61 protein-coding genes, 1 tRNA gene and 1 riboswitch (1 of these 63 cut by a window edge) are annotated in these 54,490 nt (G+C 64.0%); of the genes, 44 read left to right on the top strand and 18 right to left on the bottom strand.

Annotated features, from left to right (window positions below; translation table 11 throughout):
* From VGM61_RS12535 to VGM61_RS12480, 12 genes are all read left to right on the top strand, one after another.
* A protein-coding gene (locus tag VGM61_RS12535) for a hypothetical protein (RefSeq protein ID WP_331523163.1) crosses the window boundary here: on the top strand, positions 1–695 show its 3' portion. Its footprint begins 211 nt before the window's first position; 695 of the gene's 906 nt are visible here — the last part of the coding sequence; the start codon falls outside the window, past its left edge; its stop codon occupies positions 693–695.
* A gap of 150 nt (positions 696–845) precedes the next feature.
* A complete protein-coding gene (ruvB, locus tag VGM61_RS12530; protein WP_331523162.1) occupies positions 846–1,886 on the top strand; it encodes a Holliday junction branch migration DNA helicase RuvB in 1,041 nt (346 codons plus the stop codon).
* Positions 1,883–2,308 (top strand): tol-pal system-associated acyl-CoA thioesterase, encoded by a 426-nt coding sequence (gene ybgC, locus VGM61_RS12525; RefSeq protein ID WP_331523161.1) that lies wholly within the window; start codon positions 1,883–1,885, stop codon positions 2,306–2,308. The genes ruvB and ybgC overlap by 4 nt, the downstream gene beginning before the upstream one ends.
* 4 nt (positions 2,309–2,312) lie before the next feature.
* Positions 2,313–3,002: a protein TolQ gene (gene tolQ / locus VGM61_RS12520; RefSeq protein WP_331523160.1), complete on the top strand. Its 690-nt coding sequence runs from the start codon at positions 2,313–2,315 to the stop codon at positions 3,000–3,002.
* Between the two features lie 22 nt (positions 3,003–3,024).
* Positions 3,025–3,471: a protein TolR gene (gene tolR / locus VGM61_RS12515; protein WP_331523159.1), complete on the top strand. Its 447-nt coding sequence runs from the start codon at positions 3,025–3,027 to the stop codon at positions 3,469–3,471.
* Entirely contained in the window at positions 3,458–4,399 is a 942-nt protein-coding gene (tolA, locus tag VGM61_RS12510) for a cell envelope integrity protein TolA (RefSeq protein ID WP_331523158.1), read from the top strand. The genes tolR and tolA overlap by 14 nt, the downstream gene beginning before the upstream one ends.
* Positions 4,396–5,724, top strand: coding sequence for a Tol-Pal system beta propeller repeat protein TolB (gene tolB, locus VGM61_RS12505; protein ID WP_414694869.1), 1,329 nt, complete (start codon positions 4,396–4,398; stop codon positions 5,722–5,724). The genes tolA and tolB overlap by 4 nt, the downstream gene beginning before the upstream one ends.
* A gap of 237 nt (positions 5,725–5,961) precedes the next feature.
* Positions 5,962–6,465, top strand: coding sequence for an OmpA family protein (locus VGM61_RS12500; RefSeq protein WP_331523156.1), 504 nt, complete (start codon positions 5,962–5,964; stop codon positions 6,463–6,465).
* A gap of 50 nt (positions 6,466–6,515) precedes the next feature.
* Positions 6,516–7,376 (top strand): tol-pal system protein YbgF, encoded by an 861-nt coding sequence (gene ybgF, locus VGM61_RS12495; protein ID WP_331523155.1) that lies wholly within the window; start codon positions 6,516–6,518, stop codon positions 7,374–7,376.
* A 13-nt stretch (positions 7,377–7,389) separates the two neighbouring features.
* A complete protein-coding gene (gene queE / locus VGM61_RS12490) occupies positions 7,390–8,073 on the top strand; it encodes a 7-carboxy-7-deazaguanine synthase QueE (RefSeq protein ID WP_331523154.1) in 684 nt (227 codons plus the stop codon).
* Positions 8,074–8,085: 12 nt separating this feature from the next.
* On the top strand, positions 8,086–8,769 hold the full coding sequence (gene queC / locus VGM61_RS12485; protein WP_331523153.1) for a 7-cyano-7-deazaguanine synthase QueC: 684 nt from the start codon (positions 8,086–8,088) through the stop codon (positions 8,767–8,769).
* A gap of 40 nt (positions 8,770–8,809) precedes the next feature.
* Positions 8,810–8,885 (top strand) — tRNA-Lys (locus VGM61_RS12480).
* A 15-nt stretch (positions 8,886–8,900) separates the two neighbouring features.
* Here VGM61_RS12480 and VGM61_RS12475 read toward each other — a convergent pair.
* Both VGM61_RS12475 and VGM61_RS12470 read right to left on the bottom strand, forming a co-directional pair.
* On the bottom strand, positions 8,901–10,226 hold the full coding sequence (locus VGM61_RS12475) for an epoxide hydrolase (RefSeq protein WP_331523152.1): 1,326 nt from the start codon (positions 10,224–10,226) through the stop codon (positions 8,901–8,903).
* Between the two features lie 136 nt (positions 10,227–10,362).
* Complete coding sequence (locus VGM61_RS12470; protein WP_331523151.1) at positions 10,363–10,743, bottom strand: hypothetical protein; 381 nt, start codon at positions 10,741–10,743, stop codon at positions 10,363–10,365.
* A 253-nt stretch (positions 10,744–10,996) separates the two neighbouring features.
* On the opposite strand from VGM61_RS12470, the gene VGM61_RS12465 reads away from it, so the two are divergent.
* Complete coding sequence (locus VGM61_RS12465; RefSeq protein ID WP_331523150.1) at positions 10,997–11,209, top strand: hypothetical protein; 213 nt, start codon at positions 10,997–10,999, stop codon at positions 11,207–11,209.
* Between the two features lie 62 nt (positions 11,210–11,271).
* Here VGM61_RS12465 and VGM61_RS12460 read toward each other — a convergent pair whose 3' ends face one another.
* Positions 11,272–12,906: an OFA family MFS transporter gene (locus tag VGM61_RS12460; protein ID WP_331523149.1), complete on the bottom strand. Its 1,635-nt coding sequence runs from the start codon at positions 12,904–12,906 to the stop codon at positions 11,272–11,274.
* A 160-nt stretch (positions 12,907–13,066) separates the two neighbouring features.
* Here VGM61_RS12460 and VGM61_RS12455 point away from each other — a divergent pair, with 160 nt between their 5' ends.
* Positions 13,067–13,504: a DUF4399 domain-containing protein gene (locus VGM61_RS12455; protein WP_331523148.1), complete on the top strand. Its 438-nt coding sequence runs from the start codon at positions 13,067–13,069 to the stop codon at positions 13,502–13,504.
* On the opposite strand, the gene VGM61_RS12450 is transcribed toward VGM61_RS12455, so the two are convergent.
* Positions 13,497–13,745, bottom strand: coding sequence for a hypothetical protein (locus VGM61_RS12450; RefSeq protein ID WP_331523147.1), 249 nt, complete (start codon positions 13,743–13,745; stop codon positions 13,497–13,499). The genes VGM61_RS12455 and VGM61_RS12450 overlap by 8 nt on opposite strands.
* Before the next feature lie 112 nt (positions 13,746–13,857).
* A complete protein-coding gene (locus VGM61_RS12445; protein ID WP_331523146.1) occupies positions 13,858–14,265 on the bottom strand; it encodes a hypothetical protein in 408 nt (135 codons plus the stop codon).
* 106 nt (positions 14,266–14,371) lie between these two features.
* Between VGM61_RS12445 and VGM61_RS12440 the strand changes: the two genes are divergently transcribed.
* Positions 14,372–14,737, top strand: coding sequence for a hypothetical protein (locus VGM61_RS12440; RefSeq protein ID WP_331523145.1), 366 nt, complete (start codon positions 14,372–14,374; stop codon positions 14,735–14,737).
* Between the two features lie 4 nt (positions 14,738–14,741).
* On the opposite strand, the gene VGM61_RS12435 is transcribed toward VGM61_RS12440, so the two are convergent.
* Genes VGM61_RS12435 through VGM61_RS12425 form a run of 3 tightly spaced genes read right to left on the bottom strand, consistent with a single transcriptional unit; the run spans position 14,742 to position 17,754 of the window.
* On the bottom strand, positions 14,742–15,434 hold the full coding sequence (locus VGM61_RS12435) for a TVP38/TMEM64 family protein (RefSeq protein ID WP_331523144.1): 693 nt from the start codon (positions 15,432–15,434) through the stop codon (positions 14,742–14,744).
* Positions 15,431–15,988, bottom strand: coding sequence for a nucleoside deaminase (locus VGM61_RS12430; RefSeq protein WP_331523143.1), 558 nt, complete (start codon positions 15,986–15,988; stop codon positions 15,431–15,433). Before VGM61_RS12430 ends, VGM61_RS12435 begins: the two co-directional genes overlap by 4 nt.
* Before the next feature lie 2 nt (positions 15,989–15,990).
* On the bottom strand, positions 15,991–17,754 hold the full coding sequence (locus tag VGM61_RS12425; RefSeq protein WP_331523142.1) for a glutamine--tRNA ligase/YqeY domain fusion protein: 1,764 nt from the start codon (positions 17,752–17,754) through the stop codon (positions 15,991–15,993).
* An 86-nt stretch (positions 17,755–17,840) separates the two neighbouring features.
* Here VGM61_RS12425 and VGM61_RS12420 point away from each other — a divergent pair, with 86 nt between their 5' ends.
* Positions 17,841–18,113 carry a DUF2007 domain-containing protein gene (locus tag VGM61_RS12420; RefSeq protein WP_331523141.1) on the top strand — a complete coding sequence of 91 codons (273 nt, stop codon included), beginning with the start codon at positions 17,841–17,843 and terminating at the stop codon, positions 18,111–18,113.
* Positions 18,114–18,171: 58 nt separating this feature from the next.
* Positions 18,172–18,690 carry an adenine phosphoribosyltransferase gene (locus VGM61_RS12415; protein ID WP_331523140.1) on the top strand — a complete coding sequence of 173 codons (519 nt, stop codon included), beginning with the start codon at positions 18,172–18,174 and terminating at the stop codon, positions 18,688–18,690.
* On the opposite strand, the gene VGM61_RS12410 is transcribed toward VGM61_RS12415, so the two are convergent.
* Both VGM61_RS12410 and oxyR read right to left on the bottom strand, forming a co-directional pair.
* Positions 18,684–19,283: a hypothetical protein gene (locus tag VGM61_RS12410; protein ID WP_331523139.1), complete on the bottom strand. Its 600-nt coding sequence runs from the start codon at positions 19,281–19,283 to the stop codon at positions 18,684–18,686. The two genes, VGM61_RS12415 and VGM61_RS12410, sit on opposite strands and share 7 nt — an antisense overlap.
* Before the next feature lie 7 nt (positions 19,284–19,290).
* Positions 19,291–20,208, bottom strand: a complete 918-nt coding sequence (gene oxyR / locus VGM61_RS12405; protein ID WP_331523138.1) for a DNA-binding transcriptional regulator OxyR — start codon at positions 20,206–20,208, stop codon at positions 19,291–19,293.
* Positions 20,209–20,326: 118 nt separating this feature from the next.
* On the opposite strand from oxyR, the gene VGM61_RS12400 reads away from it, so the two are divergent.
* Both VGM61_RS12400 and VGM61_RS12395 read left to right on the top strand, forming a co-directional pair.
* Positions 20,327–20,866 (top strand): peroxiredoxin, encoded by a 540-nt coding sequence (locus VGM61_RS12400; RefSeq protein ID WP_324351442.1) that lies wholly within the window; start codon positions 20,327–20,329, stop codon positions 20,864–20,866.
* A 126-nt stretch (positions 20,867–20,992) separates the two neighbouring features.
* Entirely contained in the window at positions 20,993–21,532 is a 540-nt protein-coding gene (locus VGM61_RS12395) for a carboxymuconolactone decarboxylase family protein (RefSeq protein ID WP_331523137.1), read from the top strand.
* 70 nt (positions 21,533–21,602) lie between these two features.
* On the opposite strand, the gene VGM61_RS12390 is transcribed toward VGM61_RS12395, so the two are convergent.
* The 3 genes from VGM61_RS12390 to VGM61_RS12380 all read right to left on the bottom strand — a co-directional run bounded on the left by VGM61_RS12390 (position 21,603) and on the right by VGM61_RS12380 (position 24,239).
* Positions 21,603–22,877, bottom strand: coding sequence for a polyhydroxyalkanoate depolymerase (locus tag VGM61_RS12390; protein ID WP_331523136.1), 1,275 nt, complete (start codon positions 22,875–22,877; stop codon positions 21,603–21,605).
* A gap of 70 nt (positions 22,878–22,947) precedes the next feature.
* On the bottom strand, positions 22,948–23,688 hold the full coding sequence (locus VGM61_RS12385; protein WP_331523135.1) for a class I SAM-dependent methyltransferase: 741 nt from the start codon (positions 23,686–23,688) through the stop codon (positions 22,948–22,950).
* 62 nt (positions 23,689–23,750) lie between these two features.
* Complete coding sequence (locus VGM61_RS12380) at positions 23,751–24,239, bottom strand: RDD family protein (RefSeq protein ID WP_331523205.1); 489 nt, start codon at positions 24,237–24,239, stop codon at positions 23,751–23,753.
* A 50-nt stretch (positions 24,240–24,289) separates the two neighbouring features.
* Between VGM61_RS12380 and xerD the strand changes: the two genes are divergently transcribed.
* The 6 genes from xerD (at position 24,290) to VGM61_RS12350 (ending at position 33,405) form a co-directional block, all read left to right on the top strand.
* A complete protein-coding gene (xerD, locus tag VGM61_RS12375; RefSeq protein ID WP_331523134.1) occupies positions 24,290–25,222 on the top strand; it encodes a site-specific tyrosine recombinase XerD in 933 nt (310 codons plus the stop codon).
* Positions 25,223–25,344: 122 nt separating this feature from the next.
* Positions 25,345–26,124 (top strand): DsbC family protein, encoded by a 780-nt coding sequence (locus VGM61_RS12370; RefSeq protein ID WP_331523133.1) that lies wholly within the window; start codon positions 25,345–25,347, stop codon positions 26,122–26,124.
* A gap of 91 nt (positions 26,125–26,215) precedes the next feature.
* Positions 26,216–30,079, top strand: coding sequence for a phosphoribosylformylglycinamidine synthase (purL, locus tag VGM61_RS12365; protein ID WP_331523132.1), 3,864 nt, complete (start codon positions 26,216–26,218; stop codon positions 30,077–30,079).
* Positions 30,057–31,022 carry a glycosyltransferase family 2 protein gene (locus tag VGM61_RS12360; protein WP_331523131.1) on the top strand — a complete coding sequence of 322 codons (966 nt, stop codon included), beginning with the start codon at positions 30,057–30,059 and terminating at the stop codon, positions 31,020–31,022. Before purL ends, VGM61_RS12360 begins: the two co-directional genes overlap by 23 nt.
* A complete protein-coding gene (locus tag VGM61_RS12355; RefSeq protein WP_331523130.1) occupies positions 31,019–31,897 on the top strand; it encodes a DMT family transporter in 879 nt (292 codons plus the stop codon). Before VGM61_RS12360 ends, VGM61_RS12355 begins: the two co-directional genes overlap by 4 nt.
* Before the next feature lie 617 nt (positions 31,898–32,514).
* The gene (locus VGM61_RS12350) at positions 32,515–33,405 is read left to right on the top strand and encodes a hypothetical protein (protein ID WP_331523129.1); all 891 of its coding nucleotides are present in this window, start codon (positions 32,515–32,517) and stop codon (positions 33,403–33,405) included.
* Between the two features lie 40 nt (positions 33,406–33,445).
* On the opposite strand, the gene VGM61_RS12345 is transcribed toward VGM61_RS12350, so the two are convergent.
* Together VGM61_RS12345 and VGM61_RS12340 are read right to left on the bottom strand one after the other, a co-directional pair.
* Positions 33,446–33,649 (bottom strand): YbdD/YjiX family protein, encoded by a 204-nt coding sequence (locus VGM61_RS12345; RefSeq protein ID WP_331523128.1) that lies wholly within the window; start codon positions 33,647–33,649, stop codon positions 33,446–33,448.
* Positions 33,650–33,653: 4 nt separating this feature from the next.
* Positions 33,654–35,735, bottom strand: a complete 2,082-nt coding sequence (locus VGM61_RS12340; protein ID WP_331523127.1) for a carbon starvation CstA family protein — start codon at positions 35,733–35,735, stop codon at positions 33,654–33,656.
* 209 nt (positions 35,736–35,944) lie between these two features.
* Between VGM61_RS12340 and def the strand changes: the two genes are divergently transcribed.
* Positions 35,945–36,481 (top strand): peptide deformylase, encoded by a 537-nt coding sequence (gene def / locus VGM61_RS12335; RefSeq protein WP_331523126.1) that lies wholly within the window; start codon positions 35,945–35,947, stop codon positions 36,479–36,481.
* Here the strand turns inward: def and VGM61_RS12330 are convergent.
* A complete protein-coding gene (locus tag VGM61_RS12330; RefSeq protein ID WP_331523125.1) occupies positions 36,478–36,648 on the bottom strand; it encodes a hypothetical protein in 171 nt (56 codons plus the stop codon). The two genes, def and VGM61_RS12330, sit on opposite strands and share 4 nt — an antisense overlap.
* 709 nt (positions 36,649–37,357) lie before the next feature.
* On the opposite strand from VGM61_RS12330, the gene VGM61_RS12325 reads away from it, so the two are divergent.
* A complete protein-coding gene (locus VGM61_RS12325; RefSeq protein WP_331523124.1) occupies positions 37,358–37,684 on the top strand; it encodes an HU family DNA-binding protein in 327 nt (108 codons plus the stop codon).
* A 74-nt stretch (positions 37,685–37,758) separates the two neighbouring features.
* On the opposite strand, the gene pyrF is transcribed toward VGM61_RS12325, so the two are convergent.
* Positions 37,759–38,568 (bottom strand): orotidine-5'-phosphate decarboxylase, encoded by an 810-nt coding sequence (pyrF, locus tag VGM61_RS12320; RefSeq protein ID WP_331523123.1) that lies wholly within the window; start codon positions 38,566–38,568, stop codon positions 37,759–37,761.
* Positions 38,569–38,620: 52 nt separating this feature from the next.
* Positions 38,621–40,279, bottom strand: coding sequence for an energy-dependent translational throttle protein EttA (ettA, locus tag VGM61_RS12315; RefSeq protein WP_331523122.1), 1,659 nt, complete (start codon positions 40,277–40,279; stop codon positions 38,621–38,623).
* A gap of 244 nt (positions 40,280–40,523) precedes the next feature.
* Here ettA and glyA point away from each other — a divergent pair, with 244 nt between their 5' ends.
* The 17 genes from glyA to VGM61_RS12230 form a co-directional block, all read left to right on the top strand.
* The gene (gene glyA / locus VGM61_RS12310; RefSeq protein WP_331523121.1) at positions 40,524–41,780 is read left to right on the top strand and encodes a serine hydroxymethyltransferase; all 1,257 of its coding nucleotides are present in this window, start codon (positions 40,524–40,526) and stop codon (positions 41,778–41,780) included.
* An 18-nt stretch (positions 41,781–41,798) separates the two neighbouring features.
* Positions 41,799–42,305 (top strand): transcriptional regulator NrdR, encoded by a 507-nt coding sequence (gene nrdR, locus VGM61_RS12305; protein ID WP_331523120.1) that lies wholly within the window; start codon positions 41,799–41,801, stop codon positions 42,303–42,305.
* Complete coding sequence (gene ribD / locus VGM61_RS12300; RefSeq protein ID WP_331523119.1) at positions 42,306–43,397, top strand: bifunctional diaminohydroxyphosphoribosylaminopyrimidine deaminase/5-amino-6-(5-phosphoribosylamino)uracil reductase RibD; 1,092 nt, start codon at positions 42,306–42,308, stop codon at positions 43,395–43,397.
* Positions 43,398–43,435: 38 nt separating this feature from the next.
* Positions 43,436–43,582: riboswitch (FMN riboswitch) on the top strand.
* A gap of 76 nt (positions 43,583–43,658) precedes the next feature.
* A complete protein-coding gene (locus tag VGM61_RS12295; protein ID WP_331523118.1) occupies positions 43,659–44,303 on the top strand; it encodes a riboflavin synthase in 645 nt (214 codons plus the stop codon).
* Between the two features lie 14 nt (positions 44,304–44,317).
* Positions 44,318–45,400 carry a 3,4-dihydroxy-2-butanone-4-phosphate synthase gene (gene ribB / locus VGM61_RS12290; protein ID WP_331523117.1) on the top strand — a complete coding sequence of 361 codons (1,083 nt, stop codon included), beginning with the start codon at positions 44,318–44,320 and terminating at the stop codon, positions 45,398–45,400.
* A 52-nt stretch (positions 45,401–45,452) separates the two neighbouring features.
* Entirely contained in the window at positions 45,453–46,376 is a 924-nt protein-coding gene (ldcA, locus tag VGM61_RS12285; RefSeq protein ID WP_331523116.1) for a muramoyltetrapeptide carboxypeptidase, read from the top strand.
* Positions 46,377–46,449: 73 nt separating this feature from the next.
* The gene (gene ribE / locus VGM61_RS12280) at positions 46,450–46,911 is read left to right on the top strand and encodes a 6,7-dimethyl-8-ribityllumazine synthase (protein WP_331523115.1); all 462 of its coding nucleotides are present in this window, start codon (positions 46,450–46,452) and stop codon (positions 46,909–46,911) included.
* Positions 46,908–47,354 (top strand): transcription antitermination factor NusB, encoded by a 447-nt coding sequence (gene nusB / locus VGM61_RS12275; protein WP_331523114.1) that lies wholly within the window; start codon positions 46,908–46,910, stop codon positions 47,352–47,354. Before ribE ends, nusB begins: the two co-directional genes overlap by 4 nt.
* Before the next feature lie 48 nt (positions 47,355–47,402).
* Positions 47,403–47,960, top strand: coding sequence for a GNAT family N-acetyltransferase (locus VGM61_RS12270; RefSeq protein WP_331523113.1), 558 nt, complete (start codon positions 47,403–47,405; stop codon positions 47,958–47,960).
* 12 nt (positions 47,961–47,972) lie between these two features.
* Positions 47,973–48,917 carry a thiamine-phosphate kinase gene (thiL, locus tag VGM61_RS12265; protein ID WP_331523112.1) on the top strand — a complete coding sequence of 315 codons (945 nt, stop codon included), beginning with the start codon at positions 47,973–47,975 and terminating at the stop codon, positions 48,915–48,917.
* Complete coding sequence (locus tag VGM61_RS12260; protein WP_331523111.1) at positions 48,914–49,411, top strand: phosphatidylglycerophosphatase A family protein; 498 nt, start codon at positions 48,914–48,916, stop codon at positions 49,409–49,411. Before thiL ends, VGM61_RS12260 begins: the two co-directional genes overlap by 4 nt.
* A gap of 11 nt (positions 49,412–49,422) precedes the next feature.
* Entirely contained in the window at positions 49,423–50,388 is a 966-nt protein-coding gene (locus tag VGM61_RS12255) for an aldo/keto reductase (protein WP_331523110.1), read from the top strand.
* Between the two features lie 63 nt (positions 50,389–50,451).
* Positions 50,452–50,652: a hemin uptake protein HemP gene (hemP, locus tag VGM61_RS12250; RefSeq protein WP_331523109.1), complete on the top strand. Its 201-nt coding sequence runs from the start codon at positions 50,452–50,454 to the stop codon at positions 50,650–50,652.
* 89 nt (positions 50,653–50,741) lie between these two features.
* A complete protein-coding gene (locus VGM61_RS12245) occupies positions 50,742–51,302 on the top strand; it encodes a hypothetical protein (RefSeq protein ID WP_331523108.1) in 561 nt (186 codons plus the stop codon).
* 197 nt (positions 51,303–51,499) lie between these two features.
* Entirely contained in the window at positions 51,500–52,771 is a 1,272-nt protein-coding gene (locus VGM61_RS12240; protein WP_331523107.1) for an efflux RND transporter periplasmic adaptor subunit, read from the top strand.
* 49 nt (positions 52,772–52,820) lie between these two features.
* Complete coding sequence (locus VGM61_RS12235) at positions 52,821–53,537, top strand: ABC transporter ATP-binding protein (protein ID WP_331523106.1); 717 nt, start codon at positions 52,821–52,823, stop codon at positions 53,535–53,537.
* A gap of 9 nt (positions 53,538–53,546) precedes the next feature.
* On the top strand, positions 53,547–54,490 hold a 944-nt coding region (locus tag VGM61_RS12230; protein WP_331523105.1), incomplete at its 3' end, for an ABC transporter permease.

The raw sequence follows: 54,490 nt of genomic DNA, 5'->3' as shown, positions 1-54,490 counted from the left end.
TATTGGCAAGTCCATTGGCCGGGGCCAACGCCAAACCCTTTTCCACGACCACCAAGGAAATCGCCACGGCGTTTGATGGGTGCTGGGGGCGCCATCGCCATGACGACTTTTCCTTGGCATATTCAAAGGTCAGGTGCCTGGGAGAAATGGCAAGCGATATCTGTTCCGACAGGGAATTTGGCACGTCAAGCAGATACAACTTCGGTGCAGGGCAAGACAAGTTTTTTGATACAGAACACGATATATGTATAAAACTCCTGGGTCGATCCGCTGGAGTCAATACCGTTCTTCCCTCCAGGTACAAGGAACTCGCCGACATCTTTGAAGATGTCATAAAGGACGTCACTGCCAATCTGGACGACAGGGAGAATATTGATTTCTTCGACGCTGAAGAAATTATTGAACGCTATGAACTTCTGGGCGAGGTCGATGACTCCATCATGGACTCGCGCGATGTATCGGAATGGGTTTTCAGGCATCAATCCGAACTCGAGCACAAAGGCTACGTCCATCCGCCCACACGCGCTGAATTCATCCACGCCGCGGATAATAGATACAAAGAGAGTGGCGATATAAAGGATTTCCAGACATATAAACGTGTACGTGCCGGCATCATGGAACTGGATCTGAAGCCTTACGAAAACGGCTATTACGGCAAGCTGATAAGCGCCATCTCGGCGAAACTGGGCGTATAGGGTGATCGGTTCCGGAACCGGTTGACCTGGCGAGACGCGCTCGGTAGGGGATCTTGCCTGGGTCACGTGGATCGGAGCGATTGGATGTCCCTGCGCCGCGCAAATACCCAATTGGCGAGGGAATACCCTTGTTAATGCCATAATACGGCGATGACCGACCGCATCGTCACTGCCGCTGCCGCCATGGACGACGAGGCCCTCGAGGCCTCGATCCGCCCGAAGCGACTGTCCGAGTATCTCGGGCAGCAGGCGGTACGTGAGCAGATGTCGATCTATATCGAGGCGGCGCGGCGGCGGGTTGGGGCGCTTGACCATACGCTGATCTTCGGGCCGCCTGGACTGGGCAAAACTACCCTTTCCCATGTGATCGCAAATGAGCTGGGTGTGAAACTGCGCAGCACGTCCGGCCCTGTGCTGGAGCGGGCAGGCGACCTCGCAGCCCTGCTGACCAACCTTGAACCCAACGACGTGCTGTTCGTGGATGAAATCCACCGCCTTTCCCCCGTGGTGGAGGAAGTGCTGTATCCGGCGATGGAGGATTTCCAGATCGACATCATGATCGGCGAAGGCCCCGCGGCCCGCTCGATCAAGCTCGATCTGCCCCCCTTCACCCTGATCGGGGCGACCACACGCGCAGGCCTGCTTACCGGGCCGCTGCGTGACCGTTTCGGCATCATCCAGCGGCTGCAGTTCTACGACGTGGACGAACTCACCGCTATCGTCCGCCGTGCCGCGCGCATCCTCAGTATCGAATGCGCGCTGGAAGGGGCGGTGGAGATCGCCCGCCGTTCGCGTGGTACACCGCGCATCGCCAACCGGCTGCTTCGCCGGGTACGGGATTTCGCTGAAGTGCGAGGCGACGGCATCATCACCCACCTGGCAGCACGCGCAGCCATGGACATGCTCCAGGTGGACCAGGAGGGCTTCGACGATCTCGACCGCCGCCTGCTGCACATCATCATCAACAACTTCGAGGGTGGCCCGGTGGGCGTGGAGTCGCTGGCCGCGGCCCTCTCGGAAGACCGTGGCACGCTTGAAGACGTGGTTGAGCCGTATCTTATCCAGCAGGGCTTCCTGATCCGCACCGCCCGGGGCCGCATGGCCAGCGCCAGGGCGTGGCGGCACCTGGGCCTGACGCCGCCGCCACGGCAGCCGCAGGCGCCGGACCTTTTTGGCAGCGACGAGGCATGAACGGCGCATTTTCGTGGCCGGTCCGCATCTACTGGGAAGATACCGACGCCGGTGGCGTGGTCTACCACGCCAGCTACGTCCGCTTCCTGGAACGGGGTCGTACCGAGTTCCTTCGGGCCGCTGGCATGGACCAGATTCGCCTCAGCCAGGACACCGGTCTTGCCTTCGTGGTGAGGGAAATGACCCTGGATTTCCTCCGCCCGGCCCGACTGGATGATGAACTGCTGGTCACGGTGGCGGTCAAACAGCGTCGTTCAGCCAGTATTCTTTTCGCCCAGGAGATTCACCGGATCGACGGGACGCCGCTACTGCGCGCCACGGTCCGGGTCGCCTGTGTGGAGCTTGCCTCCATGCGGCCGGTAGCGATTCCCCCCGATCTATTTCCCCATTCCCTTGTCGTTGCACCCGCTGGAGAGACCTGATCCGATGAACGGTGGACTGAACGTATTCAAGCTGGTCACCGATGCCAGCATTCCCGTGCAGCTGGTCATGTTGTTGCTGCTGGTGTTCTCGTTCCTTTCCTGGGTGATCATCATCCGCAAGTACTCGCAGATGAAAGTCGCCCACGACAATGCCGAGAGCTTCGAGGAGCGCTTCTGGTCGGGCGCGGACCTTGCCGGCCTGTACCGCGAGGTGAGTGCCCGCGGCGATCACGCCCACGGCCTGGACAACGTCTTCGAAGCCGGTTTCCGCGAGTTCGCCCGCCAGCGCAAGAGCCGCGGCGGCGATCCTGTCCGCGTGGTCGAGGGCGCCGAGCGTGCCATGCGCGTGGCTGGTACCCGCGAAATCGGCAAGCTGGAACAGAACCTGGAATTCCTCGCCAATGTCGGTTCCATCAGCCCCTACGTGGGCCTGTTCGGCACCGTCTGGGGCATCATGGGCGCCTTCCAGGGCTTGGGGGAAATGAAGGACGTCACCATTGCCGTGGTGGCCCCGCACATCTCCGAGGCATTGATCGCCACGGCCATGGGCCTGTTCGCCGCCATTCCCGCGGTGTGGGCCTACAACCGCTACGCCAACAAGGTCGAGCGCATCGCCTCGCGCTACGAGGTCTTCCAGGAAGAATTCTCATCCGTGCTGCAGCGGCAGATCCAGTCTTCCGACGACCTGGCCTGAGCCGGCGGGAGCCGATAACCCTATGCGCCATGCAACCAAGCGGGTCAAACGAAAGCTGAAGTCCGAGATCAACGTCGTGCCTTACATCGACGTCATGCTCGTGCTGCTGATTATCTTCATGGTCACCACGCCGATGATGAACCTCGGGGTGGACATCCAGCTGCCGCAGACGGAAGCCAAATCCCTCAAGGACAAGAAAGACCCGGTCGTCATTTCAGTGGACGAGGGCGGCCAGCTATACCTCACCTTCGAGGGCACCAAGCGGCAGCCCACCGACATCGACGGCCTGCGCACCAAGATCACCGCCTTCCACGATGCCAACCCGGAGTTGCAGGTGTTGATCGCCGGCGATGAGCGCGTGCCGTACGGCAAGTTCTACGAGATCCTACCGATCCTGCAGACTGCCGGTGTCTCCAACATTGGACTGATGAGCCAGCCGCAGTCGGGCGGGAAGAATGGAAAACCCTAAGGGCACGCCCAAGGCGGTGGTCCTTGCCGCCATCCTGCACCTGGGCATCGTCGCCTTCCTGTTCCTGGCGATCCTGCCGTGCTCGCGTTACGCCGGCTTCTTCGACATGCTGGGCTTGCCTGCGTCGTGGAACCCGATCACCTGCGAACGGCCGATCGAGCTGCCCGGCCAGATCATCAAAGCCATCCTGATCGGCCCCACCGGATCGCCGCCGCCGAAGGTTGCCAAGACAAAACCCGTCAAGGACGCAACCCCGCCGCCGCCCACACCGCCACCGCCCACTCCGCCGCCGCCGGTCAAGCCGCCTGATCGCGAACTCCCGCCGCCGCCGAAGCAGCCGGACCTGAAGGATCAGGAAAAGGTGGTCGAGGACGCCCTGCAGAAGGCCGAGGACGCCAAGAAGCTCCAGGAAGAAAAGCAGAAGCAGCAGCAGGCCGAGCTCGACGCCCAGGCCGCCAAGGCCAAGAAGCAGAAGGAAATCGACGAGCTCTTCAACAAGCTGGACGCGGCGCAGGCCGCGACCAAGAAGGCCGACGCGTCCAAGAAGCAGGCCCAGGACAAGGCCCAGGAGCTCAAAAACGCCTCCAACGACGCCCTGCCGGACCTGCCCAACGCCGACCAGAAGCAGACCGGCACCAACGGCGCCGATACCGGGCTCGTGGGTCGCTACCAGGCCGCCATCCAGAATGCGGTGACCCAGCACTGGATCCAGCCCGATACGGTCCAGTCCGGGACCTCCTGCAAGGTGCACGTCACCCAGATCCCGGGCGGCGATGTTCTCAGCGTCAGCGTGGATTCCAGTTGCCCGTACGATGCTGCCGGTCGCCAATCCGTCGAAAACGCCGTGCTGGCCGCCAAGCCCTTGCCCTACCAGGGCTTCGAAACCGTCTTCCAGCGTGACATAACCATCACCTTCAGGCCGCAATGATCCCGCCCATGCGAAAACTGACCCATCTCCTCGCCTTCGTCCTTGCCGCCGCAGCCGCCTTCGTGGCGGGCCCCGTGGCGGCCCAGTCGCTCAATGTCGACATCACCCAGGGTTTGAAGTCTGCCACCCCGATCGCCGTGGTGCCGTTCGCCCAGGCCGAGGGTACCCCGCTGCCCACCGATGTCGCCGACGTCATGCGGGCCGACTTCAACCGCTCGGGCAAATTCCGCGCCCTGGACAAGAAAGACATCGTCGAGATGCCTTCGAAGGGTGCGGACATCCAGTTCGCCACCTGGCGCCTGCTCAAGCAGAATTACATCACCGTCGGCCGCATCGTCGATGCCGGCGGCGGCATGCTGCGGGTGGAATACGAACTGTGGGATGTCAACCGCCAGCAGAGCCTGCTGGCCCAGGCCTTTACCGCCCCGGCGGGTGACCTGCGCGGCGTGGCCCACCAGATTGCCGACCAGATCTATGAAAAGATCACCGGCGTCCGTGGCGCCTTCTGGACCCGCATCGCCTATGTCACGGCCGTGGGCCTGGGTCGCAACGCCGCCTATTCGCTGATCGTGGCCGATTCCGATGGCTACAATCCGCAGGTCGTGGCGCGCTCAAAGGAATCCCTGCTGTCGCCAGCCTGGTCGCCGGACGGCCGCAAGATCGCTTACGTATCCTTCGAAAGCGGCAATTCGGCCGTATACGTACAGGACATCGGTACCGGTTCGCGCACCTTGCTCGCCTCGCACCCCCGCGGCATCAACAGCGCGCCGGCGTGGTCGCCGGACGGCAGCAAGATCGCTGTTTCCCTGTCCTACGTGGGCAATCCGGAGATCTTCGTGATCGATGTCGCCTCCCGTCAGGAGCGCCGGGTCACCAACAATGTATCGATCGACACGGAGCCCGTATTCACCCCGGATGGCCAGTCGATCATCTTCACCTCCGACCGCTCCGGCAAACCGCAGCTTTACCAGACCTCGGTGGCCGGCGGAGACGCCCAGCGCATCACCTTCAGCGGTGGTTTCAACGCCAGCGCTTCGGTCAGCTACGACGGCAAGCAGATTGCCATGGTGCAGGGCAACGGGAACGTGTATCGTATTGCCATCATGGATCGTAGTCCTGGCGGTCAGGTGCGCTACGTTTCGCCGGGTAACATCGACGATTCGCCCAGCTTCGCGCCAAACGCCGGGATGCTTCTTTATGCTGCATCGCAGGGAACCCGCGGTGTGTTGTATGCGGTATCGGCCGATGGCCTGGTGCGCCAGCGCCTGGTTCTGTCGGATGGCGATGTCCGCGAACCGTCTTGGGGACCTTACCGGCAGCGTTGACGCCCAAGGCGCGCCAGGCGCGACGGGGCGGGATACACGGCAGGCGCGGAATTCCGCGCCTTTGCCATGAGAGAATTTGGCGGTTGGCTTTAGAAGGTCATCTGCGAAAGCGTGGGCAGGGGTGCGGGACAGCGCCTCGCCAGCGCCAGCTTTAAAAACAACAGCCGGACCACCGGCGAGCCTGTCCCAAAAAGAAGAAACCGACTGTCGGATCCCAAACTGTTGAAGGAACGTCCCATGAATAAGACCGTTCGCGTCACCCTCGTCGCCCTGTTCTGCGTTGGCGCGGTGGCCGCTTGCTCGAAGAAGGCTGTCAAGACTCCGCCGCCGCCGCCGCCGGCAGAGTCGATGCAGACCGCCCCCCCGGCCACCGAAGGTGCTTACACGCCGGAGTCGCTCGATACCGTCGACTGCCTGCGCCAGCGCACCGTGTACTTCGACTTCGACAGCAACGAAGTGAAGCCGGAATACCAGGCTTTCCTCGCCTGCCACGCCAAGTACCTGCGTGATCGTCCGTCGGCCCAGATCCGTCTGACCGGCAACACCGACGAGCGCGGCACCCGCGAGTACAACCTGGGCCTCGGCGAGCGCCGTGGCAATGCTGTCCAGGGCGTGCTGGCTGGCCAGTCGGGCCAGGTCACCGTCGTCTCGAAGGGCAAGGAAGATCCGACCTGCCGCGAGCACAACGAAGACTGCTGGTCGAAGAACCGTCGCGTTGAGATCGAATACACCGCGAAGTAATGATGGTGTTGTCCAGGAACTACCTGGCCACATGCAGCGTGGCGGCCCTCATGGCCGCCACGTTGTTTGGCTGTGTTTCACCCGTGCAGGCGCAAGACACGCGTCTATCCCTGGCCGAGCGCGTCAGCCGCCTTGAACAACAGGCGCAGGCCAACCAGGCCAATGCAAGCACGGTCAACCAGATTTCCGAACTGCAGCAGCAGAACGCCCAGCTGCAGGGCAAGATCGAAGAACTGCAGCACCAGCTGCAGACCATGCAAGATACCGGCAAGAGCCAGTACGTGGACCTCGACACCCGCTTGGGGCGTCTTGAGGGCAACCGTCCGGCCGCTGCGCCTGCAGGCGCACCTGGCGCGGGCACCGGAGCGGCGTCGGCCGCTACCACACCCACGCCGGCATCCGCCGACAGCACGACCGATGACATGATGGCCCCACCCCCACAGCCAGCCTCGATCGCCCCCGTAGGCGGCCGTAGCGCTGCACCGGCTGCTGCCGCCAAGGCGCCCGCCCCGAAGGCGGTCGACCCCGCCCAGCAGACGGCGTACAACGCGGCCTTCACTGCCTTGCGCGGCGGTGACTTCGCCACGTCGGCCAAGGGTTTCAAGGATTTTCTCACCAGGTACCCGGATAGCCCGCTGGCACCCAATGCCTACTACTGGCTGGGTGAGTCGTACTACGGTGCCACCAACTATTCCGTCGCGCTGGAAGCCTTCAAGCGCCTGGTCGGCCATTGGCCCACCAGCGAGAAAGCGCCCGATGCACTGCTGAAGATGGGCTATTGCCAGCAGCTGCTCAAGCAGCAGAACGAAGCGGTGGCCACGCTCAAATCGGTGTCAGTGAAGTATCCCGGCTCCAAGGCCGCGAGCCTTGCCGCCGAACGGCTGCGCCGCATGCAGCAGCCGGCGAACTAACGGGCCCATAGCGATGAACGCCGAGGCCCCCGTGGCGAACGTGGTGGCCCACCGGGCCGACCGCCTGCGCATCACCGAGATCTTCCACTCCATCCAGGGTGAAGCCGATGCCATCGGCTGGCCCACGGTATTTGTGCGCCTTACCGGGTGCCCGCTGCGCTGCGTGTGGTGCGATACCGAATATTCCTTCCATGGCGGCCAATGGCACGACATCGATGCCATCCTCGCCGAGGTGGCAAGCCATGGCGCGCGACACGTATGCGTGACCGGCGGCGAGCCGCTGGCACAGAAGCGCTGCCTGGTATTGCTCAAGAAGCTTTGCGACGCCGGCTATGAGGTGTCGCTGGAAACCTCAGGCGCACTGGATGTATCGGCGGTGGACGCACGCGTGCGCAAAGTGATGGACCTCAAACCGCCCGATTCCGGCGAGAGCGCGCGCAACCTGTGGTCGAACCTGGCTCACCTGTTGCCCCACGACCAGGTGAAGTTCGTCATCGCCAGCCGTGGCGATTTCGAATGGTCGCGTGATGTCGTCGCCGAGCATGCGATCGACCGCACCTGCATGGTGCTTTTCTCCCCCGTCCACGGCAAGGTAGATCCCCGCGAACTCGCTGAGTGGATCCTGGCCGAACGCCTGCCGGTGCGTTTCCAGATGCAGCTGCACAAGCTGTTATGGAACGACGCCGCGGGCCACTGATCGAGTCGACTGATGAATGAAGTGAATCAACCCCGCGCCGTGGTGCTGGTATCCGGCGGCATGGATTCAGCCGTCACCATTTCCCTGGCCCGGGAGCAGGGTTTTGAAGTATTCGCCCTGAGCGTGGCCTACGGCCAGCGCCACAATTCCGAACTCGCCGCCGCCGCCCGCGTGTCCGGCATGCTTGGCGCCGCTGCGCACAAGACGGTGACAGTGGACCTGCGCAGCATCGGTGGCTCAGCGCTCACTGCGGATATCGACGTGCCGGAAGAGGGCGGGGAGGGCATCCCGGTGACCTACGTGCCGGCCCGCAACACCATCATGCTTTCCATTGCGCTCGGGTGGGCCGAAGTGCTCGGCTCCATCGACATCTTCTGCGGCGTCAATGCGGTGGATTATTCAGGTTACCCCGACTGCCGCCCCGCCTTCATCGATTCGTTCCAGGCCCTGGCTAACATCGCCACCAAGGCCGGGGTGGAAGGCCACCGGATGACCATCCACGCCCCGCTGATGGCCATGAGCAAGGCTGACATCGCCCGCGAGGGTACGCGCCTGGGTATCGACTTCAGCCAGACGGTGAGCTGCTACCAGGCCGATGCACAGGGCCGTGCCTGCGGCCATTGCGACGCCTGCCGGCTGCGCCGCCAGGGCTTCGAGGCTGCGGGGCTACCTGATCCCACCCGCTACGTGTTGTGACTAGCGAACCCAACCAGTTAAACTATCGGGCTATCGCTCCGGGCCGTTAGCTCAGTTGGTAGAGCAGCGGACTTTTAATCCGTTGGTCGATGGTTCGAATCCATCACGGCCCACCATGCGTAGTAAGGGTTTCAGCGCAACGACCTGAATCCCGCGCGGACCTCCTCCGACAATAGCGCCGGCTGCTCCCAGGCAGCGAAGTGCCCTCCCTTGGGCAACCGGTTGTAGTGGACGAGCTTGGGGAAGGCGGCCTTGGCCCAACTCTGCGGCGCCTGATAGAGCTCGTCGGGAAAGGCGCTGACCGCAACAGGCACGGTGACGCCCTGCGGGGCGAAGAACGCAAGCTTGTTCTCCCAATAAAGACGAGCCGACGAGATCGCGGTACTGGTCACCCAATACAGGGTGATGTTGTCCAGGATGTCGTCCTTTGAAAGGCCTTCGGGCTTGCCGTCGAACACGCGTGCTATCAACTCGTAGCTGCGTGCATCGTGATCGATCATCCAGGCCGCAAGGCCAACGGGCGAATCCTCGATGGCGTACAAGGTCTGGGGCCGGAGCCTCATCTCGTTGGCATAGCCGAGCCCGGTCTTGTAGAAGAAATCAAGCTGCTCGTACGCGTGTCGTTCGTCGGGTGAGAGTCCGGCCGGCGGCGGACCACCTGTGTTCAGCGCTTTGCTGATCGAAGCCGGTACAGCGGAGGGCATGTTCAGGTGGATGCCCATGACATCCGACGGGGCCAGCACTGCCATCTGTTCGGTGACCGGATCACCCCAATCGCCACCTTGCGCTACAAAGCGTTGATAGCCCAGGCGATGCATCAATGTAATCCAGGCGCGGGCGATGCGAACCGGCTCCCAGCCAGGGGCGGTGGGTTTGCCTGAGAACCCGTAGCCTGGCAATGAAGGAATCACTATGTCGAACGCGTCTGATGCACTCGCCCCGTGTGCGGTGGGATTGGTCAGCGGATCGATGATCTTCAGCTGCTCGATGATCGATCCGGGCCATCCGTGCGTCACGATAAGGGGCAGGGCATTCTTTTCCTTCGAACGGACATGGATGAAATGGATGTCCAGTCCATCGATTTCGGTGGTGAACTGCGGCAGGGCGTTCAACCTCGCCTCGACCTTGCGCCAGTCGTAGTCTTTCACCCAATAGCTCGCCAGCGCCTTCATTGTTGCCAACTGAACGCCTTGCGACGTATCCGATACCGTTTCGCGACTGGGCCATCGTGTTGCGTTTATGCGCTTGCGCAGATCGACAAGTTCGGCATCCGGAACATGGATCTGGAATGGGGTGATGGCGGCGCCATGACTGGTGGTTTGTTTTGCAGTACTGCCCATGGCAATGGTCCTCCCGGTAAGTCCGAGCATGCCGAACGGGGCCGCGGCGAAGGTTACTGCCGCAGCACTTAATAGTTTGCGTCGCTCGGGTGACGGCGGCTTGGCGTCGTGTGACATGAGATCTCCTTGACGGAGGAAATCAGTCAGCCTGCCGCTAACCTGGACTTCCAGTAGTTCCTTCGCAATCAGAACAGACGCGACAGGGCGCGTCGATAGCACTTTGGTACTAGGTTCTGGCGTTCATCCCAGGCCCTCAGTACGCGATCGCTTTGGCGAGCTGGGCGGCAAGTGCCGCATTCTGCGCCTCAAGAAGTGCGGCGACGATTCTCCAAAGTGCGCCAATGACAAGGGCGGCAGCGCCGATGCCCCAGACCAGCAGTTGAGACGTGGTGGGCATGTGCAGCAGCCGTTCCTTGACACCGGCCATATCGACCTTGAGTTGCGATACATCAGTCTTTAGCTGCGATACGTCCGTCTTTAGCTGCGATACGTCGGCGTCGATGCGCGCGGTTGTCGTTTCGAGCTTCGTCAGTCGCTCGCAACACCATGGAATGGGCCGACCCTGTATGCCCGTAACGGCGGGTTCAAAATGAAACGGCATATTGCTGCGCGGAGGGATCGGATCGATGATCATGGCAAGGCGTCCTGCTGCGAAACGGTGTTGAGGTGACCGCCGCATTTGGCGAGCCACGTCGTGCATGGATTCTATCCGTCCCGCGAGATGCGTAAATGTAGGATTCGGCCGAAAATCAGCCGTCGGCTCCACGATCTGCCCCTGGCGCAGGCTGAAAATAGCGGGCAGGCGCCGAGGGCGCGTGGGCATCGCCCGATCATCACTTGCCTCACACCGCCTTGCAGTGCAGGATGCACGTGGGGAGAGGGTAAACATGACACGTTCAGAAACGATCCAGGGGCGGATCGCGCGCGTGCGCGGATTCGACGTGGAGTTGTTCGAAGACGGATTTTCACTCATCGACCGGGGCGACGTCGTGCTCAATCGTCGCTATGCCGGCTTGTCGATGTCCACGCACGCCGATGCCTTGCATTTTCTCATTGCCGAGGCTCGTGCCTGGGCGAAGGAGTGCCGCGGCCAGATGTAGTGGCCGCAAAAAAACGGCCCGGGTGCGAACCCGGGCCGTTCTCTCTCTCGCCACGCGAGCGCTTAAAACAGTGCCGCTGCCTTGGCCAGCGCGATGTATACACCGATCAGGAACGGGATGCCCACCGCGAGCCAGGCCAGCACGCCGATGACGCCGAACGGGCCGCGCGCCGCTGCGGCCAGCTTCGCTTCATCGGTCGTCGCCTCGTGTTGCAGCGAACGTTCGTGCGCGAGTTCAGCCTCGGTCATGTGGTATTTCGGGTTCACCGGTCGAACCATCGCATTGGCAATCAGGCCCACCAGCAGCAGCCCTGCCAGGATGTAAAGCGTGCGGTCGTATACCAGCGTGTTGGCCACGCCGGCCTTGAGTTGCGTTTCTCGAAGCGAAGCGATCAGCACCGGTCCGATCACGCCCGCTACCGACCATGCGGTGAGCAATCGTCCGTGGATGGCGCCGACCATCTGCGTGCCGAAGAGATCGGCCAGGTACGCCGGGACCGTGGCAAAGCCTCCGCCATACATCGATATCACCACGCATACGGTGATCACGAACAACGCGGCCAGGCCCATGTGGCCGAGCGTCGGCAGGATGCAATACAGGATGATGCCCAGGACGAAAAACACGAAGTAGGTGGTCTTGCGCCCGAGGTAGTCGGACGCCGAGGCCCAGGCCAGGCGGCCGACGCTATTGAAGAGGCTGATCAACCCCACCAGGCCCGCGGCGGCGGCGGCAATGGCAGCCTTCTGCTCGATGGTCAGGCCCGCGGTGCTGGAAGTCGACAGGCCCAGCAGCTTGCCGCCGAAGACCTCCTGGAACATGGGGCTTGCCATGGACAGCACCCCGATGCCGGCGGTGACATTCAGGCATAGCACGACCCAGACCATCCAGAATTGCGGTGTGCGCCAGGCGCGCGACAGGTGTACATGGTGGTTCGAGATCAGCCCTTCGGTTTTCTTGGGCTTGGGCACCCAGCCAGCCGGCTTCCAGCCATTGGGCGGTACGCGGAAGCCGAAGGCGCCCAGCGACATCGCAACCAGGTAGATCGCTCCCATCGTCATCAGGGTGGCGGCCACGCCCGACACGGTGCCGACGGTGAACACGGACATCAACTTCACCGCGATCGGGGCACCGATCATCGCACCGCCGCCGAAGCCCATGATCGCAAAGCCGGTAGCCAGGCCGCGCCGGTCGGGGAACCATTTGATCAGCGTGGAAACGGGCGTGATGTAGCCGATGCCCTGGCCGATGCCACCGATCAATCCACAGCCTAAGTACACCAGCCAGAGCTGGTGGATGGATACGCCGATGCCTCCCAGTACCAGGCCGCCTCCCCAGCACAGCGCGGCGTAGAAACCTGCCTTGCGTGGCCCGGCGTGCTCAAGCCAGCCGCCCCAGATGAAAGCGGAAATGCCCAACACGGCGATGAAGGTTTCGAACACATGGTTGACGGACGGGACCGTCCAGTTGCAGGTGCTGGTGAACATCTCGGCAAAGAAGCCCAGATTCGCGCAGGCAGCGGCATCGGTGCCTGAGAGCAGCTTGGTCATCGGCAACCAGAACACCGAGAAGCCGTAGGCCATGCCGATGGAAAGGTGGATGGCCAGCGCCGCGGGCGGCACCAGCCAACGGTTGAACTTCGGTCCGGCAACGGTGCGTTCCCGTGCCAGTATTCCCGCCTTGGCCGTGGCGTTCGACATGGTCTACCCCCTGATGGCAAGCACGCGGGCCCGTGTGGCCCACGAATCTGCCCATGGTAAATGGACGAGGGCCTGATGCCACCCGACCAAGGTCGAATCCCTCCGGTCATCGGCGGCTCGCGCCTATACTCACCCTCCCCCCGTCGAAGGAGACCCACCGATGAAGCGACTGATCATGAGCCTGGCGCTCGCCTCACTGGCCACGGCCACTGCCATGGCCGCCGATGCCCCGGCACTGCCGGTCACCAAGGCCCCGGCGGGCGCCGTGGTCTACATCGTTTCGCCCAGGGATGGCGCCACTGTCGGTCCCGAGGTCACCGTGGTCTTTGGCCTGAAGGGCATGGGTATCGCGCCGGCCGGGATGAAGAAGGAGGGTACCGGGCACCATCACCTGCTGGTGGATGTGGACACCCTGCCTGCTGCCGGCGTGCCCATTCCCAACGACGCCACCCATATCCACTTCGGCAAGGGCCAGACCGAAACCCAGTTGAAGCTGACCCCGGGCAGGCACACATTGCAACTGGAACTGGGCGACGAGAACCACATCCCCTTTGACCCGTCGATCGTGTCGAAGAAAATCACCGTCACCGTCAAATAGGCGGCGTCTCCATCGCAGCTGTCAGCATCGCCACCGCCGCGTCCACTTCGAAGGGACTGGCGCGCGGGTGCATCATCACGCAGCGATGATCGTCGCCATTGCTAACGCAGGTAATCGGCTCGAGCGGTCGGCCGTCGCTGGAATCGAACGGCGGCGGCATCGAATCGGTGAAGTCGCACCATTGCGGCACCAGCGCGCCATGGTCGGGGCCGCCGGCGATAATGCAGATCCATTTGCGCAAGTTTGCTTTTATCCCTAAGTCGAATGCTCCACCCAGCCGCGTAACGTAACCAACGCCGGAAGGAATATTTCGTTCATGGTGAAGGATTGCCGGAAACGCACACGGTTAATGATCAGCCCGCTGCCTTATCGAGGTTCTTGCTGATGACCTTGAGCCGTTTGCCCAGATCCTCGACCTCCGCGCGGCGTTGGGCGGTGCGGCGGTTCTCAGCTTCGCGTACCGCCATGTATGCACGGTTGGTGTCGCGGACTGCTGCCACCACGGCGGAGCAGGCATCTTCGGCCGTCGAGGCACGGGTAAAGAAGCGCAGGCGGTCGGCCAGCAATTCCAGCCGCATGCCTGGGTGTGCCAGCTCCACTTGCCGGGCCGATTCCACGAAGTATTGATGCCATTCGCGGTCCGGGGCGCCGGAAAGAACGGCACAAGCCTGGGGAAGGTGCTGCGGTTCGATCTGGGTGCTGTCGTCCACCGCCTCGAAGTGATCGATGGTGTAAGACTCAGCGTGCTGTCGATGGGCCATGTCGGGTTCCTTGCCGGATGCGGGCATGGTCGCTGCTGCTTCGTGGTGATGGCGTGCAGCATTCACCCGTCTTGCACGGCGGTCAGGACACGCTCTGCGCCACATCATGGCTAAACTGACGACCGTGACCTACCTCTCGCGCATGTTCTTTCGCCTGTATGCCCCGGCCACGTGCGTGGTGGCGTCGGGCGCGGCGCTGGCAGGCGTGGGCCGCCGGATGGTTGACGACCCTGCCGGCTCTGCCATCACCTTTACCGCCATGTCGGGCTACGCCTTGCTCATCCTGGCCGCCGCCCTGGTGTGGGTGTCCACCTTGCGGCTGTTGCGGTGGAAATCAGGGGTGGCGCCGAGTTGTTTTGTCTGCGGGTGCCTGCTCCAGGCCGAACGCGAGAGCCGACATGGCATCTCCCGCCGTTGCACCGGCTGCGGCAAGATCCACGCACGCAGCGGCTTGATCCGGGCGATGCGCTAGGGCTTCATGGCCGGCCGCGCAGGCGGCCCACCAGCAGCGGAAGCAGTGCCAGCAGGGCCAATGCCCCCATCGGTATCAATACGTGATGGTTCAGCAGCAAGCTGGCGTCCAGCCGCTGGCCTTGCGCCATGGCTACGTCCAGTCCCGCGCCAATGGATGTCTCGAACAAGGTGGTGACGGCCCCGCCTGCCGCCGTGGCACCCAGGAACAACCATAACGGGCAGCGCAGCCAGGCCAGGGCCACCGTCATGCCGCCGAAGGGCAGCACCGGGACCAGGCGCAGGAACAGGGTGTAGCTCACCGGATGGCTGTTGAAGCCATGGCGCAGCCGTTCGGCCAGCACCGGTGGATGCCTGGAGCCTGCACCGAAGGCATACCGGCTGGCCAGGAAAAGCAAAAGCGACCCAAGCACCAGGCCGATGGTGGAACACATGGCGCCATCGACGAGACCGAACATCAATCCGCCTGCAAAGATGATCACCACGGTGCCGGGGATGCCCGTTGATACCGCCAGCGTCAACAAGCCGATAAAGGCCAGGCGAGTGGACACCGGGCTCGCTGCCACCATCGCGTGAAGCATGTCCTGGTCGGCGACCAGGTTCGTGGGGCTCAGCCGGTCAAAGGTGCCGGAACCGAAAAGCACGATGCCGGTTGCCACCAGCAGGAGGAGGGGCAACGCGGCGCGCCAGCGGCTCAATACGCCGGGCCTTCCTGCCCGTAGACGGCCAATACCTTGCGGGCGTCGTCGCGAAGGATATCCGTACGTACCGCGATGCCGCGTCGTTCCAGTTCTCCCTTCCAGTCGGCGGGAAGCGGGCCTTCGTCGAACTCGGTCAGTTCTTCCACATCGGTCGAGCGTGCGCCGATCAGCAGTTCATCCACACCCGCCCATACCGTGGCGCCGTAACATTGGCAGCAAGGTTGCGAACTGGTGGCCAGGACATAACGGCCGCCGCCGTCATTCAGGCGAAAACGCTGCAGGCGCTGCTGCGCGCTCATGTAGGCCATGATTTCCGCGTGGGCCACCGAACAGTTGTGCGGCACCACCCGGTTGACCCCGGCAGCGACCACCCGCCCCTCGCCATCGAACACCAGGGCGCCGAAAGGGCCACCGGTACGGTGTTCAAGGTTACCCGCTGACAGCGCGATGGCCAGGCCGACCTTGTCTTCGTCCGACGCGTATACGTGTCGGTCATCGACAAGATCGTTGACCCAGACGGGGAGGGTCAGGTGGATCTGTGCCAGTAACATGGTCATCTCCCGGCCTGCTTCGCCCAGCTGTCGCGAAGGGTAACCACGCGGTTGAAGACGATCCGTGAGGGCGCGGCGTGGTCGTGCGAATCGGGCACGAAATAGCCCATGCGCTCGAACTGCACGCGCTGGTCCACGGCGAGGGTGGCGGCGGCCGGTTCCACATAGCCATGCACGACGCGCACCGATTCGGGGTTGAGGTGGTCTTCGTAGGTCTTGCCGTCGCTGTCGTCGTCGGGGTCGGCCACGTTGAAGAGGCGGTCATATAGCCGGATCTCGGCCGGAACGCCATGGTGGGCACTCACCCAGTGGATGGTGCCCTTGACCTTGCGGTCGGCGCCGGGCATGCCCTGGCGGGTTTCCGGATCAAGCGAACAACGCAGCTCCACCACGGCCCCGCCGGCGTCCTTGATCACTTCATCGCAGCGGATGATACCCACGCCACGCATGCGCACTTCGCCCTCGGGTTTCAGCCGGTGGAAACCCTTCGGCGGTACCTCTTCAAAATCTTCCCGCTCGATCCACACGCTGGCGCTGAAAGGCACCTGCCTTGTACCGAAGGATTCATCCTTCGGATGGTTGGGAAAGGTGAGTGTTTCCTCGTGGGAAGCATCCAGGTTGGTGAGGGTGACCTTGAGCGGATCCACTACACCCATGCGCCGTTCGGCGCGCGAGTCGAGGTCTTCGCGCACGCAGCCTTCCAGTACCCCCAGGTCGATCATGCTGTTCTGTTTGCTCACGCCGATGCGCTCCCAGAACAGGCGCAACGCAGCAGCAGTAAAGCCGCGGCGGCGGATGCCTGCGATCGTGGGCATGCGCGGATCGTCCCAGCCGTCGACGAGTTTTCCCTGCACGAGGTTCAACAGCTTGCGCTTGCTCATCACCGTGTAGGAAATGTTGCCGCGCGAGAATTCGATCTGGCGGGGCTTGCTGGGAACCGTGGGCAGGCCGGCCTCGACAAGGTGCTGCCACAGCGCTGGATGGTTGACCAGGTCAACCTTGTCCACGCACCAGTCGTACAACGGGCGGTGATCTTCGAATTCCAGCGTGCACAGTGAATGGGTGATGCCTTCAAGCGCGTCGGAGAGGCTGTGCGCGAAGTCGTACATGGGGTAGATCGGCCAGGTGTCGCCGGTGTTCTGGTGCGTCACCTTGCGAATGCGATAGAGGGCCGGATCGCGCAGGTTGATGTTGCCGGCGGCCATGTCGATCTTCGCGCGCAGCGTCTTTGCGCCGTCGGCGAATTCGCCTGCGCGCATGCGGCGGAAGAGGTCGAGGTTTTCATCCACACCCCGGTTGCGGAAGGGCGAGTTGCGCCCGGACTCGGTGAGCGTGCCGCGATACTGGCGCATGTCCTCGGGCGAGAGATCATCGACATAGGCGTCGCCCTGCTGGATCAATTTTTCGGCGGCCAGGTAGAACACGCCGAAGTAGTCCGAGGCGTGGCGAAGCTCGGACCAGTCGAAGCCGAGCCAGTGCACGTCGTGTTTGATCGCATCGACGAAGGCCGGGTCTTCCTTGGCGGGATTGGTGTCGTCCAGGCGCAGGTTGCAGGCGCCGCCGAATTCCTGGGCCAGGCCGAAGTTCAGGCAGATCGCCTTGGCGTGGCCCAGATGCAGGTAGCCATTGGGCTCGGGCGGGAACCGTGTGTGGATAAAGGTGTGCTTGCCCGTGGCCAGGTCCTCGCGAACGATCTGCCGGATGAAGTCACGGATTTCGCCCGTGGCGTCGTCGGTGGGGCCGGTTGGCAGGTGTTCGGTGGACATCGGTTCGTGTTCCAGGAGGACCTAAGACAAGCCTTCGATTCTACCCGGTCTTGCGCGGCATGGCCGCCGCGCGCTAGCGTGCAGCCATGCACATCGTCTATCGCGCCGTAAACATCTTCGACGCCCACCTGGTCAAGGATGCGCTCGAACGCGCCGAGATCCCGGCCTTCGTCAGCGGAGAGCTGCTTACCGGGGGGATCGGGCAGTTGCCGGTCTGTGACTTGCTGAACGTGATGGTGCCCGAGGCCTGTGCGGCCGCGGCCGAGTCGATCGTCCGCGCGGTAGATGCCGACCTTGCCGAGGCCCGCGCGGTGGCCAGTAGCGGCGACCTCGATTTCCCGGGACTGCTTCCCGTCTGAGTGTCACCGTCCTCGGTTATCGTGGGCGGGTCCCTCCCCACCACGATGAAGCCTTGCGATGGATGAGATCGAAGCGCTGGTCCGGCACGTGCCGGACTTCCCCCGCCCCGGCGTTGGATTCAAGGACATCACGCCCCTGCTGGCCAGCCCCGACGGCTTTGCCCGCTGCCTCGACCTGCTGTGCCAGCCATGGCGCGGCGCAGGCGTGGAGGTGGTCTGCGGCATCGAATCACGCGGCTTCATCTTCGGAGCTGCGATGGCGGCGCGGCTGGGAGCTGGATTCGTGCCCCTGCGCAAGGCGGGCAAGCTGCCGCCGCTCACGGTCGGCGTGGATTACGTGCTCGAGTACGGCATGGATCGGCTCGAGGCGCGCATCGACGCCCTGCGCCCGGGGCAGCGCGCGATCATCGTGGATGACGTACTGGCCACCGGCGGCACCCTGGAAGCCGGACGCCGCCTGGTGGAGCACTTGGGCGCCACGGTGGTGGGCGGTAGCGTGGTGATCGAACTGACCGCGCTCAACGGGCGGGCCCGCTGGCTGGGCGAAACCCCGCTGCACAGGCTTTTGAGCTACTGAACCACGATTGATTCGACGTAGATGATCTCGCACGCCCCCGCGCCTGAGTCGGTGCGACTGAGCGAGGTGTGCCACCCGTAGCCATCGCGGCGCTTGATGTCGACCAGGAAGCCTTCCACGTGCACCACCTGGCCCGGACGGATCCGCCCCAGCGCGCGTTTCACGCCGTCGTCCGCGGGGATCATGTGCATGTTCGCGCTCGATGCCACGATTTCCCCCTGGGGAATGGGAAATTGTTCGACGTGCCAATAGTAGAACCGGCCCGATTGGGAGATCTCGATGCGGCTCAACACCGATGTGTCGGACATCCGCCCCCACCCCATGGCAAGGTCCACCGGCACGATGGAGGCGAGGTCGTCGAAGGCATAGTCCTCGCGCGAAAGCACGCGGGCTGTCATCGAGAAATGGGCTCGCGTGGTCAGCACGACATCGCCGCGAACCAGGCTGGTGCCCTGGTCCTGGTCAAGATCCACCTGTACCGGCGCATCAGGCGCCAGCACGCCCGGCCCCGGATGGGCTGGGCGCTGATGCCACCAGTGAATCGCCCCTAAGACGACCACGACGGCCAGCAGGATCAGCACGATGCGCCGCATCGGATGGTCAGACGGCGATGTCGTGGTCGTCGAAGAGGTCGGCTGGAAGAGCGCGGATGACCTCCGCCACCCCATGCAGGAACGCCCCGGCGGCCGAGCTCTTGCGCCAGACCATGGCGATCCGGCGGCTCGGCGCGGGCTCGGCGAAGCGCAGCAGGCGCACGTGCCCGGTCTGCGCCACCGGCGGTTTCACCGACAGCGCCGGCAGCAGGGTAATGCCGACATTCGCCGCGACCATCTGGCGCAGTGTTTCAAGGCTGGTGGCGCGGAAGCCGGTCTTCTCCGTGGCACCGGCCATGTGGCACACCTCCAGCGCCTGGTCACGCATGCAATGTCCATCTTCGAGCAACAGCAGGCTCTGGTCGGCAAGATCGTCCATGGTGAGCTTGCGCGATTGCGTGAGCGCATGCTGCTCGGGCACGGCCAGCACGAACGACTCCTCGAAGAGGAATTCCGTATGCAGGCTGTCATCGTGCAGGGGCAGGGCGAGGATGCCGGCGTCAAGCGAACCTTCTCGCAGCATGTGCACGATCTGGTCGGATTTCTCCTCGCGCAGCAGCAGTTCCAGACGTGGGTAGCGCTCGCGTACCCGGGGCACGATGTGCGGCAGCAGGTAGGGGCCGAGCGTGGGGAAAATGCCCAGCCGCAAGCTGCCTGATTCGGGATCACGCGTGCGCTGGGCGATGGATTTGATCTGGTCGACCTCGGCCAGGATGCCACGCGCGCGACGGGCGATCTCCGCGCCGACTTCGGTAAGCAGCACATTGCGCGGGGCGCGTTCGACCAGTGAAACGCCCAGTTCGTCTTCCAGTTTCTTGATCTGGGTGCTCAAGGTGGGCTGGCTGACGAAACTGGCGTCGGCCGCGCGGCCGAAATGCCTGTGCTGGGCCAGGGCGACGAGGTATTGCAGGTCTCGAATATTCATAGTCTTAGTCTATCATAACTATACAAACAATTGATTTGCTGTATGTGAAGGCAGACGGTATAGTTCTCGTCTGCCGCATCACTGCACCCATTTCCCCAACCCTCCAGGAGTGCCACCCATGCTGAGCATCGGCGACAAGTTTCCCAAGTTTGACCTGACGGCCACGGTTTCGATCGAGAGCCTCGACAAGGCTTTTGCCCAGATCAACAACGACACCTACAAGGGCAAGTGGACCTTGGTGTTCTTCTACCCGAAGGACTTCACCTTCGTGTGCCCGACCGAGATCAAGGGCTTTGGCGACCTCAACAGCCAGTTTGCCGACCGCGACTGCCAGGTGCTGGCCGCCAGCACGGATTCTGAGTTCGTACACCTTGCCTGGCGCAAGGACCACAAGGATCTGCGCGACCTGCCGTTCCCCATGCTCGCCGACATCAAGAAGGACCTGACCTCGGCCCTGGGCATCCTGTCCGATGAAGGCGTTGCCCAGCGCGCGTCGTTCCTGGTGGATCCGGAAGGCATCATCCGCTTCGTCTACGTCACCGATGGTTCGGTGGGCCGTAACCCGGCCGAGGTGCTTCGCGTGCTGGACGCACTGCAGACCGACGAGCTGTGCCCCTGCAACTGGAGCCAGGGCGAAGAGACGCTCAAGGTAGCCTGATGTAACCGTCATGGGTCGCGCGCAATAGCTCCCTCCCCCGCGCGACGCGACCCACCCGAAGGGCGGCAAGGTGATCGCTTTGCCGCCCTTTTTTTGTCCAGAATTTACCTGAGGAGAAGAATTGACATGAGTCTTGCCGACCTCCGGGGTAGCCTCCCCGACTATGCGAAAGACCTCCGCCTGAACCTGGATTCGGTACTGACCGAAGCCGGCGCGCCGGGCCTTACCCAGAAGCAGATCGTCGTGATCGCGTTGGCCTCGGCCATTGCCTCGCGCCATGAGCCGCTCACCGCGGCGGTAGCCGAAGAAGCGGCTAAACATGCCAGCGCCGAAGAACTGGCCGGTGCGCGCGCTGCCGCCGCCATCATGGGCATGAACAATATCTACTACCGCTTCCTGCACCTGGTGGGCGACGAGGAATATTCCACGTTGCGCGCGGGCTTGCGGATGAACGTGATGGCAAACCCCGGTGGCGACAAGATCGACTTCGAACTGGCATCGCTTGCAGTGTCGGCGATCAATGGCTGCGGCAAGTGCCTTGAGTCTCACGAGAAGACCCTTCGCAAGCATGGCCTGTCGGCGCAGCCGATCCAGAGCGCCGTGCGTATCGCCTCGGTGGTGCACGCGGTGGCGGTGGCGCTGGAGCAGGCGAAGGCTGCCGGCTAGTTAATGAACTCAAGCACGTGATCGCAGCGAAGGCCTCGAGGCCGGGTTGTCGTTAAGTAGAAGGCCCGCGTCAGCGGGCCTTCTTTTCGACCTTCGCGCGGGCTGCGTCCGCCTTGGCGATGAATTTCCTTACGTCGGGATAAACCACTTCGCGCCAGCGGCGGCCGCTGAAAATGCCGAAGTGCCCGGCGCCCTTCACCGTGATGTGCTTCTTGTCCTTCTTCGCGATGCCGGTGCACAGGCCATGCGCGGCCTGGGTCTGGCCCTGGCCGGAAATGTCGTCCAGTTCGCCTTCGATGGTCAGCAGCTTCGTGCCGCCGATGGCCGACGGTGTCACGCGCTCGCCAGCCACGTCCCATGTGCCACGGGGCAATCGGTGTTCCTGGAAAACCACTTTGATGGTGTCCAGGTAATACTCCGCCGGCATGTCGAGCACGGCATTGTATTCGTCGTAGAACCTGCGGTGTGCATCGGCGTCGTCGAGGTCGCCGCGGCGCAGGTTTTCGTAGAAGTCCCAGTGTGACATCAGGTGCCGGCTTGGGTTCATCGCGATGAATCCGGCGTGTTGCAGGAAGCCTGGATAGACCTTCCGGCCCACGCCTGGATATTGCCACGGCACTTCATGGATCACCTGGTTGCGGAACCACGACAGCGGCCGCGTGGTAGCCAGGTCATCGACGCGGGTGGGGCTTTCGCGTGTATCGATCGGCCCGCCCATCAGGGTGAGCGACAACGGCGTATCCTCGCCACGCGCGGCCATCAGCGACACCGCCGCCAGCACCGGTACCGTAGGCTGGCACACCGACACCACGTGCAGGCGGCGCGCGCCGATGTGCCGGATGAACTGCTCGATGTACTGGACGTAGTCATCAAGACTGAATGTGCCTTCGTCCATCGGCACCATGCGTGCGTCGACCCAGTCGGTGACGTACACCTTGTGGTTCTGCAGCAGCGTCTGCACGGTGTCGCGCAGCAGCGTGGCGTGGTGTCCGGACAGCGGCGCCACCACCAGCACGACAGGGTCGTCCTTCAGGGCATCGATGACATCGGGCTTGTCGCTGAAGCGCTTGAAGCGAAGGAGCTTGCAGAATGGCCGGGCCAACGACTCCTGCTGCACGATGGCCACTTCCTGGCCCTGCGCATGCACGCTATGGATATTGAACTCGGGTTTTTCATAATCCTTGCCCAGGCGGTACATCAGTTCGCACCCGGCTGCCGCGCGCTGCGCGCCCGGCAGCATCGACAGCGCACTGCCGGCATCGCCGAACATGCGCGCGCTTGCTTCCGCCCAGTAGTTGAGCGGACTCAACATGGTGCGTTGCCATTCGTGCAGGAGGTAGAGCATCGACGGATTCACGGCCCTTGGGGGTGGCGCATTCTAGCCAGAAATGCAGGCCACCGTGCGTAACTGCCGTTCACGCAGCGCTTTTTTTACAGACCAGCAGGATTTCATCAACGCCCGTGGTGTCGATCATGCCGGGTTTAATGTCCAGTTTCCCCGCAAACCGCAGGCCCAGCGGCATGAACACGCGGTTGTACCACCACATGGCCCGGTCTCGCTGGTGGGTGAGAAAGTGCTGTCCCCAGGCCAGCAGGCGCGGCGATGACGGTTGCATGCCGTAAACGGCGCTGCGTTCGACGGTGAAGCCATGGGCAAAAAGCTTGGCCACGATGACGTCCGGCTCGTAGCGCCGGCAATGGCCGACGAATTCATCGAAAGCGTTCCAGGCCGATTCGTGCAGCGGTACCGACAGCAACAGATAACCGCCCGGGGCGGTGACCCGGGCAATTTCCGCGAAGGCCGCGTCGTCATCGAGCACATGTTCGACGATATCGAAAGCGCAGGTGAAGTCGAATGAAGCATCGGCGAAAGGCATGGCGCCGATCAGGCCGTGCGTGGTGCGCGCGCCGTGGTTGGACAGCTGGCGTAGCGCTGACTGGCTGAGGTCGAGGAATTGCGTGCCGTCCAGGGGCAGGCGGGGGCGCAGGCCGGGGGCCACCTCAAGGCGGCGTGGTGCGATCACGGCAAGTTCCTGCACCAGCGGCCAGGTATTGAACCGATCCGGGGCCACGAGCTTCGAATCCCGCCAGAGCGGTTCGTAGAACTCGCGGTTGCTGCGGATGAGTTCCGCTTCGCTGGTAGCGTGCACCGTCATGCCCTGCAGTGTGCAAGCCGCGGACCCCTGGCGTCTACCCGGAGTTTCCCTGTGCATGGAATTTACGCCAGGCGAGCCAGCATGCTGCCCGAGGCGATGTCGTGAAGGGCACGTCGACGTGGATCGACCAGCGCGGGCAAGAGCCACAGTGCCCAGCCGACCACCGGCGCCCACAGGGCCCAGCGCATGGTGCCAAGCATGAATATTCCCAGCCCCAGGAGGGGCAGCGCGCCCACGGTGAGTCGAACCAGGGCACGTCCCACGGGCAGCGGCGCGCCCTGGTCGGTACAGGCACGGATGCGCCACGGCCGCATGCCCAGGGTCTGGCCGCCACGGGTCCACGACACCAGGAAGTACGCCGCCACGACCAACCCCTGCAAGGGTTGGTACCACCAGGCGATCTGAGTGCCGTCAGTGACATGCCCGCCAGTGGCCAGCTGGCACAACAAGCCCACCACCATCACGATCGCCGTTACCGCCAGCGCGTCGTAAATGATGGCGCCGACGCGGCGCGCGAGGGATGCAGGCATGGGTTCGGTGGTCAAGGGCATTCCGGGCATGGGGCTTGCCGGGCAGGATGTAAGGCCACAGCATGCAAGGCATGAAGCAGCCAATCGCCGGCGACGAGCGGGTCGCCATTATCGCCCACGACGATGCGCAGGCAATCGCCGCCTTCGTCGAGCGCGTGTGGTCCGAGGACGGTTTGGCCGACCGCACGCTCGAAGCCTACCGCCAGGACCTGGAAGGCCTGGCCCGCTGGCTCGCCACCCGTGGACGCAACCTGGCCGTGGCAAGCCGCGAGGATCTTTCCTCGTATCACGCCGCGCAGCCGGTGTCGGTACGCAGCATGGCGCGCCGGCAATCCTCCTTCCGGCGTTTCTACGCCCATCTGGCGCGCAATGAACCCTCGCGCGAGAACCCCACGTTGCTGATGCAACGACCCAAGACTCCGCGTGGCCTGCCCAAGGCCCTGGCCGAGCGTGAGGTCGAGGCCTTGCTGGGTGCACCCGATGCCGGCACGCCACTGGGGCAACGCGACCGTGCCATGCTGGAGCTGATGTACGCCTCGGGTCTGCGCGTGTCCGAGCTGGTTCAGCTGTCGCTGGGCAACTACAACCCCCGGCAGGGCGTGCTGCGTGTCACCGGCAAGGGCGGCAAGGACCGCCTGGTACCGGTGGGGCAGGTGGCGCAGGAGCAGATCGACCGCTACCTGTCGACGGTGCGGCCGCTGCATCTGAAGCCCGGCTCGCGGCCCGACCCTCTATTCCTGTCGGTGCGCGGGCAGGGCATGACACGGCAGATGTTCTGGACCATCGTCAAGCGCTACGCGCTGGTGGTCGGTATCCTGGCCCGGCGTGTCTCGCCCCACGTACTGCGTCACTCGTTTGCCACACACCTGCTCAACCATGGCGCGGACCTGCGCGCGTTGCAGATGTTGCTGGGCCACAGCGCGCTCAGCACCACGCAGATATATACCCTGGTTGCCCGCGAGGGGCTGAAACGGCTCCACGCCCAGCACCATCCGCGCGGCTGATGCGCATACCGGGTGTGCGACAATGGATGCCCGCAGGCCGTGCAGGACGCACGACGCCGGGTTCGCAAGGGGTGTCGGGCCTCCCGGTTGCGCGGGAAGCCCCGGAAAGCTGGAGTTTTTTGATGTTGAAGACAACGCTGTTCACATTCGCCGCCAGCATGGCCCTGGTGGCCTCGGCGCATGCCGCCGACGGCAACGAGAAAACCGTCCGCGACGCCGTGCAGTCACTCGGCCACGACATCCAGGTCGACAGCGTCGAGCCCTCGCCCATGCCAGGTGTCTACCAGGTGATGGCATCCGGTCGCCTGGTCTATGTGAGCGCCGACGGCAAGTTCATGATGAATGGCGACATCATCGACATCGGCAAGAAACAGAACCTCACCGAAGCGGCCTGGGCCAGCACGCGCCGCGCGGCGTTGGCCAAGGTGGACGACAGCCACAAGCTGGTGTTCGCACCGGCCAAACCGAAATACACCGTCACCGTGTTCACCGATGTCGACTGCGCGTATTGCCGCGAGCTGCACAAGCACATCGATGAATTCAACAAGCAGGGCATTGCCGTGCAATACCTGTTCTGGCCGCGCACGGGTGTCAAGACCACCGCCGGCAACGACACGCCCTCGTACACCCGCGCCGTATCGGTGTGGTGCGCCGCCGACCGCAAGGCCACGTTCAACGCGGCGATGAAGGGTTCGGATGTCGGCAAGGCCAGCTGCACGAATCCCGTGGCCGACGATTTCGCCCTTGGCGAGAGGCTGGGCGTTTCCGGCACGCCCACCATCATGTTCGAAGACGGCACCACCATCCCCAGCTATGTCACTCCCGACCAGCTGCTGGCCGCCCTGCGCCAGCGCGAGGCGGGAAAGCCGCTTGACGTGAGCACGGCCGGCGGCAGCGATTGACGTCCCTGTGCGCCGGGTGCGGAAACGGCGCCCGGTGCTGCCTTGCAGCATGCTGTAGAATGGCGGTTTTCCCCTTGTCCTTCCCGCTCGCATGATCGCTCTCGACGGGCAAAGCGCCCTTTCGCCATTTCGCCTGGAACGCCTGAACGCCCGCCTGGATGCCTTGCACCATGGCACCCGCGTCCAGGCCGCCTGGCACGTGTATTTCGTCGACGCTGCCGTCGCACCGGCGGGTGAGATGCGCGCCCGGCTGCTGCAGGTGCTCGAAGCGAAGGACACCACGCCGGAACCGGCCACCTTCTGGGTCGTGCCGCGTCTGGGCACCATTTCGCCGTGGTCAAGCAAGGCCACCGATATCCTGCATGGCGCCGGATTCGATATCCACCGGGTGGAACGTGGCATGGGCTGGCTGATCGCCGGCATGCCCGACGCAGCCCACGCCGACCACCCCTCGTTGATGGCGGCGCTCCACGACGCCATGACGCAATCGGTGCTGTCGTCGATTGATCTGGCCAGCGGCCTGTTCCTGGCCGGCAAGTCCGGTCCACTCGGCCGCATCGAGCTTGGGTCCGATCCGAAGGCCGCGCTTGCCGAGGCCAATCGCACGCTGGGCCTTGCCCTGGCAGACGACGAGATCGACTACCTCGTTGCCAACTACGCCGAGCTCGGCCGTGCACCGACCGACGCGGAACTGATGATGTTCGCCCAGGCGAACTCCGAACATTGCCGCCACAAGGTATTCAACGCCTCGTGGACGGTGGATGGCGAGCCACAGGATAAATCCCTGTTCGCCATGATTCGCAACACGCACGCGCACTCGCCCGCGCATACGCTTTCCGCCTACAGCGATAACGCCGCCGTCATCGCCGGCAATACGGGCTTCCGCCTGATCGCCGATCCGAAAGACAACATCTGGCGTCGTCACGAAGAGTCGATGCCCTACGCGATCAAGGTGGAGACGCATAACCATCCCACGGCGATCGCGCCCTGGCCGGGCGCGGCCACCGGCGCCGGCGGCGAGATCCGTGACGAAGGTGCCACCGGTCGCGGCGGCAAGCCGAAGGCGGGCCTCACCGGTTTTTCCGTGTCGCACCTGCGCATCCCGGGCCTGCCGCGTCCGTGGGAAACCGACCGTCCGTTGCCACCGCGCATGGCATCGGCCTTCGAGATCATGCGCGACGGTCCGCTCGGCGCCGCTGCCTTCAACAACGAGTTCGGCCGGCCTGCGCTGGGTGGGTATTTCCGCACCTTCGAGATCGAGGGCGGCACGCCGGGTTTCCGGCGGGGCTATGACAAGCCGATCATGATCGCCGGCGGCCTGGCCACCTTGCGACCGGGCCTGGTGCAAAAGCATGAACTGCAACCCGGCAACAAGGTGATCGTGCTCGGCGGCCCCGCCATGCTGATCGGCCTGGGCGGCGGTGCGGCGTCATCAGTGGCATCGGGCAGTTCCAGCGCGGAACTCGATTTCGCTTCCGTGCAGCGCGACAACGCCGAGATGGAACGCCGCTGCCAGCAGGTGATCGACCAGTGCTGTGCGCTGGATGATGCCAGTCCCATCGTCAGCATCCACGACGTGGGCGCCGGTGGTCTCTCCAACGCGATCCCCGAATTGCTCAACGACTCCAGTGTCGGTGGCGTGATCGACCTGGCCGCCATTCCCTGCGACGACCCGCAGCTCTCACCGATGCAGGTGTGGAGCAACGAGTCGCAGGAACGTTACGTGCTGGCCATCGAGCCTAAAGACGTCGAGGCCTTCCTTGCCATGTGCGCGCGAGAGCGCTGCCCGGTGGCCGTGGTGGGTGATGCCACGGCCGAGCGCCGACTGGTGTTGCGCGATTCGCGCGACGGCGCGGTAGCCATCGACTTGCCGATGGAAGTGCTGTTCGGCAAGCCGCCACGCATGCACCGCGACGCCACGCGCAAGAAGCCGCGTATCGACCTGGTGCCCGATCTATCGGGCATCGGCATGGACGAAGCCCTGCGCCGCGTGCTGCAGCTTCCCACCGTGGGCAGCAAGAACTTCCTCATCACCATCGGCGATCGCACTGTCGGTGGCCTCAATGCCCGCGATCCGATGGTCGGCCCGTGGCAGGTGCCCGTCGCGGACTGCGCCGTCACGCTTTCGGACTTCGATGGCTACACCGGCGAGGCCATGGCCATGGCCGAGCGAGCCCCCGTGGCCCTGCTCAGCAGCGCTGATGCCGCGCGCCTTGCGGTGGGCGAAGCGATCACCAACCTGGCTGCCGCGCCGATCGACGACCTGGCCCAGGTGCGCCTGTCGGCGAACTGGATGGCCGCCGTAAACCATACCGGCGACGACGCCGCCTTGTTCGACGCGGTCAAGGCGGTGGGCATGGAGCTTTGCCCGTCGCTGGATATCGCCATTCCCGTCGGCAAGGACTCCCTGTCGATGCAGACGGAGTGGACCCACGAAGGCGTCCTCCAGCGCACGGTGTCGCCGGTGTCGCTGGTGATTACCGGGTTCGCGCGCGTCAGCGATGCGCGCCGCGTGCTTACGCCCCAGCTGCGCATGGACCGGGGCGATACCGAGTTGTGGTTGATCGACCTTGGCGCCGGTCGCGACCGCCTGGGCGCTTCGGCGCTCAGCCAGGTGTTCAATCGTCTCGGCGGCGTGCCGCCCGATCTCGACGACGCCGCCAAGCTCCGTTCGTTCTTCGAATTCATCCAGGAAGCCAACCGCTGCGGCCTGCTGCTGGCCTACCACGATCGTTCCGACGGTGGTGCCATCGTCACCGTGCTGGAAATGGCCTTCGCCGGCCGCTGTGGCCTGGAGATCCGCCTGGACGGCTGGGCCGAGGCTACCTTGCGTGCCCTCTTCAACGAAGAGCTCGGTGCCGTCGTGCAAGTGGCCTCTGCCAATCGCGAGGCCTTCGAGGCCCTGCTGGTGAAACACGGCCTGGCGGCTATCAGCCACCCGATCGGCCGGCCGAAGGAGAAGCTCGGCATCAAGCTGTACCTGGGCGGCGATACGCTGTTCAAGTGGAACTGGACGGAACTCTTCTCGCTGTGGAACGAAACCAGCTACGCCATGCAGCGGTTGCGCGACAACCCGCAGTGCGCCGATTCCGAAAGCGAGTGGCGGCGCGACGATGCCGATCCGGGCATCACGACCAAACTTACCTTTGATCCGGCCCAGGATATTTCCTCGGCGTACCTCAACCTGGGCAAACGTCCGCGGGTAGCAGTGCTGCGCGAGCAGGGTGTGAACGGCCAGGTGGAAATGGCCGCCGCCTTCGACCGTGCCGGTTTCGAGGCGGTCGACGTGCATATGTCCGACCTCGCCGCAGGCAGGACGACCCTGGACGGCTTCCGCGGCATGGCTGCCTGCGGCGGGTTCTCCTACGGTGACGTCCTGGGCGCCGGCCGCGGCTGGGCTACGTCCATTTTGTACAACACCCTGCTGCGCGACCAGTTCGAGGCCTTCTTTGCCGAGCCCAAGAATTTCTCCCTGGGCGTGTGCAATGGCTGCCAGATGATGTCCCACCTGAAGGACATCATTCCCGGCGCCCAGAACTGGCCGTTCTTCCTGCGCAATGCGTCCGAGCAGTACGAAGCGCGCCTGGCTACCCTCGAAGTGCTCGAGTCGGACAGCATCTTCTTCAAGGGCATGGCAGGATCCCGCATCCCGGTGGCAGTGGCCCATGGAGAGGGCCGCGTTTATTTCCCCAACGTCTGTAGCCCGAGCAAAAGCCATGGTGCAGTGCGTTTCGTGGATAATCGTGGCCGACCCACCGAAACCTACCCCCTGAACCCCAACGGTTCCCCGGGTGGATTGGCGGGCTTTACCGCAGCCGACGGTCGCGTCACCATTCTCATGCCGCATCCGGAACGGGTGTTCCGCAGCGTGCAGATGAGCTGGCACCCCGAAAAATGGGGCGAAGATTCCCCGTGGATGAGAATGTTCCGAAATGCACGGACCTGGGTGGATTGATTACGACGCGCCGCCGGCGAAGGGTGAATTCGGCGACTGGCGCACTGAAAAACCCACCACCTTCAAGCGCTCGTCGTCGAGTCGGACGATTCCTACGTGCAGCGTGGTGGTGGTATCGGCCGATAGCGGGCAGTCGCTGCGTGAATGCGTGCGCCGCATCCTGGCCAGCAACCTCCAGGTTGAACTGATCCTGGTCGATAACGGCTCGGACGATGGCCAGCCCGAAGCCGTGGAACGGGCCTTCCAGAACGAAGATCGCCTGCGCGTGGTCTACAACCGCGCGAACCTCGGCTTCGGTCCGGCGGCCAACCGTGGGGCGGCGATGTCACGCGGCCGTTTCATTGCGATCGTGAATCCCGATTGCCTGCTCGAACCCGATGACCTGCCCCGTATGGTCGACATCGCTACCAACGACCCCGACACCGGGGTGGTGGGTGCCGTGGTCTGCGACCTGGAAGGCAAGCCCGATCCAGCCTCGCGACGCCGCGATCCCACGGTCGCCCGGGTGATCAACACCATGCTCAGGCGCAAGGGGCGGGGTGTGGCCGTGCCCGGTCCGATGCCCGACAGGCCCGCGCCCGAAGAAGCCGTATCCGGTGCCCTGATGTTGTTCCCCCGTGCCGTGTACCAGCGCGTTTCGGGCTTCGACGAAGGTTATTTCCTTCACTTTGAAGATCTCGACCTCTGCCGCCGCCTGCGCGATGCCGGCTATCGGGTGATCCTTGCCGGCAATTTGCGTGTGCAGCATGGCAAGGGCGGCTCCAGCCGGCACCGTCCGGTGTTTGTCAGCCGCTTCAAGCACCGCGGCATGTGGCGGTGGTTCCGCCAGCACGATGCGCTTTCGCGCAGCCCCGTGTTGTCGGGTTTCGTCTGGCTGGCGATCTGGGCGCATTTCGTCGTGACCGCGCCGTTGCTGTGGCTGCGGCGCCGACGCCGGCAGTGACCTCCGGGCGCGACCGCGCGCTGGCGCCGACGCTTGGCCTGTTACTGGTTACCGCGGTCTGGGGCTCTACTTTCGCCCTGATCAAGGGCGTGGTCGGCCGCATGAGCGTGCCCGATTTCCTCGCTGTGCGATTTACCGTGGCCGCGCTGGTGATGCTGGTGTTGTTCGTTCGGCCCGTGCTGCGCATGGATCGCGGCCAGTTGCTGCGCGCGCTGGCGCTGGGTGCGCTCTACGGCGTGGCGCAGCTGCTGCAGACATGGGGCCTGGCGCGTATAAGCCCGAGCGTCAGTGGCTTCGCCACGGGCATGTATGTGGTCTTTACCCCGTTGCTTGGCTGGGTGTTGCTGAAGGAGCGTACCCCGCCGGCGACGTGGGTGGCGGTGGTGGTGGCAGCGGTCGGTCTGGGCCTGCTTGCACTGCACGGCTTTGAGCTGGATACCGGCGTGATGCTGACGCTCGTATCCGCCGCGCTTTACGGTTTGCACATCATCGGGCTGGGCCGCTGGTCGCGAAAGGGCGAAGCGTTCGGCATGTCCGCGGTGCAAATGGGGGCGATCGCGCTGGTGTGCCTGCTGGCCACATTGCCGCACGGCCCGTCTCTTCCGCCAGACACATCCGCCTGGATATCCGTGCTGTATATGGCGCTGGCCGCCGGCGCCCTGTGCATGCTGGTCCAGACCTGGGCGCAGGCGCACATGAGCTCCACCCGCGCGGCCATCGTGATGACACTCGAACCGGTGTTCGCCGCGGCGTTCGCCATCGCGCTGGGCGTGGACGTGTTGGGTTGGCGCACGGTGGTGGGCGGTGGATTGATGCTCGGCGCGATGTACATCGTGGAACTGGGGCCGAAGCGGAATACGCACCAGGTGTTGTAGGGCCCGATTCGCGCTGCACCATGCTCGGACGGACCGGGCGAATGAACCATCCAGGCATTTCTGCCTGCCGACCCCAGTCACCTCATGGCGTTCGTGACCGGTTAGCCAGCCGTGGATCACTTCCACGCGATCCGATGGTTCATCCGTCCTGCGCTGACTCGAGGCGGACTCCGCCACTCCGCCTTTCGAGACCGGGGTGGCGGGCGAGCCAGGGTGGAAACCGCAGATGAGGAGACGGTCGGGTCGAAACCCGCCTGGCCGCCCACCATAGATAGCGGGGAGCCACGGGTACCGCAGGATTGCCTGCGGTACCCGGCCTCATCTAAACGGGTTTCCACACCCGACCGCCGGGTGTTGCCCCGACGGCACGCGAATGATCCCGGATTCCACGCTCCGCATCCATAGTAAGCGTCGCAAAGTTTTCACCGACATCCCATCGGAGAAACCTCAAACGTCGGGCAACCGCTGTCGCGCCAATACCGCATCGGCGACTCGATACCGGCCGCGAAAAATTCGAATGAGACGCAAGCGAGATGACAAGTTGAGCGAGTTCTGCAAGCCGGTAAGCACGTGTCGTAAGACACTCGGAACTTACATGCCTGGCAAAGGAGAATCGCTTGCCCATCGTCAATGATGCCCACCGAGCGCAGATCGGTAGCTTTCACAACCTGGCAAATTCACATCAAAGGCAGGGGAATGATTCGCATCAGTTCCAGGAACTCCTTGAAGTTTCCAATACCACGGTCGTCGGGTCCGGTCGTGGTGTTTACCACGCGTTGAGCGTCGAAGAGTGCACTTCTGCAGAGGGTTCGGGCAGCCATGGTGTTGCCGGTGGAATCGGTGCGGCGTTGAGGCGGAACCCTGTACCCGTCGGTATCACCGTAGCCGCTGCCCTCTTGTTGGTAGCCGGAGCAGGCGTTGTTTATACAGCACACGGTCGTTCCACATCGTTGGCAGCGGTGCCGGGTTGCCCATCACGGCCAGGACATTTGATCCCGATTGGCCGTGGTTTGCCAACCAACAATGAAGTCGCGCGCTGCGCACCAAAGGCCGAACATCTGGTCACTTCTGATAGCCAGGCCATCGTCGGTGTTTGCGAGCAGGTGATCGGGAGATTCTCGTTAATGGATGGAGTGCAAATGGACGGGACGTCGCTGCCGGAACTGCATGCATTGAGGAACGAAGTCGATGGAGCGGCGCGGGCGGCTCAACGCATGGCGGACAATGACGAGGCGCAAACCGATGCGCTCAACAGGGTGGCCCATTGCCTGGGAACGGGGCTGAGAAAGAATAAAGTCGAACCGATGATTTCCAAACTCGAAACAATGAAGAATGGCCTGCTCCAGGGTGGCGGAGGTACATCCATCGATGAGCCGATCAATGTCATCAGGCGGCAGATGCGGGTGGGCGAGATCGATCAAAGGCTTTCTGTACTACATGACATTAGCCGCCATCTTTACGACGCAACGGTCATCCTAAACAGGAAGATATTGACGAATGCAGGTTGATCCGGCGACCGCGTCCGGGCGACCACAGCCGGCAGGGTTCTCAGCAACAGCGGCCGCCGCCACCCTTGTACCGCGCTTCCTGCCTCTCCCTGAAAAATTCCCCATACGAAGGAATAGTCTTCTCCGGGTGGTGCTCCTTCAGGTGTTTTACATAAACATCGTAATCCGGCACGCCGCAGCAGAGGCGGGCGGTTTGCACCGCCCACCTCCACGTCGACTGCAAATGTTCCCGTGCAGTATTCATCCGGTTACCTCGCTGCCGCCGGCACTGACGAAAGTGCGACGTACGGCTCTTCGTTGGCGGTCGGCCGGTTGGCCTTCCACGCCTGCATCATGGCGCGGATGCCGAACAGCGTCATCACTATTACCAGCACCATGAAGATGGCGGTGAGCGCCATATCCACGCGGTTGTTGGTGATGATCTGGTTCATGGCGGCTACCGTCTTGGCCGGGGCGAGCATCTGGCCCGCGGCGAGTGCGTCGGCGTACTTCTGCGCCGCGGCGGTAAAGCTGATCGGTCCCACCAGCTTCTGGTATCCGGCGGTAAGCGTGCAGACGATCAGCCAAATGGCAGGGATGCCCGGCACCAGCACGTACCGTTGGCGCTTGAGCTTTACCGTCACCACCGTCGCCAGCATCAGCGCGATCGCCGCCAGCATCTGGTTGGCGATGCCGAACAGGGGCCATAGGGTATTGATGCCGCCCAATGGATCCACCGAGCCCTGGTAGAGGAAATACCCCCACAGACCCACGCATATCGCCGTGGCGATCAGGTTGCCGGCCCACGATTCGGTCTTTTTCAGCTCCGGCGATACCAGCCCTGCGATTTCCTGGATCATGAAGCGGCCCACGCGCGTGCCGGCATCGACCGTGGTCAGGATGAACAGCGCTTCGAACAGGATCGCGTAGTGGTACCAGAAGGCCAGCATGCCTTCGCCGGGAATCACGTTGTGCAGCAGCTGCGCCATGCCCACGGCAAGCGTGGGTGCGCCACCGGCCCTTCCAAGCACGGTGCCTTCGCCGATGTCCTTGGCGATCTGGGTAAGTTCGTCCGGCCGCACCACGAAGCCCCACTGGCTGATGGTCGTGGCAGCGTGCTCGACCGTGGTGCCCACCAGCGCCGCGGGTGAGTTCATCGCAAAATACACGCCAGGATGCAGCGATGCCGCGGCGATCAGCGCCATGATGGCCACGAACGCCTCCATCAACATGCCGCCGTAACCCACCATGCGCGCCTCGCCCTCGTTCGACAGCAGCTTCGGCGTGGTGCCAGAGGCGATGATCGAATGCCAGCCCGATACCGCGCCACAGGCGATGGTGATGAAGAGGAACGGGAACAGGTTGCCCTGGAACACCGGGCCGGAGCCGTCGATGAACTTGGTCACCGCCGGCATCTGCAGGGTGGGCGCAGCCAGGAAGATCGCCAGCGCCAGCAGGGCGATGGTACCGATCTTCAGGAACGTGGAAAGATAATCGCGTGGTGCCAGCAGCAGCCACACCGGCAAAACCGAGGCACAGAAGCCATACGCGATCAGCAGCCACGCCAGGCCCTTGGCATCGAAATCGAACACCGGTCCCCAGGTCGGCGAGGCCGCCACGGAAGCGCCCGCCCAGATCGAGGCCAGCAGCAGCACCAGGCCGATGATCGAGACCTCGAGGATCTTGCCCGGCCGGATGTATCGCAAGTACACACCCATGAGCAGCGCGATGGGAATGGTCGCCGCCACCGTGAATGTTCCCCAGGGGCTGTGCGTAAGCGCCTTGACCACCACCAGTGCCAGTACGGCCAGCACGATCATCATCAGCACCAGCACGCCCACCATGGCCACCACACCCGCCACCGGGCCCAGTTCCTCGCGCAGCATGTGGCCGAGCGAGCGCCCGTCGCGGCGAAGAGAAAGCCCCAGGATCATGAAGTCCTGCACGGCGCCGGCGAAGATCACGCCGACCAGGATCCAGAGCATGCCGGGCAGGTAACCCATCTGGGCGGCAAGTACCGGCCCCACCAGGGGCCCGGCGCCGGCGATGGCGGCGAAGTGGTGGCCGAAGACCACCCATTTGTCGGTGGGCACGTAGTCCAGGCCGTCATTGTGAAGCACTGCCGGCGTGGCGCGCGAGGGATCCAGCTGCAATACCCGGGTGGCGATCATCCGGCTATAGAAGCGGTAGCCGATCATGAACACCGCGATGGACGCGGCCACCACCCATATCGCATTGATCGGCTCGCCGCGGCGCAGGGCGACCACGCCCAGGCACCAGGCACCGACAATGGAGATGGCGGCCCAGAGGATCTTTCCCGCCGGACTGCTTTTTTCGGTTGCAATGTTCATCGACAACTCCCCATGAGACTGGGACAAGGGTCGTCCCGCGCACCCTAAGGGGTCAATGCTTAAGCGGGTTCGCGGGCATTAGCCATTGGTCGAATGCGCCGGGATCCGATGGGCCTGAACGAGGCTTCTTCCGGGGCTTGCTTCCCGCGTGACGGGATGCCATACCTTTGGCATGCCCGACGGGGCGCCACGCATTCAAGGAGTGAGCCGTGATCCGTGAAATCCTGAAAATGGGAGACCCGCGCCTGTTGCGCGTGGCGCCGCCGGTGCCGCCGGCCATGGTCGGCAGCGATGAGTTGAAGGCGCTGGTCCAGGATATGTTCGACACGATGTTCCACGCCGGTGGCGTGGGCCTGGCCGCACCCCAGATCGGGGTGGACCTGCAGCTGGTGATTTTCGGCTTCGACAGCAGCGACCGGTACCCCGATGCGCCGCCCGTGCCGCGGACGATCCTGCTCAATCCGGAGATCACGCCGATATCGCAGGACATGGAGGAGGGCTGGGAGGGCTGCCTGTCGGTGCCTGGCCTGCGCGGGGCGGTGAGCCGCTACACGCTGATCCGTTACCAGGGGATCGATCCGGATGGGCTGGCCGTTGACCGTACGGCTGAGGGTTTCCATGCCCGGGTGGTGCAGCACGAGTGCGACCACCTGATCGGTCGGCTTTATCCGTCCAGGATCACGGATTTCAGCAAGTTCGGGTTTACCGAGGTGTTATTCCCCGGTTTGGACGTGGCGGACGACTAAGCAGCCTTGTTAAGGCGGGTGGCCACTTCGCGCAGCCAGTCGTAGCCATCGTCCGGACCTACCGTGGGAGCCGTGATGCCATTGGCCGAAACCATGCCGGCCGGGGTCCAGGTGTAGAACGGCGCTTCGTTGGCGGCGGCATATTCGCTATTGAAATCAAAGGTCATGATGTTTTCCAAAGTCTAGGTCGGTCGCTCGGGAAGGGATTTCCCCGGCTCGGCGCCCGGTGCATGTCTTCAGAACACGCCAGCGCCTTTTAGGTTCCCCCCATTTGTGGGGGCAGCCACGAAAAATTAAAGTCTACGTAACAAATGGTACGCCCGTTTGGACGACGGGGGGAGTGCTTTGGCGGATTTACTGCGTTCCCGGTGGCGAACGGTTAAGGAAACGTTAGGGCGGCCGCCCCCCCGCCCGCCAAACGCCGTAACAAAGCTGGCCCTTCGGCCACTCAAAACCTGAACGAGGTGGGGATTACGCCCCGGGCAGCCCAAACACCCTACCGAAGTGGGGATAACGCTCCGACCAACCTAAACGCAGCAACGAAGTGGGGGTCAGATCCATTTCCCCGGCCAAAGCATTCCGCAAAAGCGACACCGGCCCCCGGGGCAATGGCTCTGACCCCCAGTCGCCCGAACACCTCTCCCCCACTCCCCGACCGTCCAACCGAAGCCCCCCAAAACACCCCCTCCCAACCCCTGCAAAAGGGGGCTTGCATTCCAAGCGAACTTCGGCATTAGGCCCCTAATGCAAAAAAACCTGCAAAAAGCCTTAAAAAAGGACTGTTTTTTCGGTATCGCTTGGCATTACAGTCCGTAACGGCGCCGGGGGCGCATCTACAACCGCTGTAATTGACCTATCCCAAAGAGGATTCACTAGATGGCTTCGATCAAACCTATCAAGGAAGTTCTGAACAAGACGGCCCTCGTGGCCCACATCGCGTCGCAGAGCGGCGTGGAGCCGAAGGGCGTCAAGGCCGTCCTGGTCGCGCTCGAAGAAGCCATGAGCGCCTCGGTGCACAAGAAGGGCGCTGGGCAGTTCGTGCTTCCGGGCCTGTTCAAGGTCACCTCGCAGGCGGTTGCCGCCAAGCCGAAGCGCAAGGGCAAGAACCCGTTCACCGGTGAAGAGCAGTGGTTCGCTGCCAAGCCGGCCTCGGTCAAGCTGAAGATCCGTCCGCTCAAGAAGCTGAAGGACGCTGCGGCCTGATCGGTCGCTAAGCTTGAAAAAAAACGCCCCGCGAGGGGCGTTTTTTTTTGCGTCGCGATTAACCCTGGAATCGATCAGGCAGCGCGGCGGTGGGTATTGATGAGGTCCCGTAACGCCTTCGCCGCGTTGGCGGCAGCACCGCGGAAATCCTCCCCTTCGCTGGCGTAGATAATTCCCCGGGACGAGGAAATCATCAGGCCCGTGCCGTCAGCGGTGGCGCCGTGCGACATGACGGCGGCAACGTCCCCGCCTTGGGCGCCGATGCCGGGCACCAGCAAAGGCATGTCGCCGACCACCGCGCGCACCTGGCCCAGTTCCGCAGGCCAGGTAGCGCCGGTGACCAGCGCGCAGTTGCCGTGGTGATTCCACTGGCGTGCGATGGTCTCGGCTACGCGCAGGTAAAGCGGCTCGCCTTCGCAATCCAGGGCCTGGAAATCCCCGCCACCGGGGTTGGAGGTGCGGCAGAGCAGGATCACGCCCTTGTCGGCACGTTCCAGGAACGGCTCGATGGAGTCGCGGCCCAGGTACGGGTTCAAGGTGACGGCATCGGCCTGATAGCGGTCGAACGCTTCGCTGGCGTAGTGCCTGGCGGTGGATCCGATGTCGCCGCGCTTGGCGTCGAGGATGACCGGCACGCCGGGGTGTTCACGGTGGATGTAGGCGATGAGTTCTTCGAGCTCACCTTCCAGCCGTTGCGCCGCGAAGTGCGCGATCTGCGGCTTGAAGACACAGGCATACGGCGCGGTGGCATCGACGATGGCCTTGCAGAAATCCAGCACGCTGGCGCTGCCTGCGGGTAGGCGACCGGGTTCGGGATCCAGGCCTACGCAGATCAGCGTATTGCGCTGCTGCCAGGCGTCGCGCAGTTGTTGCATGAACGACATGGTTCGTACCTCCTCATGCGAAACGGCCGCCCCGTGGGGCGGCCGCGTCGGGTCAGGCCAGCTTCTTGTACTTCACCCGCTTGGGGCCGGCATCGTCGCCCATGCGGCGTTTCTTGTCCGCTTCGTATTCGTTGTAGTTGCCGGGGAAGAATTCCACGTGGGAATCGCCTTCGAAGGCCAGGATGTGCGTGGCGATGCGGTCGAGGAACCAGCGGTCATGCGAGATCACCATCGCGCAGCCGGGGAATTCCAGCATGGCATCTTCCAGTGCGCGCAGGGTTTCCACGTCCAGGTCGTTGGACGGTTCGTCCAGCAGCAGCACGTTGCCGCCCTGCATCAGGGTCTTGGCCATGTGCAGGCGGCCGCGCTCACCGCCGGACAGTGAACCGACGATCTTCTGCTGGTCGGTGCCCTTGAAGTTGAAGCGGCCGATGTAGGCGCGCGACTGCAACTCGTAACGGCCGATGGTGATGATGTCGGCGCCGCCGGACACTTCTTGCCATACGTTCTTCTTTGGATCCAGCGCATCGCGTGACTGGTCGACGTAGGCCAGCTGCACGGTGTGGCCCAGCTTCACTTCGCCACTGTCTGGCGTTTCCTTGCCGGTGATCAACTTGAACAGCGTGGATTTACCCGCGCCGTTGGGGCCGATCACGCCGACGATGGCGCCGGGCGGCACCTTGAAGCTGAGGTCGTCGATGAGCACGCGGTCGCCGAAGCTCTTGGAAACGTTCTTGAACTCGATCACTTCCTGGCCCAGACGCTCGCCCGGCGGGATGTAGAGCTCGTTGGTTTCGTTGCGCTTCTGGTATTCGACGGAGTTCAGTTCCTCGAAGCGGTTGATACGGGCCTTGCCCTTGGACTGACGGCCCTTGGCGGCCGAACGCACCCATTCAAGCTCGCGGGCCAGGGCCTTCTGGCGGCCTTTCTCGGAGGCTTCCTCGCGGGCCAGGCGCTCGCTCTTCTGTTCCAGCCACTCGGTGTAGTTGCCCTTCCAGGGGATGCCGCGGCCACGGTCGAGCTCGAGGATCCACTCAGCGGCGTTGTCCAGGAAGTAGCGGTCATGGGTGACCGCCACCACGGTGCCGGGGTAGTCGTGCAGGAACTGCTCGAGCCAGTCGACGGACTCGGCGTCCAGATGGTTGGTGGGTTCGTCCAGCAGCAGCATGTCGGGCTTGGACAGCAGCAGGCGGCACAGTGCCACGCGGCGCTTCTCGCCACCGGACAGGGGGCCGATCTTGGCGTCCCAGGGCGGCAGGCGCAGCGCATCGGCGGCTACTTCCAGCTGGCGCTCGAGCGCGTGCGCGTCGTTGGCGGCCAGGATGTTCTCCAGTTTCTGCTGTTCCTCGGCCAGCTTGTCGAAGTCGGCGCCTTCCTCGGCGTAGGCGGCGTAGACCTCTTCCAGGCGCTTCTGGGCGTCGAGGATTTCCGAGACGCCTTCTTCAACGGCCTCGCGGACGGTTTTTTCCGGATCCAGCTGCGGCTCCTGGGCCAGGTAGCCGATCTTGGTGCCCGGGTTGGCGCGCGCCTCGCCCTGGAAGTCGGTATCGACGCCGGCCATGATCTTCAGCACGGTGGACTTGCCCGCGCCATTCACGCCCAGCAGGCCGATCTTGGCGCCGGGGAAGAACGAGAGCGAGATGTCCTTGATGATGTGGCGCTTGGGGGGGACGATCTTGCTTACCCCGTTCATCGTGTAGATGTACTGCATGCTGGCTCCGAGGGGGATTTCAGGCAGGCCGCCGCATGGGCGGCCTGCGCAAGGAAAAGGCGGGAAATTCCCCCATTATCCCCGATCGGAGCCATGCTTGCCACGGAGCCGGGGCACTGCTTAGTCCAAGTCGGCACGTGGGGTTGGGTCCTGGCCGGCAGCAAGGACTTTCCCAAGCAGTGGCCGCAAAACCCTGTCGGCGCTACACTTTCCCGGATTCGTTCTTTACCTTGCCGAGGTCACGATGTTCCCGAAGGACAGCTCCATTGCCGGTTACGACGACGAACTGGCCCAGGCCATCGCCCACGAGGCGCGCCGCCAGGAAGACCACGTCGAGCTGATCGCTTCGGAGAACTACGCCAGCCCCCGCGTGATGGAGGCCCAGGGCTCGGTGCTCACCAACAAATACGCCGAGGGCTACCCGGGCAAGCGCTACTACGGTGGCTGCGAGTACGTGGACATCGCCGAGAAGCTGGCCATCGAGCGCCTGAAGCAGCTGTTCGACTGCGACTACGCCAACGTGCAGCCGCATTCGGGCTCGCAGGCCAACCAGGCGGTGTACTTCGCCCTTTTGCAGCCGGGCGACACCATCCTGGGCATGAGCCTGGCCCACGGCGGCCACCTGACCCACGGCGCGAAGGTGAACCTGTCGGGCAAGATCTTCAACGCCGTGCAGTACGGCATCTCGCCGGATACGGGCCTGGTCGATTACGACGAGATCGAAAAACTCGCAGTCGAACACCAGCCGAAGATGATCGTGGCCGGGTTCTCCGCCTACTCGCAGATCATGGACTGGGCCCGCTTTCGCGCCATTGCCGACAAGGTCGGTGCGTACCTCTTTGTGGACATGGCGCACATCGCCGGCCTGGTGGCCGCGGGTGTCTATCCCAGTCCGCTGCCGCATGCGCACGTGGTCACCTCCACCACGCACAAGACATTGCGCGGTCCGCGCGGCGGCATCATCGTGGCGCAGGGCGCTGGCGAGGAGATTGAGAAGAAACTGCAGTCGGTGGTGTTCCCCGGCATCCAGGGCGGCCCGCTGATGCACGTCATCGCCGCCAAGGCCGTGGCGTTCAAGGAAGCGCTGGAGCCTGGGTTCCGCACCTACCAGGAGCAGGTGGTGAAGAACGCCCAGGCCATGGCCAAGGCTTTCATCGCGCGCGGTTACAAGGTTGTCTCCGGCGGCACCGAAAACCATTTGATGCTGATCGACCTGATCGGTCGCGAAATCACCGGCAAGGATGCCGAAGCGGCATTGGGCAAGGCGCACATCACGGTGAACAAGAACGCAGTACCCAACGATCCGCGTTCGCCGTTCGTCACTTCGGGCCTGCGCGTGGGCACACCCGCCATCACTACGCGTGGCTACCTGGAAGCGGACACGGTGGAACTCACCGGCTGGATCTGCGACGTGCTCGATGCCCCGGGCGATGCGCAAGTGATTGCCCGCGTGCGCCAGGCCGTTACCGCGCAGTGCGCGCGCTTCCCCGTCTACGGTTAAGGACACTTACCACCCGCCATGCATTGCCCGTTCTGCCAGCACGAAGACACGCGCGTGATCGACTCGCGCCTGACCGACGACGGCGGATCGGTGCGCCGCCGCCGTGAATGCCCGCAATGCAGCGAACGCTTCAATACCTATGAAACGGCCGAGCTGAAATTGCCGGCCGTGATCAAGAGCGGGCAGCGGCGTGAGTCCTTCGACGAGCGCAAGCTGCGCGTGAGCTTCGAGCGGGCACTGCAGAAGCGACCGGTGGCCAGCAACGATGTCGATGCCGCGGTGCGCGCCATCGTCGACGACCTGCGGCGTACCGGCGAGCGCGAAGTGCCGTCGCGACAGGTTGGCGAGCTGGTGATGCGTGAACTGAAGAAGCTCGACCAGGTGGCCTACGTACGGTTCGCCTCGGTGTATCGCAAGTTCGAGGATGTCCACGCGTTCCGCGAGGAGATCGAGAAACTCGAGCGCGATCTTCCCGCGATGGAAGCCCTGCCGCTGCCGCTGGTGGGCGGCGGCAAGCGCAAGTAGATGTTGCAGCCACACGACCACGCCTATATGGCGCGCGCGCTTGAGATTGCCGCGCGCGGCATCTACACCACCCAGCCCAATCCGCGTGTCGGCTGCGTGATCGAACGCAACGGCGTGGTGGTGGGCGAGGGTTTCCACCGGAAGGCCGGCGGTCCCCATGCCGAAGTGCTCGCCCTGCAAGCCGCCGGCGAACGGGCGCGCGGCGCCACCGTTTACGTCACCCTTGAACCGTGTGCGCACCAAGGTCGCACGCCGCCCTGTGCCGATGCACTGGTCGCTGCGGGTGTCGCCCGCGTCGTGGTGGCGGCTGAGGATCCTTTCGACCAGGTCAATGGCCGCGGCATGGCCCGGTTGCGCGAGGCCGGCATCGAGGTCGACTGCGGCCTGATGCGCGAGGAAGCCAGGGAACTGAACGCCGGATTTTTCAGCCGCATCGAGCGGGGCAGGCCCTTCGTGCGGGTGAAACTAGCCATGAGCATCGATGGCCGCACCGCGCTGGCCAATGGCGAATCGAAATGGATCACCGGCGAGGCAGCGCGTGAAGATGTCCAGCGCTGGCGCGCACGCAGTTCGGCCATCCTCACAGGCAGTGGCACGGTACTGGCCGACGATCCACGCCTGACGGCGCGCCTTCCAGGCGACCGCGAGGGCGTGCCGCCGACGCGGGTCGTGCTTGACACTAACCTGCGGACACCCGCCCAGGCCCACGTGCTTGATGGGCAGGCACCGACGATGGTGATGCACGACGCCAGCGTCGATGCGGGCGACGAGCGCTTCGCGCGCGTTGAATGCATCCCGGTGCCGGCATCCGGTGGGTATCTGGATCTGGCGTATGTGCTGGGCGTGCTCGCGGCACGCGATTGCAACGAATTGCACGTGGAAGCCGGCGCCACCCTGTGCGGGGCGCTATTTGCCCAAGGGCTGGTGGACGAGCTGCTGCTCTATATCGCCCCGGTGCTGCTGGGCGACAGCGCCAGGCCGCTGCTGGCGCTGCCCGCCCTGGACACCATGGCTGGGCGCTGGCAGCTGGGTATCGTCGACCACGCCATGGTCGGCGGCGATGTCCGCCTGCGGCTTCGACCCCCGCGGTAAGCCCGCCCGTCCACCGGCGCCGGTGGTATCATTGCCGGTGATGTCTTCAGGGCGGGGCGAAACTCCCCACCGGCGGTATGTCCCTTCACCGGGGCGAGCCCGCGAGCGCCCGCCGCAAGGCGGGGTCAGCAGACCTGGTGCGATGCCAGGGCCGACGGTCATAGTCCGGATGAAAGAAGACGACGCCATGCCTCCCTCGCGGGCGGTATGCGTCCTGCCTTGCCGACGTTCACCAAAACCTCGTGCCGCAGGACGTCAATCATGTTCACCGGAATCATCCAGACCGTCGGCCGCATCGCGCGCATCGAGCGTCGCGGCGGCGATGTGCGCCTCACTGTCGACACCGCAACCTTGGACATGGCCGATGTCGCGCTGGGCGACAGCATTGCCGTCGGCGGTGTCTGCCTGACGGCAGTGGAGCTTGGCACGCAGTCGTTTGCCGCCGATGTCTCCAACGAAACGCTTTCGCTCACCAACCTGGGCCAACTTGGCCCGGGCAGCCGGGTAAACCTGGAAAAAGCCCTGCGCCTGGCCGACCGCCTCGGTGGCCATATGGTGTCGGGGCATGTCGACGGCCTGGGCAAGGTCGCCTCGGTGACCAACGATGGCCGTTCGCAGCGGTGGACGTTCGAAGTCCCGCCGAACCTGGCCCGCTATATCGCCGCGAAGGGTTCGATCTGCATTGACGGCACCAGCCTTACGGTGAACGAAGTGGCGGGAAATCGCTTCGGCGTGAACCTTATCCCCCATACGGTGGAACACACGACATTCGCCGATCGCAAGGCTGGCGATCCGGTAAACCTCGAGGTCGATGTCGTGGCCCGCTATGTCGAGCGGTTGCTGGGCGACGGCAGTGGCCGCGGCATCGACGAAGATTTCCTGCGCGAGCACGGTTTCGCACGCTAAAAGGCAAAGCATCCATGGCATTCGACAGCATCCCCGACATCCTCGACGAACTGCGCGCCGGCCGCATGGTGGTGATCCTCGACGACGAGGACCGCGAGAACGAGGGCGACATCATCATGGCCGCGGAGAAGGTCACCGCGCAGCACATCAACTTCATGGTGCGCGAGGCGCGCGGACTGGTGTGCCTTACCCTGACCGAACAGCGCACGCGCCAGCTCGGCCTGCGCCCGATGGTCAGCGACAACACCTCGGCCTACCACACCAACTTCACCGTTTCGATCGAGGCGGCCGAAGGCGTCACCACCGGCATCTCCGCCTACGACCGCGCGCATACCATCCTTGCCGCGGTGAAGAAGGACGCCCGCCCCGAAGACTTAAGCCAGCCCGGGCATATTTTTCCACTGACCGCGCGTCCTGGTGGTGTGCTTACCCGAGCCGGACACACCGAAGCGGGCTGCGACCTTGCCGCGCTCGCCGGGCTTGAGCCTTCGGCTGTGTTGATCGAGATCCTCAAGGACGATGGCGAGATGGCGCGGCGCCCGGAGCTGGAAACGTTCGCTGCCAAACATGGCCTGAAGATCGGCAGTATCGCCGACCTCATCCGCTACCGGCTGGAAACCGAGCGCACCATCGAGCGCGTGCACGAAGACGACGTCGATACCGAGTTCGGGACGTTCCGCCTGGTGGCGTTCCGCGATGCCATTGCCCACGGTCTTCATTTTGCCCTGGTTCGCGGCGATGTAACCCAGGGCGAGCCCGTGCTTACCCGTGTGCACGTGCGCAACACACTCTCCGATGTGCTTCATCTGAAGCGTGAGGACCTCGGGCATACCGTCACGGCGGCCTTGCGCCGCATTGATAGCGAAGGCCGTGGTGTCCTGGTGGTGTTGTCGGGCGAGGATTCCGCCGAGGCCCTGCTGGCCCGTCTGGCCGGCCATGAAGTGCCCAACGAGGATCCCCATGAGTGGCGTCAGCTCGGACTCGGGGCACAGATCCTGACGGATCTTGGCATTCGTTCATTGCGGGTACTGGGCACGCCACGCCGACTGGTGGGGCTGCAGGGCTTCGGCCTGCAGGTCGACGGCTACGTCGGATAGTCTTAAGTTCAGGCCCAAGGTCATCTGGCCAGCCCCTCCACTAGACATCGGCATGCATCGGAACCTCAAGATCCAGCTCATCGCCCCATCGGGCTATCCCCACGACCAGGCCACGGTACGCCGCGGTGTCGAGCGCCTGGAAGCGGCGGGCCATGTCGTTGTCGGCAAGGACGCCCTGCAGCGTATCGACCAGCGTTTCGCCGGTAGCGTCGACGAGCGCGTCGCCGAACTCAACGCGCTGGGCACGGATTCTTCGGTGGATATCGCCCTGGCTGTCCGCGGGGGTTATGGCGCACACCAGTTGCTCGAGCACCTTGACTACGACGGGCTTCGCGAGCGCCTGGGCTCCCGTCCCCTGGCCATGGTCGGCCATAGCGACTTCACCGCCATCCAGTTGGCGTTACTGGCCCGGGTGAACCTCGTGACCTTCGGCGGCCCGATGCTCAGCGCGGACTTCGGCGCCGAAGCCTTGCGCGACTTCACCTGGCGCCATTTCTGGCAGGCCATGCAGTCGTCCTCGATGGACGTCGCCTGGTCCGCTCCCGCAGGCTCGCCCGATGTCGACGTCGAAGGCGTGCTCTGGGGTGGCAACCTGGCGGTGATCTGCGCGCTGGTGGGCACGCCCTACATGCCGGTGATCGATGGCGGCATTCTCTTCGTCGAAGATGTCTCCGAGCCGCCGTTCCGGGTGGAGCGGATGCTTTACCACCTGTATCTGGCGGGCGTCCTGGGCCGGCAGAAGGCGCTGGTCATGGGCGATTTTTCCTCCTATCGAAGCAGCGAGTACGACAACGGTTACGACCTTCCCGATGCGATCGAGCGTATCGGCGCGGTTGCCGGCATTCCGGTGGTCACCGAATTGCCGTTCGGCCACTGTCCGGACAAGTTCACCTTGCCCGTCGGCGCCCTTGCACGGCTTCGTGTGGCGGACGGCGAGGCTAGCCTGGCCATGCACGGGTACCCTTCCATTCCCTGACACGGACACCTCAAAAAGCCGTAAAATGTCCGGTCCGCGCGGGGTTTTGCCCCATCACCGAAGGCTCAATCCAATGAAGATCATCGAGGGCGATTTCGCCACGCCCAAGGGCCGTTTCGCCATCGTCGCCGGCCGCTTCAACGGTTTCGTGGTCGAGTCGCTTATCCAGGCGGCGCGCGACACCCTGGTCCGCCACGGCGTGAAAGACGATGCCATCGACCTTATCCGTGTGCCTGGTGCCTGGGAAATCGCCCAGGCGGCCTACAAGGTGGCCAACAACGGCAAGCACGTGGCGGTCATCGGCCTGGGCGCGGTGATCCGCGGCGGCACCCCGCACTTCGAATACGTCGCCGGCGAAGCCGCCAAGGGCCTGGCGCAGGCGGCTTATACCTCCGGTGTGCCAGTGGCCTTCGGTGTGCTCACCGTCGAGAATATCGAGCAGGCGATCGAGCGTGCAGGCACCAAGGCCGGCAACAAGGGCTCAGATGCCGCCATGGTGGCATTGGAGATGGTCAACCTGTACACGAAGCTATGAATCGCCGTCCGGAAGGCGTCGACCTTGCCGCGCGTTCGCGCGCCCGTCGTCGCGCACTGCAGGCCATCTACGCGTGGCAGGTGGGTGGCGCCAGCATGGCCAAGGTCATCGACCAGTTCCGCCACGAACAGGACATGGAAGTGGCGGACCTTGAATACTTCGAAGACCTCCTGCTCGGGGTGGAGAAACACCAGGCCGAGCTCGATGAGGGGCTCAAGCCCTTCGTCGATCGCGAGGTCGGCCAGATCGACCCCATCGAGCGCGCTGCCCTGCGGCTGGCCGCGTACGAACTGAAGTATCGCCCCGACGTACCCTACCGGGTGATCCTGAACGAGGCGATCGAGGTCACCAAGCGCTTCGGCGCCGACCATGGCCACAGCTACGTCAACGGTGTACTCGACAAACTGGCCACGCACTGGCGTACGGCCGAAAAAAGACATTGATGTTCCCGCGGCCGGCATATCCGGCCGCTGTTCGGTGAAGGACATTCCATGCACGACGCCTCGGCCTTCCTTGGCCAGATCCCGGTGGTTCAAACACCGCGCCTGAGCCTGAGGGCACATACCCCGGGCGACTATGCCGCCTGTACCGCCATGTGGGCCGATCCCGCCGTGGTCCGCCACATCGGTGGCAAACCCTTATCGGCCGAAGATGTCTGGGCGCGCATGTTGCGTTATGCCGGTCACTGGGCGTTGCAGGGGTTCGGCTTCTGGGCGATCGAGGAAAGATCCACGGGCCGGTTCGTCGGTGAAGTCGGCTTCGCTTACTTCAAGCGGGACATATGCCCGCCGAACGACGGCGTTCCCGAGATGGGCTGGGCATTGGTAAGCGATGTGCACGGCCAGGGCTTCGGCCGTGAGGCGGCCGAAGCCGCGGTGGCGTGGGGCGATGGCCATTTCGGTGGGCGCGGCACCTGTTGCCTGATCGACCCGGGCAATGAGCCTTCGATCCGCGTGGCCACACGCGTGGGTTATGTGCCCAGTCACCGCGCGGCCTACAAGGGCCAGGTGTCGATGGTATTCACGCGCCCGGGACCGGGCGCCGCTTAAGGTCTGCCGCGCATGGAATTCGACCTCATCGAGCGCGTGCGCGACCTCACCGCCCTGGCCCGCGACGACGTGCTCACGGGCATCGGCGACGACGCCGCGGTACTTGCTGTGCCCGCCGGGCGCGAACTGGCGGTGGCCATCGATACCCTGGTTGCCGGCGTCCATTTCCCGTTGGGCACCCGTGCGCACGACATTGGCTGGAAGGCGTTGGCGGTGAACCTGTCCGACCTTGCCGCCATGGGCGCCGTGCCTGCCTGGGCCTTGCTGTCGATGACCTTGCCCGATGCCGACCGTGCCTTTGTCGAGGGCCTCGCCGAGGGTTTTGCAGCCCTCGCCGCACCACATCGCGTCGCGCTGGTGGGTGGCGATACGACGCGCGGGCCGTTGTCGGTCACGGTGGCGGTGCATGGTTTCCTGCCGTCGGGCCAGGGTCTGTTGCGCTCGGGTGCGAATGTGGGCGATGTGGTGATGGTGACCGGCACGCTCGGTGACGCCGCGGCGGGCCTGCGCTGCGTAGGTACTGGCCGTGGCGATGCCCTCGTTGCACGCCTGGATCGTCCGACGCCGCGAGTTGCGGCCGGTGGGGCCTTGCGGGGCGTGGCCACCGCGTGTATCGATGTCAGTGACGGCCTGGTCGCCGATCTGGGTCATATCTGCCAGGCCAGCGGTGTCGCGGCGGAACTGGATCCTGCGTCGTTGCCGCGGTCGGCGGAGCTGCGCGCGATGTTCGACGACGGGGACACGCTCGCCTTCGCCCTCACCGGCGGTGACGACTACGAGCTCTGCTTCACCTTGCCATCGCAGCAGGTGGCCGCGATCAGCGCGGAAATGGCGCGCCTGGGCTGCGGCGCCACGCGCATCGGCCGCATCGTGGCGGGGGAGGGCGTGCGCCTTGCCGATGTTGACGGCCAATGGCGTGCCGCGTCCGAGGGTGGCTGGGACCACTTCGCGCCATGAGCGACAAATACGTCCTGGATGCGACTGCGCGGCGCGCGTTGCTTGCTACACCCGGTGGCTGGATCGCCTGCGGATTCGGTTCGGGGCTGGTACCAAAAGCGCAAGGCACCATGGGCTCGCTTGCGGCGATCCTGCCGTGGCTGCTATTGCGGCAGCTACCCATCCCGGTCTACCTGCTGGTACTCATCGCCAGCTTCGCCCTGGGCATCTGGGCCTGCAATGTCGCCGGCCGCGCCATTGGCGTGGCCGACCATCGCAGCGTGGTCTTCGATGAATTCGTCGGCCAGTGGCTGGCGTTGCTGCCCGCACTGCTCGCCCCGTGGTGGGTCGTAGCCTTGGGTTTCGTGCTGTTCCGCATCTTCGACATCACCAAGCCCTGGCCCATCGGCTGGCTCGACCGCCGCATCAAGGGCGGCCTTGGCGTGATGCTCGACGATGTCGTCGCCGGCCTCTTCGCCGCCATCGTGCTGGCCTTAGTACTGCATTTCTCCTGAAGGAGTACGCCATGCAATACCGTCGCCTCGGTACCTCCGGACTACAACTGTCCGCCTTGTCGTTTGGTGCCTGGGTCACCTTCGGTGCGCAGGTCGGCCGGTCGCTGGCGCGGCAACTCATCGCCTTTGCGCACGAGCGCGGCGTGAACTTCTTCGACAACGCCGAAACCTATAACAACGGCGAGGCCGAGCGGCTGATGGGCGATGTGCTGGCCGATCTGCGCCTGCCGCGCGATTCGTATTGCGTGTCGAGCAAGGTGATGTTCGGCGCGGTGGAACACCCGCTTCCCACCCAGCGCGGGCTGTCGCGCAAGCACGTGGTGGAGGCCTGCCACCAGGCGATGGAGCGCCTGCGCGTGGACTACCTCGACCTCTATTTCTGCCATCGCCCCGATCCGGATACGCCGATCGTGGAAACGGTGGCGGCGATGGACATGCTGGTGCGCCAGGGCAAGGTGCTCTACTGGGGCACCAGCGAGTGGTCGGCTACGCAGATCCGCCAGGCGCACCAGGCGGCGCGCGAGAACCACCTGACGGCGCCGACCATGGAGCAGCCGCAATACAACCTGCTCCATCGCGAAAAGGTCGAACAGGAATATGCGCCGCTCTACGAGGCATACGGCATGGGCACCACCATCTGGTCACCGCTGGCCTCGGGCCTGCTGTCGGGTAAATACCTCAAGGGTGTGCCTCACGACTCACGGCTGGCGCAAAGCAACTACGCGTGGCTCCGCGACGACCTGCTGGGGCAGGGCGACCCGATGGTGAAGGTACGCGCGCTGGCGCCGATCGCCGAGCGGCTCGGGGTGAGCCTGGCCCAGCTGTCGCTGGCCTGGTGCCTGAAGAACCCACGCGTATCCACCGTGATCCTGGGGGCCAGCAAGCGCGAGCAACTGGAGGAAAATTTCAGGGCCCTGGAAGTGGTGGAGAAGCTCGACCCGGGCGTGATGGAGGCGATTTCCACGGCCGTGGACTAAAGGCTTGACAGTTAAATGAGAACCATTATCATCAACTCCGCACCCCTCCTGCGGAGTTAAGCGATGTTGACCCAATCCCTGCCGCTGAATGAAGACGCCCTGCGCCACCGCCGGGTGGTGTCCCTCAAGGTGGCTGCCCCGTCGGTTCGCCGCACCTCCAGCCAGAATCTCCTGGAAGGTTCGCGGGAACTGGTGATCGAACACGAGGGCAACGAATACCACTTGCGCCTCACGCGCAACGACAAGCTCATCCTCACCAAGTAATCCTTCACACCATCCCCCCAGGCCCAGCCCGCCATCCGGAACGGATCTTCCGGTGCGCCAGCCACGGTCGCCTTGCTTCGAGGTGACATATGTTCGGCTGGCTTGCCACCTTCGGCGCCCCAAGGCGCGAGCATCCTTCCACGGTGCAGACGCGCTGGTTCCGCCTCGGCCCCCAGGCCCTGTCTCGTACCTTGCCCACGCTCGGCAGCGTGCTGCACCTGCCACGGTTGCGCTATGCGCCTTGCCTTGCACATTTGCCGCGCGGGGTGATCGCCGGCGACGCGCTGGTGGCACCGTTGCTGGCCACGCGGCTGGTGGGTGCCGGCAGCGCCGTCACGGCCGACGGCCCGCGCGAATGGCTTGAGTACATCGATGCGCGCGGCGTCTGCCTTGCCCGTACCTACCTGTTGCCCGATACCGATTACCTGGGTTGGGATGCGTTGCTGGCCGACGGCGAGCCGATGGACGCCGACGAATGGGCGCCAGTTGAACGGGGTTTCACTGCGGCCCAGGCGCAGGTGGTCCGTTTCGATTCGAACATGATGGGCGGCCTGCGCCTGCTGCGAAGCACCAGCGCCTGCGCGGTGTCGCCGATGGGCCGCTCGCTGGCCGGGACCATCGCCCAGGCCGAATCGGTCGTCTACCTTTAACCCGTCCGGCGCCGACCCCCGCGCCTGTCCGCGCCAGCGACCGCTTGCATCGCCTGTCCGCTGTCCGCTGTCCGCGGACACCGGAGCGCCGTTTTCATGTCATTTCAAGGTATTGATCTAAATAGATAAAAATCATGATCGCGGCTTGGCACGTGGCTTGCTCACCCCACCGGTGACAGCCCTTACAGGAACCGCACATGATTCGCGACACCTCCGCCACCGACCGTGTGGTCGAGATCAAGCCCAAGCGTACGCGCACGATCGGCCTCATCGCCGGAGCCGTGGTAGTGGTGGGCCTGCTGGTGATGGTGGGGCCCCGCGTAGGCCGGATGTTCTCGGCCGGGTCCTCAGTGAGCGCCTCGCGGCTTTCCTTTGCCAATGTGCAACGCGGCCTGTTCGTTCGTGATATCGCGGCCGAAGGAAAAGTGGTTGCCGCTGTCAGCCCAACGCTCTACGCCGTCTATGGCGGCGCCGTGACCTTGCAGGTGCACGCGGGCGACACGGTGAAGAAAGGCCAGGTGCTGGCGGTGATCGACAGCCCCGACCTCACCAACAAGCTCGCCCAGGAACAATCCAACGCAGACAACAGCCAGGTGGATTACCTGCGCGCTGAAGTGGACGCGAAGAAGAAGGCCAGCGAACTGCAGAAGGCCTACGACAACGCGGTGATCGATCGCAAGGCCGCCGAGCGGGACGTGGAACGCAATACCACTGCCTTCAGCAAGGGTGCCATGCCCAAGGCCGACGTCGACAAGGCGGAGGTGGCACTGGAGAAAGCCAGGATCACCGAGCAGCACGCAAAAAGCGACCTTAGCCTCAACACCAACAGCTCCACCTTCGATGTCCGCTCCAAGAAGCTGGCGCACGACCGCCAGAACCTGCTGGTAGAAGACTTGAAGCGCCAGGTGGACGACCTGCACGTGCGCTCGCCCGTCGACGGCCAGGTCGGCCAGCTGTTCGTGGCCGAACGCGCCACCGTGGCCAAGGATGCCCAGCTGATGAGCGTGATCGACCTCTCGGCGCTGGAAGTGGAGATGAAGGTGCCGGAGAGTTTCGCCCGCGACCTTGCCATCGGCATGCCCGGCGAGATCACCGGCAACGGCGCCACCTGGAACGGCAAGATCAGCGCGGTATCACCCGAAGTGGTCAATGGCGAAGTGGCTGCGCGCTTGCGGTTCGATGGCAAGACGCCCCAGCAGCTGCGCCAGAGCCAGCGCATGAGCGTGCGCGTGCTGATGGATCGCCGCGACAATGTGCTTACCGTGGCCCGCGGCTCCTTCGTCGATGAAAGCGGCGGCCGCTACGCCTATGTGGTGCATGACGGCATTGCCGAGAAACGCGAGATCCGCGTGGGCACCAGCAGCATCGACAAGGTCGAGATCCTCGACGGCCTCAAAGAAGGCGATCGCATCGTGATCTCCGGCACAGATTCCTTCAACGGCGCGGCCCGCGTCGTCATCAGCAGCTGACCGCAAGCCAACCCGCCGAACCCTCTCCCGAGCCATAAGGAACACAACGATGCTCAAGATGACCCACCTGTCCAAGGTCTACCGTACCGAAGTGGTCGAGACCTACGCCCTGCGCGACTTCAACATCGACGTCAACGAGGGCGAGTTCGTCGCCGTTACCGGGCCCTCCGGCTCCGGCAAGACGACCTTCCTGACCATTGCAGGTCTGCTGGAGACCTTCACCGGCGGCACATACCACCTCGACAACGTCGAGGTGTCGAAGCTGGATGACAACGCCCGGTCACGCATCCGCAACGAGAAGATCGGCTTCATCTTCCAGGCCTTCAACCTGATCCCCGACCTCAACGTCTTCGACAACGTCGAAGTGCCCCTTCGCTATCGCGGCATGAAGGCGGCCGAACGCAAGCAGAGGATCATGGATTCGCTCGAGCGCGTGGGCCTGGCGTCGCGCGCCAAGCACTACCCGGCCGAACTTTCCGGCGGCCAGCAACAGCGCGTGGCGATCGCCCGTGCCCTTGCCGGTTCCCCGCGCCTGTTGCTGGCCGATGAACCCACCGGCAACCTCGATACACAGATGGCCCGCGGCGTGATGGAACTGCTCGAGGAAATCCATCGCGAGGGCGCCACCATCGTCATGGTCACCCATGATCCGGAACTGGCCGCACGCGCCCAACGCAACGTGCACGTGATCGACGGCCAGGTGGTGGATCTTGCCGAGGACCCGCGCTTCCACGCCCAGGTGCAGGCGGGCAGGGCGAATATCTAAGGCCCGGGCATGTTCGGTTATTACCTTGACCTCGCCCTGCGCAGCCTGCGCCGCAATCCCGCGCTGACGGGGTTGATGGTGCTGGCGATCGCTTTCGGGGTGGGAGCGTCGATGACGACGTATTCGGTGTTCCGGGCGGTATCGGGCGATCCCATCCCGTGGAAGTCGGCGCGCCTGTATGTGCCGCAGATCGACCTGTTCGGTCCCACGGCACCGAATGCAAGCCATGAGCCGCAGGACCTGCTCAGCTACAGGGATGCGCTGGCGATCACCCGCGCCCACCGGGCGCATTTTCAGTCGGCCATGTACAACATCGCCCCTTCAGTCGACCCGGCGTCCGCCGGTTCCCGGCCGCGAGAAGTGATGGGTCATGCCGTGCAATGGGAGTTCTTTCCCATGGTGGATGCGCCGTTTGCGTTCGGCCATGCCTGGTCGGCGGATGAGGACACCTCCCGTGCCCATGTCGTGGTGATCAGCTCGCGCCTGAACGACCGCCAGTTCAAGGGGGCGGACAGCACGGGCAAGGAAATCACCCTCGATGGCAAGGCGTACCGCATCGTCGGTGTGCTTGACCATTTCAATCCCGAACCACTGTTCTATGACATAGCCAACCGGAGCTTCGGCGAACCGGACGATGTCTTCATACCGTTTACAACCGCCATCGACGCACAGTCGACGAACACCGGCAATTACAACTGCGCCCGTTCCCCCCTCGAGGAAGGCTTCGCCGGAACCCTCGCGTCGGAGTGTGCGTGGATCACGGTCATGGTGCAGCTGGACTCCACGGCAGACGCCGCGGCGTACCGTCAATGGCTCGACGGCTATACCGACAGCCAGCACCAGTCTGGCCGGTTTGCCTGGGCATCGAACAATCGCCTGCGAAACCTGCCCGCATGGCTGGATTTCAAGCAGGTCGCACCGCCCGATACCAAGGTGTCGTTGCTGGTGGCGCT

The sequence above is a fragment of the Pinirhizobacter sp. genome (assembly GCF_036499745.1).
GTDB lineage: Bacteria > Pseudomonadota > Gammaproteobacteria > Xanthomonadales > Rhodanobacteraceae > Pinirhizobacter.
This window is presented reverse-complemented; position numbering and strand designations above follow the sequence as displayed.

What these genes read in the sequence shown, in the direction of transcription:
- ribD (WP_331523119.1), top strand. Translation starts at nt 42,306, where the DNA reads ATGTTGCAGCCACACGACCACGCCTATATGGCGCGCGCGCTTGAGATT.
- VGM61_RS12330 (WP_331523125.1), bottom strand. Translation starts at nt 36,648, where the DNA reads ATGACCTTTGATTTCAATAGCGAATATGCCGCCGCCAACGAAGCGCCG.
- VGM61_RS12235 (WP_331523106.1), top strand. Translation starts at nt 52,821, where the DNA reads ATGCTCAAGATGACCCACCTGTCCAAGGTCTACCGTACCGAAGTGGTC.
- VGM61_RS12410 (WP_331523139.1), bottom strand. Translation starts at nt 19,283, where the DNA reads ATGCGGCGCATCGTGCTGATCCTGCTGGCCGTCGTGGTCGTCTTAGGG.
- VGM61_RS12475 (WP_331523152.1), bottom strand. Translation starts at nt 10,226, where the DNA reads ATGTCACACGACGCCAAGCCGCCGTCACCCGAGCGACGCAAACTATTA.
- VGM61_RS12385 (WP_331523135.1), bottom strand. Translation starts at nt 23,688, where the DNA reads ATGACGGTGCACGCTACCAGCGAAGCGGAACTCATCCGCAGCAACCGC.
- VGM61_RS12445 (WP_331523146.1), bottom strand. Translation starts at nt 14,265, where the DNA reads ATGGCCCATCGACAGCACGCTGAGTCTTACACCATCGATCACTTCGAG.
- VGM61_RS12345 (WP_331523128.1), bottom strand. Translation starts at nt 33,649, where the DNA reads ATGAATACTGCACGGGAACATTTGCAGTCGACGTGGAGGTGGGCGGTG.
- VGM61_RS12400 (WP_324351442.1), top strand. Translation starts at nt 20,327, where the DNA reads ATGCTGAGCATCGGCGACAAGTTTCCCAAGTTTGACCTGACGGCCACG.
- VGM61_RS12430 (WP_331523143.1), bottom strand. Translation starts at nt 15,988, where the DNA reads ATGTTACTGGCACAGATCCACCTGACCCTCCCCGTCTGGGTCAACGAT.
- tolA (WP_331523158.1), top strand. Translation starts at nt 3,458, where the DNA reads ATGGAAAACCCTAAGGGCACGCCCAAGGCGGTGGTCCTTGCCGCCATC.
- VGM61_RS12395 (WP_331523137.1), top strand. Translation starts at nt 20,993, where the DNA reads ATGAGTCTTGCCGACCTCCGGGGTAGCCTCCCCGACTATGCGAAAGAC.
- VGM61_RS12465 (WP_331523150.1), top strand. Translation starts at nt 10,997, where the DNA reads ATGACACGTTCAGAAACGATCCAGGGGCGGATCGCGCGCGTGCGCGGA.
- nrdR (WP_331523120.1), top strand. Translation starts at nt 41,799, where the DNA reads ATGCATTGCCCGTTCTGCCAGCACGAAGACACGCGCGTGATCGACTCG.
- ribB (WP_331523117.1), top strand. Translation starts at nt 44,318, where the DNA reads ATGGCATTCGACAGCATCCCCGACATCCTCGACGAACTGCGCGCCGGC.
- VGM61_RS12425 (WP_331523142.1), bottom strand. Translation starts at nt 17,754, where the DNA reads ATGTCCACCGAACACCTGCCAACCGGCCCCACCGACGACGCCACGGGC.
- pyrF (WP_331523123.1), bottom strand. Translation starts at nt 38,568, where the DNA reads ATGTCGTTCATGCAACAACTGCGCGACGCCTGGCAGCAGCGCAATACG.
- thiL (WP_331523112.1), top strand. Translation starts at nt 47,973, where the DNA reads ATGGAATTCGACCTCATCGAGCGCGTGCGCGACCTCACCGCCCTGGCC.
- nusB (WP_331523114.1), top strand. Translation starts at nt 46,908, where the DNA reads ATGAATCGCCGTCCGGAAGGCGTCGACCTTGCCGCGCGTTCGCGCGCC.
- VGM61_RS12360 (WP_331523131.1), top strand. Translation starts at nt 30,057, where the DNA reads ATGCACGGACCTGGGTGGATTGATTACGACGCGCCGCCGGCGAAGGGT.
- VGM61_RS12380 (WP_331523205.1), bottom strand. Translation starts at nt 24,239, where the DNA reads ATGCCCTTGACCACCGAACCCATGCCTGCATCCCTCGCGCGCCGCGTC.
- xerD (WP_331523134.1), top strand. Translation starts at nt 24,290, where the DNA reads ATGAAGCAGCCAATCGCCGGCGACGAGCGGGTCGCCATTATCGCCCAC.
- tolR (WP_331523159.1), top strand. Translation starts at nt 3,025, where the DNA reads ATGCGCCATGCAACCAAGCGGGTCAAACGAAAGCTGAAGTCCGAGATC.
- VGM61_RS12460 (WP_331523149.1), bottom strand. Translation starts at nt 12,906, where the DNA reads ATGTCGAACGCCACGGCCAAGGCGGGAATACTGGCACGGGAACGCACC.
- VGM61_RS12390 (WP_331523136.1), bottom strand. Translation starts at nt 22,877, where the DNA reads ATGCTCTACCTCCTGCACGAATGGCAACGCACCATGTTGAGTCCGCTC.
- VGM61_RS12260 (WP_331523111.1), top strand. Translation starts at nt 48,914, where the DNA reads ATGAGCGACAAATACGTCCTGGATGCGACTGCGCGGCGCGCGTTGCTT.
- VGM61_RS12420 (WP_331523141.1), top strand. Translation starts at nt 17,841, where the DNA reads ATGCACATCGTCTATCGCGCCGTAAACATCTTCGACGCCCACCTGGTC.
- ldcA (WP_331523116.1), top strand. Translation starts at nt 45,453, where the DNA reads ATGCATCGGAACCTCAAGATCCAGCTCATCGCCCCATCGGGCTATCCC.
- VGM61_RS12340 (WP_331523127.1), bottom strand. Translation starts at nt 35,735, where the DNA reads ATGAACATTGCAACCGAAAAAAGCAGTCCGGCGGGAAAGATCCTCTGG.
- VGM61_RS12245 (WP_331523108.1), top strand. Translation starts at nt 50,742, where the DNA reads ATGTTCGGCTGGCTTGCCACCTTCGGCGCCCCAAGGCGCGAGCATCCT.
- purL (WP_331523132.1), top strand. Translation starts at nt 26,216, where the DNA reads ATGATCGCTCTCGACGGGCAAAGCGCCCTTTCGCCATTTCGCCTGGAA.
- VGM61_RS12440 (WP_331523145.1), top strand. Translation starts at nt 14,372, where the DNA reads ATGGCTAAACTGACGACCGTGACCTACCTCTCGCGCATGTTCTTTCGC.
- tolB (WP_414694869.1), top strand. Translation starts at nt 4,396, where the DNA reads ATGATCCCGCCCATGCGAAAACTGACCCATCTCCTCGCCTTCGTCCTT.
- VGM61_RS12255 (WP_331523110.1), top strand. Translation starts at nt 49,423, where the DNA reads ATGCAATACCGTCGCCTCGGTACCTCCGGACTACAACTGTCCGCCTTG.
- ybgF (WP_331523155.1), top strand. Translation starts at nt 6,516, where the DNA reads ATGGCCGCCACGTTGTTTGGCTGTGTTTCACCCGTGCAGGCGCAAGAC.
- VGM61_RS12500 (WP_331523156.1), top strand. Translation starts at nt 5,962, where the DNA reads ATGAATAAGACCGTTCGCGTCACCCTCGTCGCCCTGTTCTGCGTTGGC.
- VGM61_RS12295 (WP_331523118.1), top strand. Translation starts at nt 43,659, where the DNA reads ATGTTCACCGGAATCATCCAGACCGTCGGCCGCATCGCGCGCATCGAG.
- VGM61_RS12325 (WP_331523124.1), top strand. Translation starts at nt 37,358, where the DNA reads ATGGCTTCGATCAAACCTATCAAGGAAGTTCTGAACAAGACGGCCCTC.
- VGM61_RS12455 (WP_331523148.1), top strand. Translation starts at nt 13,067, where the DNA reads ATGAAGCGACTGATCATGAGCCTGGCGCTCGCCTCACTGGCCACGGCC.
- ettA (WP_331523122.1), bottom strand. Translation starts at nt 40,279, where the DNA reads ATGCAGTACATCTACACGATGAACGGGGTAAGCAAGATCGTCCCCCCC.
- hemP (WP_331523109.1), top strand. Translation starts at nt 50,452, where the DNA reads ATGTTGACCCAATCCCTGCCGCTGAATGAAGACGCCCTGCGCCACCGC.
- ribE (WP_331523115.1), top strand. Translation starts at nt 46,450, where the DNA reads ATGAAGATCATCGAGGGCGATTTCGCCACGCCCAAGGGCCGTTTCGCC.
- ybgC (WP_331523161.1), top strand. Translation starts at nt 1,883, where the DNA reads ATGAACGGCGCATTTTCGTGGCCGGTCCGCATCTACTGGGAAGATACC.
- VGM61_RS12470 (WP_331523151.1), bottom strand. Translation starts at nt 10,743, where the DNA reads ATGATCATCGATCCGATCCCTCCGCGCAGCAATATGCCGTTTCATTTT.
- queE (WP_331523154.1), top strand. Translation starts at nt 7,390, where the DNA reads ATGAACGCCGAGGCCCCCGTGGCGAACGTGGTGGCCCACCGGGCCGAC.
- VGM61_RS12270 (WP_331523113.1), top strand. Translation starts at nt 47,403, where the DNA reads ATGCACGACGCCTCGGCCTTCCTTGGCCAGATCCCGGTGGTTCAAACA.
- ruvB (WP_331523162.1), top strand. Translation starts at nt 846, where the DNA reads ATGACCGACCGCATCGTCACTGCCGCTGCCGCCATGGACGACGAGGCC.
- tolQ (WP_331523160.1), top strand. Translation starts at nt 2,313, where the DNA reads ATGAACGGTGGACTGAACGTATTCAAGCTGGTCACCGATGCCAGCATT.
- VGM61_RS12415 (WP_331523140.1), top strand. Translation starts at nt 18,172, where the DNA reads ATGGATGAGATCGAAGCGCTGGTCCGGCACGTGCCGGACTTCCCCCGC.
- glyA (WP_331523121.1), top strand. Translation starts at nt 40,524, where the DNA reads ATGTTCCCGAAGGACAGCTCCATTGCCGGTTACGACGACGAACTGGCC.
- queC (WP_331523153.1), top strand. Translation starts at nt 8,086, where the DNA reads ATGAATGAAGTGAATCAACCCCGCGCCGTGGTGCTGGTATCCGGCGGC.
- VGM61_RS12240 (WP_331523107.1), top strand. Translation starts at nt 51,500, where the DNA reads ATGATTCGCGACACCTCCGCCACCGACCGTGTGGTCGAGATCAAGCCC.
- oxyR (WP_331523138.1), bottom strand. Translation starts at nt 20,208, where the DNA reads ATGAATATTCGAGACCTGCAATACCTCGTCGCCCTGGCCCAGCACAGG.
- VGM61_RS12370 (WP_331523133.1), top strand. Translation starts at nt 25,345, where the DNA reads ATGTTGAAGACAACGCTGTTCACATTCGCCGCCAGCATGGCCCTGGTG.